Source organism: Sphingobium sp. PNB, assembly GCF_019873065.1.
GTDB lineage: Bacteria > Pseudomonadota > Alphaproteobacteria > Sphingomonadales > Sphingomonadaceae > Sphingobium > Sphingobium fuliginis.
The window spans coordinates 1-56,353 of the sequence record NZ_JAINEZ010000021.1; the positions used below are offsets into that span (position 1 = coordinate 1).

The 56,353-nt window shown below is 62.3% G+C and carries 54 protein-coding genes and 1 tRNA gene (1 of these 55 cut by a window edge); 42 read left to right on the plus strand and 13 right to left on the minus strand.

Going from position 1 to position 56,353, the window contains the following annotated elements; all coding sequences use genetic code 11:
• Positions 1–506 precede the first annotated feature (506 nt).
• Complete coding sequence (locus K7W03_RS09470) at positions 507–704, minus strand: hypothetical protein (RefSeq protein ID WP_037444843.1); 198 nt, start codon at positions 702–704, stop codon at positions 507–509.
• 130 nt (positions 705–834) lie between these two features.
• Here K7W03_RS09470 and K7W03_RS09475 point away from each other — a divergent pair, with 130 nt between their 5' ends.
• Genes K7W03_RS09475 through K7W03_RS09485 form a run of 3 tightly spaced genes read left to right on the plus strand, consistent with a single transcriptional unit; the run spans position 835 to position 2,973 of the window.
• Complete coding sequence (locus K7W03_RS09475; RefSeq protein ID WP_222886167.1) at positions 835–1,473, plus strand: hypothetical protein; 639 nt, start codon at positions 835–837, stop codon at positions 1,471–1,473.
• Complete coding sequence (locus K7W03_RS09480; protein ID WP_103000341.1) at positions 1,470–2,402, plus strand: HEPN domain-containing protein; 933 nt, start codon at positions 1,470–1,472, stop codon at positions 2,400–2,402. Before K7W03_RS09475 ends, K7W03_RS09480 begins: the two co-directional genes overlap by 4 nt.
• Complete coding sequence (locus K7W03_RS09485) at positions 2,386–2,973, plus strand: sigma factor-like helix-turn-helix DNA-binding protein (protein WP_172451805.1); 588 nt, start codon at positions 2,386–2,388, stop codon at positions 2,971–2,973. The genes K7W03_RS09480 and K7W03_RS09485 overlap by 17 nt, the downstream gene beginning before the upstream one ends.
• Here K7W03_RS09485 and K7W03_RS09490 read toward each other — a convergent pair.
• Positions 2,966–3,199, minus strand: coding sequence for a conjugal transfer protein TraD (locus tag K7W03_RS09490; protein WP_103000343.1), 234 nt, complete (start codon positions 3,197–3,199; stop codon positions 2,966–2,968). The genes K7W03_RS09485 and K7W03_RS09490 overlap by 8 nt on opposite strands.
• Positions 3,200–3,221: 22 nt before the next feature.
• Entirely contained in the window at positions 3,222–3,527 is a 306-nt protein-coding gene (gene traD / locus K7W03_RS09495; protein WP_103000344.1) for a conjugal transfer protein TraD, read from the minus strand.
• A 172-nt stretch (positions 3,528–3,699) separates the two neighbouring features.
• Between traD and traA the strand changes: the two genes are divergently transcribed.
• From traA to K7W03_RS09510, 3 genes are all read left to right on the plus strand, one after another.
• A complete protein-coding gene (gene traA, locus K7W03_RS09500; RefSeq protein WP_222886168.1) occupies positions 3,700–6,729 on the plus strand; it encodes a Ti-type conjugative transfer relaxase TraA in 3,030 nt (1,009 codons plus the stop codon).
• An 11-nt stretch (positions 6,730–6,740) separates the two neighbouring features.
• Positions 6,741–7,445, plus strand: coding sequence for a DUF6118 family protein (locus K7W03_RS09505; RefSeq protein ID WP_103000346.1), 705 nt, complete (start codon positions 6,741–6,743; stop codon positions 7,443–7,445).
• Between the two features lie 506 nt (positions 7,446–7,951).
• A complete protein-coding gene (locus K7W03_RS09510) occupies positions 7,952–8,866 on the plus strand; it encodes an MBL fold metallo-hydrolase (RefSeq protein WP_103000347.1) in 915 nt (304 codons plus the stop codon).
• Positions 8,867–9,001: 135 nt separating this feature from the next.
• Here K7W03_RS09510 and K7W03_RS09515 read toward each other — a convergent pair whose 3' ends face one another.
• Positions 9,002–9,895 carry a LysR family transcriptional regulator gene (locus K7W03_RS09515; RefSeq protein ID WP_103000348.1) on the minus strand — a complete coding sequence of 298 codons (894 nt, stop codon included), beginning with the start codon at positions 9,893–9,895 and terminating at the stop codon, positions 9,002–9,004.
• A 98-nt stretch (positions 9,896–9,993) separates the two neighbouring features.
• On the opposite strand from K7W03_RS09515, the gene K7W03_RS09520 reads away from it, so the two are divergent.
• From K7W03_RS09520 to K7W03_RS09550, 7 genes are all read left to right on the plus strand, one after another.
• Positions 9,994–10,743: a glucose 1-dehydrogenase gene (locus K7W03_RS09520; protein ID WP_103000349.1), complete on the plus strand. Its 750-nt coding sequence runs from the start codon at positions 9,994–9,996 to the stop codon at positions 10,741–10,743.
• Positions 10,744–10,773: 30 nt separating this feature from the next.
• On the plus strand, positions 10,774–11,202 hold the full coding sequence (locus K7W03_RS09525) for a nuclear transport factor 2 family protein (protein ID WP_226869991.1): 429 nt from the start codon (positions 10,774–10,776) through the stop codon (positions 11,200–11,202).
• Positions 11,203–11,289: 87 nt separating this feature from the next.
• On the plus strand, positions 11,290–11,832 hold the full coding sequence (locus K7W03_RS09530; RefSeq protein WP_103000350.1) for an RrF2 family transcriptional regulator: 543 nt from the start codon (positions 11,290–11,292) through the stop codon (positions 11,830–11,832).
• Positions 11,829–12,479 (plus strand): response regulator transcription factor, encoded by a 651-nt coding sequence (locus K7W03_RS09535; RefSeq protein ID WP_103000351.1) that lies wholly within the window; start codon positions 11,829–11,831, stop codon positions 12,477–12,479. Before K7W03_RS09530 ends, K7W03_RS09535 begins: the two co-directional genes overlap by 4 nt.
• An 85-nt stretch (positions 12,480–12,564) precedes the next feature.
• Positions 12,565–12,951, plus strand: a complete 387-nt coding sequence (locus K7W03_RS09540; protein ID WP_226869994.1) for a response regulator transcription factor — start codon at positions 12,565–12,567, stop codon at positions 12,949–12,951.
• 2 nt (positions 12,952–12,953) lie between these two features.
• Entirely contained in the window at positions 12,954–15,047 is a 2,094-nt protein-coding gene (locus tag K7W03_RS09545) for an ATP-binding protein (protein ID WP_226869996.1), read from the plus strand.
• Positions 15,048–15,122: 75 nt separating this feature from the next.
• Positions 15,123–17,054 carry a PAS domain-containing protein gene (locus K7W03_RS09550; protein ID WP_222886169.1) on the plus strand — a complete coding sequence of 644 codons (1,932 nt, stop codon included), beginning with the start codon at positions 15,123–15,125 and terminating at the stop codon, positions 17,052–17,054.
• Positions 17,055–17,090: 36 nt separating this feature from the next.
• Here K7W03_RS09550 and K7W03_RS09555 read toward each other — a convergent pair whose 3' ends face one another.
• Positions 17,091–18,524, minus strand: a complete 1,434-nt coding sequence (locus tag K7W03_RS09555) for a catalase (protein WP_222886170.1) — start codon at positions 18,522–18,524, stop codon at positions 17,091–17,093.
• 440 nt (positions 18,525–18,964) lie between these two features.
• On the opposite strand from K7W03_RS09555, the gene K7W03_RS09560 reads away from it, so the two are divergent.
• Both K7W03_RS09560 and K7W03_RS09565 read left to right on the plus strand, forming a co-directional pair.
• Positions 18,965–19,795, plus strand: a complete 831-nt coding sequence (locus tag K7W03_RS09560; protein ID WP_103000356.1) for an alpha/beta fold hydrolase — start codon at positions 18,965–18,967, stop codon at positions 19,793–19,795.
• A gap of 110 nt (positions 19,796–19,905) precedes the next feature.
• Entirely contained in the window at positions 19,906–20,982 is a 1,077-nt protein-coding gene (locus K7W03_RS09565) for an alpha/beta fold hydrolase (RefSeq protein WP_226869999.1), read from the plus strand.
• Between the two features lie 37 nt (positions 20,983–21,019).
• On the opposite strand, the gene K7W03_RS09570 is transcribed toward K7W03_RS09565, so the two are convergent.
• Positions 21,020–21,991 carry an SDR family NAD(P)-dependent oxidoreductase gene (locus tag K7W03_RS09570; protein WP_103000358.1) on the minus strand — a complete coding sequence of 324 codons (972 nt, stop codon included), beginning with the start codon at positions 21,989–21,991 and terminating at the stop codon, positions 21,020–21,022.
• 56 nt (positions 21,992–22,047) lie between these two features.
• Here K7W03_RS09570 and K7W03_RS09575 point away from each other — a divergent pair, with 56 nt between their 5' ends.
• The gene (locus tag K7W03_RS09575; protein ID WP_103000359.1) at positions 22,048–23,007 is read left to right on the plus strand and encodes an AraC family transcriptional regulator; all 960 of its coding nucleotides are present in this window, start codon (positions 22,048–22,050) and stop codon (positions 23,005–23,007) included.
• 48 nt (positions 23,008–23,055) lie between these two features.
• On the opposite strand, the gene K7W03_RS09580 is transcribed toward K7W03_RS09575, so the two are convergent.
• Positions 23,056–23,634 carry a TIGR00730 family Rossman fold protein gene (locus K7W03_RS09580; protein ID WP_103000383.1) on the minus strand — a complete coding sequence of 193 codons (579 nt, stop codon included), beginning with the start codon at positions 23,632–23,634 and terminating at the stop codon, positions 23,056–23,058.
• A gap of 67 nt (positions 23,635–23,701) precedes the next feature.
• A complete protein-coding gene (locus K7W03_RS09585) occupies positions 23,702–24,916 on the minus strand; it encodes an NAD(P)/FAD-dependent oxidoreductase (RefSeq protein ID WP_103000360.1) in 1,215 nt (404 codons plus the stop codon).
• A 1,107-nt stretch (positions 24,917–26,023) separates the two neighbouring features.
• Here K7W03_RS09585 and K7W03_RS09590 point away from each other — a divergent pair.
• The gene (locus K7W03_RS09590; RefSeq protein ID WP_103000361.1) at positions 26,024–26,623 is read left to right on the plus strand and encodes an outer membrane protein; all 600 of its coding nucleotides are present in this window, start codon (positions 26,024–26,026) and stop codon (positions 26,621–26,623) included.
• A 394-nt stretch (positions 26,624–27,017) separates the two neighbouring features.
• On the opposite strand, the gene K7W03_RS09595 is transcribed toward K7W03_RS09590, so the two are convergent.
• The 3 genes from K7W03_RS09595 to K7W03_RS09605 form a co-directional block, all read right to left on the minus strand.
• Positions 27,018–27,092, minus strand: a tRNA-Glu gene (locus K7W03_RS09595).
• A gap of 282 nt (positions 27,093–27,374) precedes the next feature.
• Positions 27,375–28,172, minus strand: a complete 798-nt coding sequence (locus tag K7W03_RS09600; RefSeq protein WP_025546494.1) for a SapC family protein — start codon at positions 28,170–28,172, stop codon at positions 27,375–27,377.
• Between the two features lie 140 nt (positions 28,173–28,312).
• Entirely contained in the window at positions 28,313–29,752 is a 1,440-nt protein-coding gene (locus K7W03_RS09605) for an FAD-binding oxidoreductase (RefSeq protein ID WP_222886171.1), read from the minus strand.
• 78 nt (positions 29,753–29,830) lie between these two features.
• Here K7W03_RS09605 and K7W03_RS09610 point away from each other — a divergent pair, with 78 nt between their 5' ends.
• Positions 29,831–30,265: a hypothetical protein gene (locus K7W03_RS09610; RefSeq protein ID WP_222886172.1), complete on the plus strand. Its 435-nt coding sequence runs from the start codon at positions 29,831–29,833 to the stop codon at positions 30,263–30,265.
• Between the two features lie 110 nt (positions 30,266–30,375).
• Complete coding sequence (locus tag K7W03_RS09615; protein ID WP_044661939.1) at positions 30,376–31,725, plus strand: DEAD/DEAH box helicase; 1,350 nt, start codon at positions 30,376–30,378, stop codon at positions 31,723–31,725.
• A gap of 77 nt (positions 31,726–31,802) precedes the next feature.
• Here K7W03_RS09615 and radC read toward each other — a convergent pair whose 3' ends face one another.
• Positions 31,803–32,498, minus strand: coding sequence for a RadC family protein (gene radC, locus K7W03_RS09620; RefSeq protein ID WP_222886173.1), 696 nt, complete (start codon positions 32,496–32,498; stop codon positions 31,803–31,805).
• A 128-nt stretch (positions 32,499–32,626) separates the two neighbouring features.
• Here radC and K7W03_RS09625 point away from each other — a divergent pair, with 128 nt between their 5' ends.
• The 8 genes from K7W03_RS09625 (at position 32,627) to K7W03_RS09660 (ending at position 39,265) form a co-directional block, all read left to right on the plus strand.
• The gene (locus K7W03_RS09625) at positions 32,627–35,860 is read left to right on the plus strand and encodes a YdbH domain-containing protein (protein WP_222886174.1); all 3,234 of its coding nucleotides are present in this window, start codon (positions 32,627–32,629) and stop codon (positions 35,858–35,860) included.
• On the plus strand, positions 35,857–36,045 hold the full coding sequence (locus K7W03_RS09630) for a YnbE family lipoprotein (protein WP_007685342.1): 189 nt from the start codon (positions 35,857–35,859) through the stop codon (positions 36,043–36,045). Before K7W03_RS09625 ends, K7W03_RS09630 begins: the two co-directional genes overlap by 4 nt.
• A complete protein-coding gene (locus K7W03_RS09635) occupies positions 36,042–36,443 on the plus strand; it encodes a YdbL family protein (RefSeq protein WP_025546504.1) in 402 nt (133 codons plus the stop codon). Before K7W03_RS09630 ends, K7W03_RS09635 begins: the two co-directional genes overlap by 4 nt.
• A 192-nt stretch (positions 36,444–36,635) precedes the next feature.
• Entirely contained in the window at positions 36,636–36,959 is a 324-nt protein-coding gene (locus K7W03_RS09640; protein WP_025546506.1) for an AtpZ/AtpI family protein, read from the plus strand.
• A 48-nt stretch (positions 36,960–37,007) separates the two neighbouring features.
• Positions 37,008–37,793, plus strand: a complete 786-nt coding sequence (locus K7W03_RS09645; RefSeq protein WP_222886175.1) for a F0F1 ATP synthase subunit A — start codon at positions 37,008–37,010, stop codon at positions 37,791–37,793.
• Positions 37,794–37,846: 53 nt separating this feature from the next.
• Positions 37,847–38,074 carry a F0F1 ATP synthase subunit C gene (locus K7W03_RS09650; RefSeq protein WP_004207392.1) on the plus strand — a complete coding sequence of 76 codons (228 nt, stop codon included), beginning with the start codon at positions 37,847–37,849 and terminating at the stop codon, positions 38,072–38,074.
• Between the two features lie 89 nt (positions 38,075–38,163).
• Positions 38,164–38,658: an ATPase gene (locus K7W03_RS09655; protein WP_222886176.1), complete on the plus strand. Its 495-nt coding sequence runs from the start codon at positions 38,164–38,166 to the stop codon at positions 38,656–38,658.
• Entirely contained in the window at positions 38,651–39,265 is a 615-nt protein-coding gene (locus tag K7W03_RS09660) for a F0F1 ATP synthase subunit B (RefSeq protein ID WP_222886177.1), read from the plus strand. The genes K7W03_RS09655 and K7W03_RS09660 overlap by 8 nt, the downstream gene beginning before the upstream one ends.
• A 447-nt stretch (positions 39,266–39,712) precedes the next feature.
• Here the strand turns inward: K7W03_RS09660 and K7W03_RS09665 are convergent, their stop codons facing one another.
• Positions 39,713–40,768, minus strand: a complete 1,056-nt coding sequence (locus K7W03_RS09665) for an NAD(P)-dependent alcohol dehydrogenase (RefSeq protein WP_222886178.1) — start codon at positions 40,766–40,768, stop codon at positions 39,713–39,715.
• 178 nt (positions 40,769–40,946) lie between these two features.
• Here K7W03_RS09665 and uvrC point away from each other — a divergent pair, with 178 nt between their 5' ends.
• The 15 genes from uvrC to K7W03_RS09740 all read left to right on the plus strand — a co-directional run.
• Complete coding sequence (gene uvrC / locus K7W03_RS09670; protein WP_222886179.1) at positions 40,947–42,860, plus strand: excinuclease ABC subunit UvrC; 1,914 nt, start codon at positions 40,947–40,949, stop codon at positions 42,858–42,860.
• A gap of 166 nt (positions 42,861–43,026) precedes the next feature.
• The gene (locus tag K7W03_RS09675) at positions 43,027–44,694 is read left to right on the plus strand and encodes a histidine kinase (RefSeq protein ID WP_226870002.1); all 1,668 of its coding nucleotides are present in this window, start codon (positions 43,027–43,029) and stop codon (positions 44,692–44,694) included.
• Between the two features lie 145 nt (positions 44,695–44,839).
• Positions 44,840–45,625: a hypothetical protein gene (locus tag K7W03_RS09680; protein ID WP_061938746.1), complete on the plus strand. Its 786-nt coding sequence runs from the start codon at positions 44,840–44,842 to the stop codon at positions 45,623–45,625.
• Between the two features lie 655 nt (positions 45,626–46,280).
• Positions 46,281–46,472, plus strand: a complete 192-nt coding sequence (locus tag K7W03_RS09685) for a Flp family type IVb pilin (protein WP_061938743.1) — start codon at positions 46,281–46,283, stop codon at positions 46,470–46,472.
• 22 nt (positions 46,473–46,494) lie between these two features.
• Positions 46,495–46,692 carry a Flp family type IVb pilin gene (locus K7W03_RS09690; protein WP_025546518.1) on the plus strand — a complete coding sequence of 66 codons (198 nt, stop codon included), beginning with the start codon at positions 46,495–46,497 and terminating at the stop codon, positions 46,690–46,692.
• Positions 46,693–46,758: 66 nt separating this feature from the next.
• On the plus strand, positions 46,759–47,688 hold the full coding sequence (gene cpaB, locus K7W03_RS09695) for a Flp pilus assembly protein CpaB (RefSeq protein ID WP_222886181.1): 930 nt from the start codon (positions 46,759–46,761) through the stop codon (positions 47,686–47,688).
• Positions 47,689–47,698: 10 nt separating this feature from the next.
• The gene (locus tag K7W03_RS09700) at positions 47,699–49,180 is read left to right on the plus strand and encodes a type II and III secretion system protein family protein (RefSeq protein ID WP_222886188.1); all 1,482 of its coding nucleotides are present in this window, start codon (positions 47,699–47,701) and stop codon (positions 49,178–49,180) included.
• Positions 49,181–49,194: 14 nt separating this feature from the next.
• A complete protein-coding gene (locus K7W03_RS09705; RefSeq protein WP_044661951.1) occupies positions 49,195–49,476 on the plus strand; it encodes a hypothetical protein in 282 nt (93 codons plus the stop codon).
• A gap of 21 nt (positions 49,477–49,497) precedes the next feature.
• Positions 49,498–51,075: a pilus assembly protein TadG-related protein gene (locus K7W03_RS09710; RefSeq protein ID WP_044661952.1), complete on the plus strand. Its 1,578-nt coding sequence runs from the start codon at positions 49,498–49,500 to the stop codon at positions 51,073–51,075.
• A 9-nt stretch (positions 51,076–51,084) separates the two neighbouring features.
• Positions 51,085–51,612, plus strand: a complete 528-nt coding sequence (locus K7W03_RS09715; protein WP_025546526.1) for a TadE/TadG family type IV pilus assembly protein — start codon at positions 51,085–51,087, stop codon at positions 51,610–51,612.
• A complete protein-coding gene (locus K7W03_RS09720) occupies positions 51,609–52,226 on the plus strand; it encodes a TadE/TadG family type IV pilus assembly protein (RefSeq protein WP_044661953.1) in 618 nt (205 codons plus the stop codon). The genes K7W03_RS09715 and K7W03_RS09720 overlap by 4 nt, the downstream gene beginning before the upstream one ends.
• A 20-nt stretch (positions 52,227–52,246) precedes the next feature.
• Positions 52,247–53,458, plus strand: a complete 1,212-nt coding sequence (locus tag K7W03_RS09725; protein ID WP_319024304.1) for a pilus assembly protein CpaE — start codon at positions 52,247–52,249, stop codon at positions 53,456–53,458.
• A complete protein-coding gene (locus K7W03_RS09730) occupies positions 53,458–54,813 on the plus strand; it encodes a CpaF family protein (RefSeq protein ID WP_044661955.1) in 1,356 nt (451 codons plus the stop codon). Before K7W03_RS09725 ends, K7W03_RS09730 begins: the two co-directional genes overlap by 1 nt.
• A complete protein-coding gene (locus tag K7W03_RS09735; protein ID WP_025546534.1) occupies positions 54,813–55,814 on the plus strand; it encodes a type II secretion system F family protein in 1,002 nt (333 codons plus the stop codon). The genes K7W03_RS09730 and K7W03_RS09735 overlap by 1 nt, the downstream gene beginning before the upstream one ends.
• Before the next feature lie 4 nt (positions 55,815–55,818).
• Positions 55,819–56,353, plus strand: the 5' portion of a protein-coding gene (locus K7W03_RS09740; RefSeq protein WP_025546536.1) for a type II secretion system F family protein. The gene runs 434 nt beyond the window's last position; the window shows 535 of its 969 coding nt (coding positions 1–535); it begins with the start codon at positions 55,819–55,821; its stop codon lies off the right edge, out of view.

Sequence of the window (56,353 nt, forward strand, 5' to 3'; positions counted from 1 at the left end):
GATACGACAAAACCAAAGAGTCCTACCTCGGCTTCGTCAATCTCGTCTCAGCCCTGCAATGGATACCCTTTGTCCACGAAACCTAGGGAGATCATCGCTCTGTCCAGGCGTGTGAGTTATAACCCCGGTCCAATCCCGTTTTTCGTCTATTTCCACGAGGACCACGACGAACTGCTCGCCAAGCTCCAAATCTGTGAACATTACGGCGCGATCTACGATGTTCGTCGCAATCAAGTCCCCCGGTGGAACTTCAGTGAGGACTTCGTGGAATATTTGCTTGGGACGTAAGCCATCGATACAGACCGTCATTGAAAAAGGTCGCTGATTGTTCCTCACGAACGGCAGCTTTTGGGATCGGCCCGGAGTAGACAAATCGCCAGAAATTGGCGCAAGTCGGCTGTTGGAAAACACACCACTTTTGCACATTGGTCATGCATTTCTGCGGAAATATCTCCCAGCATAGTGGTTGGAGGGGTTTTCCGTCAGGCCAGAAATGACCCGTTTCCCTATCCTGCCTTGCCCTGCTCGCCCTCCAAACGCTCTACTTCGCGTTCAAGCACAGTACGAATGAACGCGGCCCTGCGTTGCCGCCCGACCAGCTTGTCAATTCGCTCGCCGAGACCTTCCGGCAAACGGATGTTGGTCGATTTCACGTTGAGCGGTGGCCTTCCCATAATTGTGTCGTAACCGCGCACGACACCCATTCAACCGGAAGCAGATTAAGCGGTGCCGGTTATTGCATATTTCCCACATTCCGAGTTATAAGCGGTGCCGCTTAATATCTCTGGATCGCCATTCGGCGTTTCAGGATGGCGAAATGAGGAAAGCAGGCCGATGACCTCACCCAATTTTCCTTCTGATGATTCGGTAGGCGGCACATCGCGCCGCGCACTGTTGCGCGCGCTGACCGCCACGCCGATTGCCGTTTCCACCGCCGTCGCCTCACCCTGGGGTGAAGTTCTGGCCGATCTTCACGACCACTATGGTGATTCACCGGCAGCGCTTGTTCGGACCAAGGCGGGACGAAGCCTGAGCCGCTTCCGCTATCACAATGCCGAGTCCTTTTATTGGGGACTGGGGCACGGCCTCTACGACAATGACGGCGGTGAGATGCTGTACCGGTCCGGCATTGTCGCCCAGCTTGCGCTTTCCTCCCACCTGCTCGACGTTGGTTTTGCCGACGAGTGGAACGCCCGCCATATCCGGCTGGATGTCGCCAAGTCGCTCGCCCATGCCAACGCGACCGGTTTGGGGCATGACTGCCCCGACATGGCGCGGCTCGCCGCCGTTCTTTCCCCCTATTGGAAATGGGGTCATGTCCATCGGATCGATGCGCCGTCCCCTAACAATGGCGGGTTCACGGTGGACGAGGTTCGCCCGCTGCTGCGTGGCCTGCTCGACCGCGTGCATGACGTCACCGGCCATCGCCGCCCGAACGGTTGGCATCGCGAACAACGGGAAACCCGCTCATGATGCCGTCCACCGACAGGGAGCATCTGCCATGGCCGGTGCGGCAGGAACTGTGCCGCGTCACGGCGATGCTGTTCGAAACCTTTGCGGAAAACCTCAAGGGCAGGCTGTCAGAGCACTATCGATCAGGCCGTATCCTGACCCTGATCCTGCATGGCTCCCATGCGCGGTCCGATTCGTGGAATGTCGCGCCGGAGGATGCCTTCCATCTGCTGGCGATCGTCAATCATCCCCGGCTGGCGCGAACGCGGCGGGATTGGCGACTGGCGCGCGACCGATTGCGCCGCGCATGGGAGTTTGGCGAGATATCTCGCCCGGTGCGGCTGACCGTCCATAGCCTGGAACAGTTCAACAGCGCCTTGGCCAAGGGTATTCCGCATTTTGTCGCGATCGCGGGCGAAGGCATCCCGCTCTATGAGATGGAAGGTTTCCGGCTTCTGTCGCCACGCTTGCTACCTATGCAGGAACGGCATGCGCGGGGACAGTCCGAGTTCGCCCGCTGGCATGATCGGGCAAGCGATTTCCTGCTGGGCGCGGCTTTCTACCGGAGCGAGGGCAATGCGCCCATGGCGGCACTGTTGCTGCATCAGGCGTGCGAACATCTCTACCAATGTGTCCTCTGGACGATCACCCTGCATGGTCCGCGCACCCATGCGCTGGATGAACTGCGCGAAAGGGCCGAGGCGCTGGACGCGCGCCTGTCCATCGCATGGCCACGCGCAACCCCGTTCGAGCGCCGCGCCTTCGGCTGCATCCGCCGTGCCTATGTCGAGGTTCGCTATGGCCGTTCCTATCGCATCAGTCCCGACGAACTGGCATGGGCGATGGAGCGCGTGACACAACTGCACGGCCTGCTCGAACGGCTCTGCCGCGAGCGGCTGGACGGCATGGTCGCCATATATGGGGAGGCGTGCCATGGCCGACGCGCCTGACCCCGACGCCGAACGGCTCGCTACCTACAGGAAAGCCGTCGACCGTCTGCCGGTCCTGACGCGTGTCATATTCCTGCTCGTTCGTCTGGATGCCCTGTCCTATGATGAAATCGCCCTTCGATTGTCCATCGACGCGCAGGCGGTGGAATCCTGCCTCGTCGAGGCGCTCGGCATGATCCGCATCATGCTTGATGGGGCAGAACCCCGACGCCGCAACGATCCGCGCATCGCCCTTGCCGAGGCTGACCTGCATCGGCGCCATCGCGCCTATTGCGAGGAACGGTTAGCGGCATTGGGCATCGCTGGTCCGATCCCATGGACCGATCATGGCGACGACGACCGAACCCTCATGCAGATGATCGTCGCGGCCATGCCTCCACGCGTTTACGACACCTTCTTCCTCAATCGCGTCGATCAACTGAGCTACGCGCAGATTTCCAAACACATGGGAACCTTCCAATGGATCGTGCGGCATCGTATGCTCCGCGCCGTTCGCCATATCGCGCGAGGCCCGGACCGGTTCGAACAGTGGTTGCGCGATAGGGTCTCGGAACCTGCGACGATCAATTAGCCGATGGCTTCTCCGTCTCGAACGCGCGTTTGCCTTTTCGTTGCCACAGCGCCAGCGCGTTGTTCCGCTCTGGCCCGCGCAACCTGTCGGCAACGGTGAGGAACGCGCCATAGAGGGTAGCGCGATCATCGTCGGTCAAATCGACCAGTCCGGCCTTGGTGACGAGGCCGCCCAACTCGATCAGGTGCCGCGTGCGTTCGCGGCGCTTGATGGCCCATTCGCGCATGTCGGTTCGCGCCTTTCGTGCCTCAAGCCGATGCCGAGCCGCCTTCAAGCGGGAGAGTGCCGCTCGGGCTGCGTCCAGCTCCGCTCGCAGGCTGGCGTTTTTCGCCGCGAAAGAAGGCCGCGCCCGTCTTGCGCCAACCCTCCTTCGTCGCCGAGTCCTTCGCTGCGACGGCCTGCAGCAAAGCCCCGGCGAGCAGATCGGCATCGAGCGCATCGGCTCCGCACGCCGCCACCAGTTCGCCCAACTGGCGCACGCGGCGTTCCTTGAGCGCCTTTGCCTTGTCGGCAAGGGCTTTGAGTTCCGAATCAAAATCACGCGGCTTACGCATCGTTAAGTCTCCATTGAGTGACGATGGAGCGATGATAAGATAAACCTCGCCATCGCGCAGTAGAGTCGCCGGGACAGCCTGACACCGCCTAGTCCCGTCCGAGAAATTTTCGAGAAGGGCGCGCTTATACGTCGTGCCGACGTGCGCTTAAGGCAGTAAATGGATGATCGCTATGGCGATCTACCATTTCTCCGTTCAGGTCATTGGCCGCGCGCAAGGGCGCAGCGCTGTCGCGGCAGCCGCCTATCGTTCGGCCGAGCGGCTGCACGATGACCGGCTGGACCGCGACCATGACTTCACGCATAAGTCGGGTGTCGTCCATTCGGAGATCCTCCTGCCCGAAGGCGCACCCGAACGCTTCTCGGATCGCGCGACCCTCTGGAACGAGGTCGAGGCGACCGAGAAGCGCAAGGACGCGCAGCTTTCCCGCGAGGTGGAGTTTTCCATTCCGCGCGAGATGAACCAGCAACAGGGCATCGCGCTCGCACAGGACTTCGTTCAGGCCGAGTTTGTCGATCGCGGCATGATCGCGGACTTGAATGTGCATTGGGATATCGGCGCGGACGGGTTGGCGAAGCCTCATGCCCATGTCATGCTCACCATGCGCGAGGTTGGTCCCGACGGTTTCGGCGCGAAGGAACGCGACTGGAACAGGACCGAGCTTGTCGAGCAATGGCGGGAGCGGTGGGCCGATCACGTCAACACCCGGCTTGCGGAACTGGATATAGATGCCCGCATAGATCACCGCTCCCTTGAGGCGCAGGGCATCGGCCTTGAGCCACAAGACAAGATCGGTCCGGCCGCGCAACGCATGGGCGAGCGCGGACTTGAATCCGAGCGCATCGAAGATCACCGCGCCATCGCGCAGCGCAACGGCGAACGCATCATTGCCGACCCGCGCGTTGCTCTGGACGCCATCACCCACCAGCAAGCGACATTCACCAAGCGCGACGTAGCGATGTTCGTGCATCGCCACACGGACGGCAAAGAGCAGTTCGACCGCGCGATGAGCGCCGTTCGCGCCTCGCCCGATCTTGTCGCCTTGGGCAAGGACGGGCGCGGCGACGACAGGTCCACCAGCCGCGACATGATCGAAACCGAGCAGCGGTTGCAGCATGCGTCCGAACTGATGGCGGAGCGCGAGCGGCATCGCGTGGATGAGAAGGATCGCGCCGCCGCATTGGCGAGCGCGGAGGGGCGCGGGCTGGCGTTGACCGGCGAGCAGCGCGCGGCGTTCGATCATGTGACGGGCGAGTGCGGGCTTGGCCTGGTCGTCGGTTACGCCGGGACCGGCAAGAGCGCCATGCTTGGCGTTGCGCGTGAGGCATGGGAGCGCGGCGGGTTCGAGGTGCGCGGCGCTGCCCTGTCCGGCATCGCCGCCGAAGGTCTTGAGAACGGCTCCGGCATCGCCTCGCGCACCATCGCCAGCCTTGAACATCAATGGAGCCAAGGGCGCGAGCTTCTGGCCGCCCGCGATGTGCTGGTGATCGACGAGGCGGGCATGGTCGGCACGCGCCAGATGGAGCGCGTGCTGTCCCATGCCGCCGACGTGGGCGCAAAGGTCGTGCTGGTAGGCGACCCGCAGCAGTTGCAGGCCATTGAGGCGGGCGCGGCCTTTCGGGCGATCAACGAACGGCATGGCGGTGTCGAGATTACAGAGGTCCGCCGCCAGCATGTCGAGTGGCAGCAGGACGCCACCCGGCATCTGGCGACCGGCAGGACTGGCGAGGCGATCCGGGCTTATGCGGAGCGCGGCATGGTCCACGCCGCCGAGACGCGCGAGCAGGCGCGCACCGAGCTTGTCGAACGGTGGGACCGCGAGCGCATCGCAGCGCCGGATCAATCCCGCATCATCCTCACCCATACCAATGACGAGGTGCGAGAACTCAACGAAGCCGCGCGCGACCGGATGCGGGCGGCGGGCGAGCTTGGCGATGACGTGCAGGTGAAAACCGAGCGCGGCCCCCGTGCCTTCGCATCAGGTGACCGGATTATGTTTCTTCGCAATGAGCGCGGGCTTGAGGTGAAGAACGGCACGCTTGGCACCGTCGAGCAGGTGAACCAGCAGGGCGTGACCGTCCGCACCGATGACGGACGTTCCGTATCCTTCGATACGAAAGATTATGCCCACGTAGATCACGGCTATGCCGCCACGATCCACAAGGCGCAGGGCATGAGCGTGGATCGCTCCCATATGCTCGCCACACCGAGCATGGACCGGCATGGGGCCTATGTCGGCATGACCCGCCACCGGGAGGGCATGGCGCTCCACTACGGCCGCGACGACTTCAAGTACGACACCCGCCTTATCCGCACGCTGTCCCGCGAGCGCGTCAAGGACATGGCGAGCGACTACCGCCAAGCCGACCCCGCGCGCGAGTTCGCAGATCGGCGCGGCATCGGCATTGGCGAGCGCATCATGGGAATCGCCCGCGCAGGCGCGGAGAAAGCGCGCGGCATCTTCGACGGGTTGCGCCTGTCTCTGCCCGGACAGGATCGCGGGGCATCGCCCACGCCGGAACGGCAACGCGGCATGTTCGACAATTTCCGGCCGCCCGCGCCGCAGCCGCAGTGCGAGCAGGGGATATTCGCAAGCTTCCGGCCGCCCGCGCAAAACCATGACCCGGTCGCAGCCGCACGGGCCGAGCGTGAGCGCATGCGGGCCATTGCCGTTCAGCGCCATGCCCGCGCGGTCGCGAGCATCTGGAAGATGCAGGGTCAGGGCTTGCCCGTCCTGCCCCATCAGCGCGCCGAACTCGACAAGGCCCGCGAGGCGATGAACCAGACCAGCAAGCACGCCGCCCAGGACATGGAACGGGCTTACAGTCGCGATCCTGCCTTGGCGTCCGATGCAGCGGGCGGACGTGTCCGCCAAGCCATCCGCGCCATGCAGCTTGAAGCAGAAATCCGCACCGATCCCGACAAGCGCGCCGACAGGTTCGTGGAAGGCTGGCGGCAACTCGGCCAGCACCGCGAGGAGCTACAGCGCGACGGGGATTTCCGGGGCGCGCGCAAAGTGTCCGAGCAGATGGCGGGCATGGCGAAAAGCCTCGAACGCGACGCCCAGGTGGAATCGCTGTTGCGCGGCCGCAAGCAGGAATTCGGCATCGACTTCGATACCGGCCGCAAGCTCACCCATGACCTCGCTTCCAGCGTCGGGATCGAGATGGGCCGCAGCCACGACCACGGACTTAGCAGATAGGAGAAACGATCATGGACACCCTGCCAGCCCTTGCCCCCGACGCGGACCCGGCCGCGCACGCCTTCGCGCGTCTTGCCGAAAAGGTAGATTTGCTCGAAGCCGCTATCGCCGGGCTTGCCGCCAAGCGTGAAGCCACGCCCGATTACAGCGAGACGCTTGGCGAGATCGCGGCACTTCTCGAAAAGATGCGAACCGCGATCAACGCGCTTGCGCGTCGGCCCGCTATGGAGATCACGCCCGAAGCGATGGCCGAGCGGATCACGGCCACCGCCGCCAAGGCGCGCGCGGAGGATGCCGCGACCATCGGGCAGGTGCAGGAGCGATTCAACAAGGCGACGGCCCGGATGGAATATATCCAGGGAACGGTCGCCACCGCCCGCGATCAACGCCGCCAGCGTCATCAACGGGGGATAGGCGGCGCGCTGGCGGCCATCGTGCTTTGCTCGTTCCTTCCCGGCTTCGTCGCACGTACTTTGCCCGATAGCTGGCATTTACCGGAACGAATGGCCGCCCGCACCCTCGGCCTTGACCGCTGGACAGCCGGGGAACGCCTGCTTGCTACCGCCGAGCCGGAACGCTGGCGCACGGTGCTGTTCTCCAATGCGCTTGTGCAGAACAATCGCGACGAGATCGACAAATGTCGCGCGACGGCCTCAAAGGCGAAAAAGCCGGTGCGATGCGTAATTGATGTCACGGCAGATCAAGGGGTCAACTAGACTGTTGCTGATAAACGAACACAGGGCTCCTTCGTGCGTTCACATCGACATTTCCGGATGCAAGCTGCACTTCACAACAGGGGTAAATGGCGGTCATTGCGACTTTGCCTTCGATCGACTGTCATCAGGAATAGAGTAAAGACCAATCAATGCTGACATGGTTATTAAAAGAGCGGGCCGGTCGGGGGGGGTAACCGGCCCGCTCAAACTACCGCTAACCAGCGGTCAGTCCGAGGTCGGGGTGGGGGCGGTTTCCTGCGGACTGCCACACTGAACTAATATCGTGATGCGGGCGATGCGATGCTACATTCGTCGCGGAAGATCCATCCCGATGGATAGGTGCCGCATACGTATCATCCGGAAAGGTGATCCGCCCTAAACTCTGCTCTCCCCAAACCTACCCGACCGTATATCTCAGGCGATGCTTCGATCCAATCGATCCATCAAATGCTCCCGCGTAGCTTGGCTATCGCCGTGGCGTTGACGGCAATTGAAAGGAATTTAGCATGAAACTCGATACCATTGCCAAACCCGGCACGAGTGATGCCGACGATCTCGTGCCCTCGCGGTACGCGCTAAGTGTCGGCGACCTCAATGTCCTCGTAGTCAGCGACGGCGTCCTGCCTTTACCGACCGAAACCATGGCTACTAACGTGGACCCGACCGTTCGTGCCGCCTGGTTCAAGGATATGTTCGTCGGACCCGACATGTTCGACTGGGCGCTCAATGTTCTTGTGGTCCGGAGCGGCGACCAGACGATCCTGATCGACGCGGGCCTCGGAGGACAATTCCCTGGCTTCCCCCGCGCGGGCCAGTTTCCCAAGCGTCTGGAAGCAGCGGGCATCGACCTCGCATCCGTCACGGACGTCATCATCACCCACATGCACATGGACCATGTCGGCGGACTACTGGTCGAGGACGTCAAGAAACGGCTGAGCCCTGACGTGCGAATTCACGTTTCGGCGACCGAAGTCGCGTTCTGGGATGCGCCGGACTTCTCGTTCACCTCGATGCCAACCCCGGTGCCGAAGGTTCTTCGCTCCACTGCCGCAGAGTTCATCAAGGTCTATCGCGGCAACCTTCGAACTTTCGAAGACGAGTATGAAGTGGCGCCCGGTGTGGTCGCCAAGCTCACCGGCGGCCATACGCCTGGTCACTGCGTGGTCCATCTCGCTTCCGGCGGCGAGCGTCTGACCTTCGCCGGGGATGCCCTGTTCCCGGTCGGCTTCGAGCATCCTGACTGGCATAATGGCTTCGAGCATGACCCGGAAGAGTCTGTGCGCGTCCGCGTCCGCCTTCTGCAGGACGCGGCGGCGAGCGGTGAACTGCTGGTTGCCACACATCTGCCATTTCCGTCGGTTGGCCATGTTGCAGTCGATGGCGACGCCTTCCGTTGGGTCGCGTCCTTCTGGGATTACTGACGGCAGCTTGGGTAACGTTCATGTCTGGGCGCGCACGCGCAGCATTCTGCGGATGTGCGCCCTTACAGCTACGGGATGGTTGCCTGTGCAACCGCAACATAAATCCGCCAGAACCATTCAAATGCGCTGGACCCGTTAGACCGAGTGGGGCGCGAGGACTTCCACAAGAAAGTCGATGAATAGCTGAACTCGCAGGGGAACGAGGCGCCCGAAGGCGTGCAGGGACAGGACCGGGACAGCCGTGAGAGGATCTCCCGGCAACACTTCGACGAGTCGGCCGGCCGAGAGATCATCTGCAACCGCGAGCCGAAGCAATTGCGCCATCCCCAAACCAGCGATGGCCGCAATCCGCATGGCCTGGCCGGAGTCGGTGTCGAGAACCCGATCAGTTTCCAATTCACACCCATCGGCGAAGCGGATCGGATAAGCGTTTGAACCGAGGCGGTAGCGAATATGATCTGCCCGCATAAGGTCCTCTCGCGTCTCGGGATGCCCGGAGCGCTCAAGCCAGGCAGGCGCTGCAACAAGTATGAGCGGCAGGGTCGCGATGCGCCGGACCATCCAGTCGGCGGCGTCGACTGCTCCGGCGCGCAATGCGGTGTCGAAGCCTTCGCGCACGAGATCGACATGGCGGTCGGTAATACTGATATCGAGTTTGATCTCAGGATAGCGCTGAACGAACCCACGCGTCAGATGCTCGACGATCGTCGGGCCAAGCACGCCAGGAATGCTGACGCGTAGCGCCCCGCGCGCTCGGCCCGTCTTGCTCAGGACCTCTCCTGCTTCATCAAGAGCGCGCAACAAGGGTGCCACCCGCTCGTAATAAGCGGTTCCGTCGACAGTCAGCGTGAGCGATCGGGTCGAGCGCAAAAAGAGCTTCACATCGAGCCGCTTTTCAAGGCGTTCGACACTTTTCGAAATGGCAGAGGGGGTCGTTCCGGCGAGCCGGGCGGCGGCGCTGAACGAACCAGCCTCTGCGGCCCGGACGAAGGCCTGAAGGCCGGGGGCGAGTTCGAGACCGGTACTCATTTGATAGGTTTTGGCAAAAATGCTGTGCCATAGTCGAGACTAATTTTCTTTCATGGAAAAACCAAATGCATCTCCGGTTTCAATATCGGAGGTCAATCATGACAAATCTGGTCGGGAAGGTCGCCGTCATCACCGGCGGCAACAGCGGCATCGGGCTCGCGAGTGCGAAGCTCTTTGCTGAGAAGGGCGCGCAAGTTGTGATCACCGGGCGCCGTCAGCAAGCCCTTGACAATGCGGTTGAGGCGATCGGCGCCACCGCGCTGGCGGTTCGGGGTGATGTTGCCGATCCGGCACATCATCATAAGGTTGCGGAGGTCATTCGTGAGCGTTTCGGCGGCGCCGACATTTATATGGCGAATGCCGGGGTGAACACGATAACGGCTTCGGATCGGGTTTCCGAGACCGAGTTTGATACCCAGTTCGGAATCAATGCGCGGGGTACTTTTTTCGGCGTGCAAGCCATAGCTCCGACGTTGCGTGACGGCGGGTCGATCATTCTCCTTGGCTCGCTCGCGAGCGAAAAAGTCCTTGAAGGTCATGCAGTCTATGCCGGCACGAAAGCAGCTATCGGCGCTTTCGCGCGAAGCTGGGCGCTTGAGTTCAAGGGACGCGGCATCCGCGTCAATATTCTGAGCCCGGGCCCCACCGAAACGGAAATACTCGAAAAGCTCGGCGTCCCTGTGGAGAAGCGCGATGCCTTCACCGCCATGATGGCGGGAGCGATCCCGCTCGGCCGGCTCGGTCAGCCTGAGGAGCTCGCGCGCGCAGCGCTGTTCCTCGCGTCGGATGCCAGCAGTTTCATCACCGGCATTAATCTGCGCGTCGATGGCGGCATGGCGCTGCTCTGATCATGCCCGTTAATCCTGGAAGGAACCTCTATGATGACACAATCGGAAATCGATCCCGCAATTCATGACTTGATCCATGATGTCGTTCACGTTGGCAGTGCCTACGATATCGAAGGCATGGAGAAGCTCTATACGCCGGACCAGATCTTTCTGGTTCTCGGCAGTGACGGCGGTGTGACCCGCGTGCGCCGCGATGATTCGATCGCCGAGTTCCGGTCTCGTCGCGACGCGGGCGAGAATCCGCTCTCGACCGAACACCGCGTCCTCCATATCGAACAGCAAGGCGATCATGCCACCGCGATCCTCTATCGCCGCATGAGCCCGGATGCGCCGCCGGCGATGTATGAGCTTCGCCTGCGCAGGGATTCCGGCATCTGGATGGTGGCCGGCGAAACAGTGACGCCCTGGCCAGGCGGGATCGACGGCAATTTTCTTCCTCCACGGCGGAAAGCCGACTGATCCCATCGCGCGCGACATCCGCCGGCAAGGCGAGGCAGGGGCCAGATTTCCTTGCCTCACCAAACGAAGACAATTATAGTCTTCGTTATGGCACATCTTACCGCAAGCGTGGAATATGGGCTGCATTGCCTGCTGGGGTTGCTTGATGCCGGCGAGCAGCCGCGTAGTGCACGCGACCTCGCCCGGTTTCAGGGCATCTCGCCTACCTTCGTCGCGAAGATTTTCCTGAAGCTCGAGAAAGCCGGGATCGTCGAAGCCGAGGAGGGAGTACGCGGCGGCTATCGCCTCGCTCGCGGACCGGAGACAATCACCGTGCTCGAACTGGTCGACGCGATCGAGGGACGCAAGCCGCTCTTCGACTGCCAGGAAATCCGCAGCCGCTGCGCGCTGTTTGAAGAAGATGCGCCGAGGTGGGCAACACGGGGTGTCTGCTCGATACACGCCGTCATGCTCAAAGCCGAAAGAGCGATGCGCGATGCGCTCGCAAGCGAGACTCTCGCGGATATCGGTGGGCGGCTCGAGCGCAAGGCGCCAGCCACATTCGGCGCAGATACCAGGGCATGGTTCGATCAACGGATGACGGAGCGACGCTCGGGAAGGCTGGCGCAAACGAAGGACATGGAATCATGATCAGTCAGGTCATCGAAAAGGAAACCCCGCTGGTCTTCGTGGTCGATGACGACGAGGAGGTTCGCGCGGCAATCCGTGAACTGATGCTGTCGGTCGGAATAGAGGCAGCATGTTGTTCCTCGACGAGCGCCCTAGTGGAATCTCCGCTTCTTGAACGGCCAGGATGCATCATCCTCGATGTACGCATGCCCGGAGCGAGTGGGCTGGATCTGCAGCAGCACCTGGCCTCCGCCGGTATCTCCAAGCCGATCGTGTTCCTGACTGGCCATGGCGACATTCCGATGTCCGTTCAGGCGATGAAGGCGGGCGCCGTCGACTTTCTGACCAAGCCCGTGCGCGACCAGACCCTGCTTGACGCAGTGACCGCTGGCATCGAGCGCGATGTTTCGGATCGCGCGAATGCTCGTACCGTCCAGAAGCATGTCGAGCACTACCGGACCCTGACTCCGCGCGAGTGTCAGGTTATGCGGGAAGTGGCCATGGGCCGCCTCAACAAGCAGATCGCGTTCGACCTCGGCATAACCGAAATCACCGTGAAGCTACATCGCAGCAATGTGATGCGCAAGATGGAGGCATCGTCCGTGGGCGAGTTGATTCGTGCCTGGGAGAAGCTGCCTCTCGATATACGCGAAGTCGTCCCGGCCTAGTCTTTGGTATGGTAACAATGCCTTACAAGCTGCGCGACATTGACGGCTTCTGTACCGGAGCCTGCGTTAGAGAGGATGTCGCCCCTTGCCTGAATTGCCGACCGTCGCCATCGTTGACGATGACGAGGCTGTGCGCGAAGCCCTTGGTGACCTGCTGATGGTCTCGGGGCTCTCCTGCCACACTTTCGCCGGTGCAGCGGCCTTCCTTGCCGCATGGACAGAATGCCATTTCGATTGTCTGGTCACAGACATCCGTATGCCCGGAATGACCGGGATCGAACTTGTGGAGCGCCTGCATGATGAAGGCGCCAAACTGCCGGTGATCATCCTTTCATCGGTACTCGATCAGCAAACGCGGGCGCATGCCCTTTCGCTTGGAGTCCATGCCTGGTTTACCAAACCAGTCTCGGACGAGCAGTTGCTTGGCGCGATCACCATAGCCATCGAGAATAACTCTGGGCCGGGTGGCTGACGATGACTATCGTTCTCGGCCTCCAGGAGCATGACGACACGGGGATTGCCGAATTTGCGGCGGAAAGTGTCGTCATTCTAGATCGGCACGGAAAGGTGCGCTACTGGAACCCCGCTGCGGAACGACTCTTCGGCTGGCCCGCGCTTGCAGCGCGCGGGACCTCGATCACTAAATTTTCATCGGCACCTGCGGATGAAAAGCGAGCCTGGACCCAATTGTTGCAGGAAGGCTCGTGGCAGGGCCGTGTGGGACGGTGCACCCCCGATGGCAACATCGTTTTTGCTGATGTGCGGCGTCACCAGCGGTATGGCGCGGCGGGCGAACATCGCGACGTTATCGAATTCGCACGGCCGGCGACGGATGCCGGGGATCCGCGTGCCCAGGGGGGCGCCGTTCCCGACGGGATGATGGCGGCCAGTTGGAGAATCGACATCTCGCCTGCCTCGGCGATGATCGCCGAGATTGCTGAGCGCACCGACCTTGCAGGCGAGGACGAGATGGACAGGCTTCATCGTCACCTCGTCGAAACCGCCCGGATCGTCGAAGTCAATGAGCGTACCGCACGCCTCGTCGGCGGCAATCGCGGACGCGCCCTCATGACTGGCCAGTCCGTCGCCGCTTTCTGGCCGGTCGGCAGCCGCAATATATTGGCCGAACTTATCCTGGAAGCGCTGGACGACAAGAACGGAAGCGTGTGCCGCCGACAGCTCGCGTCGGACGGCATTTTGCGCGATCCGGTCGTCAGCGTGTGGCGTGCGGGCAGCGAACGGCCGGGCCATCTGTTCATCGCAGTCTACGGGGAAGCCGATGACGATCGTTCCTATCCGTTCCTGCGCGCAAGTGAGGCCCGCTACCGCAACCTGATCGATTATATGCCGATCGCTCTCTGGCAGGTCGATGCGAGCCATATGGGGAAAATCTATGCGGGGTTGAAGGCGCAGGGCGTTGTCGACTTCGAGCGCTATCTGGAACAGCATCCCGAGCTAGTCGAACTCGCGGCGACCTCGGTTCCCGTCACCGATGTCAATCGCAGCGCGATCGAAGTTTTTGGCGGGACAGGTGTGCAGGATCTGATCCGGCCCGTCGGATATCTTTTTGCCGAAAGCCCCGCATCGCTACAGCGCGTGATGATCGGGCGGTTCACCGGCCTGAAGAACTACAGCGAGTTCATGAAGCTTCGCACGCTCGACAACCGCGTGCTCGACGTGCGCCTTTCCGTCACCTATCCGGAACCGCTGCTCGAACTCGACACCACCATCTTCAGTCTGGAAGATGTGACCGACCGCTTGCGCATGGAAGCGCAGTTACGCCAGTTGCAGGCCGATTTCAGCCACGCGGCGCGCGTCTCGATGCTCGGCGAACTGGCAAGTTCGATCGCCCATGAGGTTAACCAGCCGCTTGCCGCCATTGTGACCAATGCCGAGACCAGTCTGCGCTGGCTGGCGCGCGAGACACCCGATATCGGCAAGGTCGCGCAACTCACCGCACGGATCGCGGCGAACGCGCGGCGGGCGGATGATATCGTGCAACGCGCGCGGGACATGGCGGTCAAGCAGGCTCCCGAACCCGTCGAGCTCGCGTTCAATGAGATCATTCAGGAAAGCCTGCTCTTCGTGCGCCACGAGGTCGAAACGCGCTCGATTCGTGTAACGACTTCCTTCGCCCGCAATTTGCCGCCGGTCATCGGTGATCGCATTCAGCTCCAGCAAGTGATCGTGAACATGCTTATCAATGCGGTGCAGGCGGTCGAGTGCGGCGAAGAAAACGATCGTGACATCGCGATCGCTACGGGGACCGACGAGAAGGGCAACCTTCTATTCACCCTGCGCGACCGCGGACCGGGAATCGCGGCAGATCATCTCGATCACATCTTCGACGGCTTCTTCACCACCAAGCCCCAGGGCATGGGCATTGGTCTCGCCATATGCCAGTCGATCGTCGTGGCCCATGGCGGTGAGGTGTCGGCGTCGAACCGGCTTGGCGGCGGAGCGGAATTCCGCGTTGTCCTGCCCCGTGCCGGACGTCATGCGGTAGTCGGTCGGCTGACGGGAAATGCGCCGCGGTCTTTCATTCCTCACCCGCCGAACGCGACCTGATCCCTTTCCGCCATGACGGAGACGCCGCATCGAGAACGCCCGTGCCTCGGCGACGCGATGCAGGAGGTTGAAGGCATGAGGTCCCTTTCGCGCGGCTGGATGGCTTTGACGATCATTGCCGTGGCTATAGTCGCGATCGCAGCCTGGCTCGGCGCTCTGGCGGCATGGTTCGCGATCGGGCTGGGCCTCGGCCTGTTGGGAGGCGCATGGCTCGCGGGACGGCGCAGCCATGTCGGCATGATCCATCCCGGAGACCGCGAGGCCATGGCGCAGGCGGAAGCACGGGCCTTTATCAGCGGCGTGCCACAGATTATCGGCTATCGCCGCCGGGAATGGATCGGGGCCTGGCGGTGGCACGAATATCGCGCCGATCCGCCTTACCCGATCAGAGTGGATGTCGCGCCGATCGTGCATAGGCCGGATGATGCGTGGACGATCGCCGCCTCGCTTGGCGAAACCGAGGGTGCCGTCCGCGCGGCGAAGGTGATCGAGAATCTTTATGGCGCCGCCTTCGCGTTCGATGCGACCGGCCACTTCACCTACGCCACCCCCATGGCGCAGACCTCGATCGCCATGACGCTCGACGATCTGAACGCTCCTCTGGACGGACGCAGCTTCATCGAAGGCGGTGATCTTGGCTGGAAGAATGGCGTGCATCCGGACGATTATGAAGGCGCCGCCGCCGAGTTGCGGCGCTGCATGCGCGCCGGGGAGCCCTTCAACTATGAATATCGCGTCCTGCGCGCGGGCGGCGATTATGTCTGGCACCGCTTTGCGATCCGCCCGGCGCGTGACGCCGACGGGCGCGTCACGGGCTGGTACGGAACGGGTCAGGATATCAACGTCTTTCGCAAGACCGACGACGCGCTGCGCGAAAGCGAGCGTTCGCTGCGGGAGATGATCGAGACTGCGCCCGCTCTCATCTGGTGCATGACGCCCGAAGGCGAACCCATCTATTTCAGCCGACGCCTGCGGGAATTTTTCGGCTTCGATGTCGCCGCGAAGGACCGGCCCGGCGCTTCGCGGCTCGAACGCATTCTCGAAGCGGTGATCCATCCGGACGATCTCGCCAAGGTCAACGAGCGATTCATGCATTCGCTTCGGACGGGCGATCCCTATGCGCTCACGCACAGGCAACGGCGCTTCGATGGAACATATCGCTGGGTCGAGACCCGTATCGCCGCGATGCGCAATGAAGATGGGGCCATTGTGCAGTGGAATGGCGTCTGCCTTGATATCGAAGATCAGATCCGCGCCCAGGAAGAGCTGCGCACGGCGCAGGACAAACTCGCACGGGCCGGCAAGGCGGCAAGCCTTGCCGAGCTTTCGGCGTCGGTCGCGCATGAGGTCAACCAGCCTCTCGCGGCGATCATGACCAATGCGCAGGCCTGCCACCGCTGGCTGGCGGCGGACCCTCCCAATGTCGATCGGGCACGGGCGATCGTCGATCGGATCGCACGCAGCGCGCAGTCTGCCGCCGACATCGTCAGCCATATTCGCGCGCTCTTCAGCCGGAACGCGGGGCCGCGAACGTCATTGGGCCTCGATGTGCTCATCGGCGAAGTGTGCGAGCTGCTCGCCGATGAACTGACGCGATACGAGGTTGCGCTCCATACACGAGTGGCAGCGAACGTCCCCCACGTCGCGATCGACCCCGTCCAGATTCAGCAGGTTCTGGTCAACCTCCTGCGCAATGCGATGGAAGCGATGGTCGATGTCGATCCTGACCGGCGAACGTTACGCATTCACCTCTCGGCGGTCGCTGAAGGCGTGCAAGTCGAGGTGACCGATACCGGATCCGGCCTGCCTTCTCCCGAGACTGTCTTCGAGGCCTTTTTCACGACCAAGGCGGATGGCATGGGCATGGGCCTTGCGATCTGCCGCTCGATTATCGAAGCGCATGGCGGCAGGCTCTGGGCCGAAAATGGCGATGCCGTCGGCGCGCGCTTCATATTCACCCTGCCTGTCATCACCGCCGAGAGGGGCGAAGGCGCAGCGGACCGCTGACTCAATGTCGGTCCGCCATCATGGCCCTTCGCGCGGTCAGCGCAGGCCGAGCGCCCTGGCGACACCATCCCCATAAGCAGGGTCCGCGCGATTGCAGTTCGCCACGTGCCGTTCCTGCACCGCCCGCGTGGCTCCGCCGATCTGCCGGGCGGTGTTTGCGAACAGCGCCTCGCGCTCGGTTGCGTTCATCTTGCGGAACAGGTTGCCGGGCTGCTCCCAGTGATCCTCGTCGTCGCGATGATCCCAATGGGCGGCATCGCCTTCGATCCGCATCGTCGGTTCGGCCAGATGAGGCTGGTCCTCCCACGCCCCATGGCTGTTCGGATAATAGCTGGGCGTCGCGCCGAGATTGCCGTCCGCGCGCATCGCGCCGTCACGATGGTAGCTTGCGAACGGGCATTGCGGGGCGTTGATCGGGAGATGCAGGTGATTGACCCCGAGTCGATAACGCTGTGCGTCTCCATAGGAGAACAGGCGTGCCTGCAACATGCGGTCGGGCGATACGCCGAGTCCCGGAACAAGATTAGCCGGTGAAAAGGCGACCTGCTCAACCTCGGCGAAATAATTCTCCGGATTGCGGTTGAGCTCGAGCGTGCCGACAGGAATGAGCGGATATTCGCTTTTCGGCCAGACCTTGGTGACGTCGAACGGATTGTGGCGATGGGTCCCGGCCTGCGCCTCGGTCATGACCTGGATCGCAAGCGTCCAGCGTGGGAAGTCACCGCGGTCGATCGCCTCGAGGAGATCCCGGCCATGGCTTTCCCGGTCGCTGCCGATCAGCGTGGCCGCTTCGCCGTCGCTCAGATTTGCGATGCCCTGCTCGCAACGGAAGTGGAACTTGACCCAATGGCGTTCGCCGGCGGCATTGATCATCGCATAAGTATGGCTGCCGAACCCGTGCATGTGCCGGTAGCTTCTGGGGATGCCGCGCTCGGACATCAGGATCGTCACCTGATGCAGGGCCTCGGGAAGCAGCGTCCAGAAATCCCAATTGTTCTCGGCGCTCCTCAAACCCGTCCTCGGATCGCGCTTCACCGCATGGTTGAGATCCGGGAACCGCAAGGGGTCGCGAAAGAAGAAGACCGGCGTGTTGTTGCCGACAAGGTCCCAGTTGCCCTCCTCAGTATAGAATTTGACCGCGAAGCCACGAATGTCGCGTTCGGCATCGGCCGCGCCGCGCTCGCCCGCCACCGTCGAGAACCGGACGAACACCGGCGTCTGCTTGCCAGGCCGGGCAAACAATCTCGCCTTGCTGAAGCGGGATATGTCCTGCGTGACCGTGAACGTGCCATGTGCGCCCGATCCCTTGGCGTGCATCCGCCGTTCGGGAATGACCTCGCGATCGAAATGAGCGAGCTTTTCGATGAGCCAGACATCCTGGAGCAGCGCAGGCCCGCGTCGCCCGGCGGTGAGGATGTTGAGATTGTCGGTCACCGGTGCGCCATTTGCATGGTGAAGTGGGATACTCATTGCGACGTCTCCTTGCCGTTGATGCCAAGGAGCTAGGCCGTCGAGGCATAAACGCGCGACTGTGCGGCGGTGGCAGGCCTCTAATCCCTTCGGTCAGGACGGGTTCGAGGTATCCGCTGATGCCTGATCGCTTGTCGCCAGCGCGTCCTGATCTCTCTGCCGGGAGGCACTCCACCTTCGCATAGCCTGGCCGCGCCCCCCGTATGGTCGAGAAATGGCGGGATTTCACTATTCCTGACCAGGCCGCTCTGTCCGAAATCGAACTCGCGCAGAGCTGGCGCGGTGCAGAGGAGCACAGCATGCCGCTACTTAAAGATTTCATGGTCGATCGCCGGGCATTCTGCGCCGCCGGCGGAGCTGCTGTCCTCGTGAACGGTCTGGGCTGGCCGGTCGTAGGCCTCGGCGCATCTCTAATTCACGCAAATCAAGGAGCTCATCCCATGAATTTCATTACCGCAAATGACGGCGCTCGGATCTTCTACAAGGACTGGGGTCCGCGCGACGCGCAGCCGCTCGTCTTCCATCATGGCTGGCCGCTGACCGCCGACGAATGGGACAACCAGCTGCTTTTCTTCCTCGCGCAGGGCTATCGTGTCATCGCGCACGACCGCCGTGGTCACGGTCGCTCGACCCAGACCGACACCGGAAACGAGATGGATACCTATGCTGCCGATGTCGCCGCGCTGGTCGCCGCGCTCGATCTCAAGGATGCGGTCCATATCGGCCATTCCACCGGCGGCGGCGAGGCGGCCCACTATGCGGCGCGCGCCAAGCCCGGGACGCTTGCAAAGTTGATCCTTGTCGGGGCGGTGCCGCCCGTGATGGTCAGGAAGGCCAGCAATCCCGGTGGGCTGCCGATCGAGGTGTTCGACGGGTTCCGCAAGGCCCTCGCCGAGGACCGCTCCCAATTCTACCTCGATATCGCGGCGGGGCCGTTCTACGGATTCAATCGCGAGGGCGCGAAGGTCAGCCAGGGCCTGATCCAGAATTGGTGGCGTCAGGGCATGGTGGGCAGCGCCAGGGCCCATTACGACTGCATCAAGGCGTTTTCGGAAACGGATTTCACCGAAGATCTGAAGAAGATCCAGGTGCCGACGCTCGTTATGCACGGAACGGATGACCAGGTCGTGCCATTCGCGGATTCTGCCCCGCTGTCGGCCAAGCTGCTCGCGAAGGGGGTGCTCAAGGCCTATGACGGCTATCCGCACGGTATGGCGGCTACCAATGCCGATGTAATCAACGCGGATATGCTGGCCTTCATCCGGGGCTGATGCGCAGGCCGGGGCGGATCGGCGCGTTCGTCCCGGCATGACGCTATCGTCTAGACAGAAGCGGAGATGGCAGGATGGGCATACCTGGCGGAGACGACTGGCGGCATATCTTGTATGATATCAAGCATCCGTCTCATCTGAAGGAACCGTTTGCTCCGGCCCGCTCGCGCTTCGAGCGGCGCGGCTTCCTTGCTTCCATCCTGGGCGGCACAGCGTTTCTGGCGGCAACGACCAAGCCCGTGCGCGCATCGTCAGCAGTCGTGGACGCGAGCACGCGATCGGCGGGCCTTGGCCCGCTTAAGCGGGTCCGCACCAGCACACTCGACATTGCCTATGTCGAAGCCGGGCCATCGCGCGGTCGCCCCATATTGCTGCTCCATGGCTGGCCCTATGACATCCACAGCTATGCCGAGGTTGCACCGCTTCTCGCGGCTTCGGGCTACCGGGTGATCATTCCCTATCTGCGCGGCTATGGCGCAACCCGCTTCCTCTCCGACACATCTCCTCGCAATGGTCAGCAGGCAGCGCTTGCCAGTGATGCGATCGAACTTGTCGAGGCGTTGGGTCTGGAACATCCCATTGTGGGTGGCTGCGACTGGGGCGCCCGGACAGCGTGCATTCTCGCCGTCCTTTATCCCGAGCGGGTGCGCGCGCTCGTCTCGGTGAGCGGCTATCTCATCGGCAGCCAGGCGGCGGGGGCGGTACCGCTCCTTCCCGAAGCGGAGCGTGACTGGTGGTATCAATTCTACTTCGCGACGGAGCGGGGGCGGCGGGGTTATGCGGCACACACGCATGACTTCGCAAAGCTGATATGGAAAAGCGCATCGCCCCGCTGGGCCTTCGATGAGCCGACCTTCGCACGTTCAGCTGTCGCGCTCGATAATCCCGATCATGTGGCGATCACCATCCACAACTATCGCTGGCGGCTCGGCCTCTCCGAAGGGGAGCCTCGTTATGCAGGCATGGAGGCCCAGCTTGCGCGCTTTCCGCCCGTAAATATTCCCGCCATCACGCTGGAAGGCGATGCGAATGGCGCCCCCCACCTGCGCGCCGAGGATTATCGGACACGCTTCCTGGCGTCCTATGAGCACAGGCTGATCGAAGGCGGCATAGGACACAATCTTCCGCAGGAAGCGCCACATGCCTTTGCCCGCGCGATCATCGATGCCGATGAGATGGCGGGCTGACAGTCAGGCGGAGCAATGCGCGGGGCGGCCGGACAGATCATGGAATATCATGGCCGGTCAGCAGGACGCTTTCAGTCCACAGCGCTTCGGCCGTCTCCGGATCGATCGCGAACGGGCGGACGCCAGGGCCACCAAGCTGGCCATCCGATACGACGGGCGCAATGTCACAGTCCTCGCAATAGACTCCACCAATGTCGCTAAGCTCAGGCGAAGTGGCGCACCATATCGTCGTCGCCGCGCCTTGCTGCGGACTTTTTTTGTCGCGGCTTGGGTCGACGACGGGGGATCCGTCCGCATCGAGGGCGCCAAATTGGTCGATCTCTTCGCGGGTCAGGTGCCGGGCGAGCGGGCCAAGGATGGAGCCGGGGTGAACCGAGCAAGCCCTGACCCCGCGGGTCTTGCCGCGCGCATCGAGGGCTACGGCAAAGAGCGCGTTGGCCGTCTTCGCCTGACCGTAGGCGAGCCATTTGTCATAGGCGCGATGCCGGAAGTCGAGATCGGAGAGATCAAGGCCACCGAGCTGATGCGCCCGGGAGGAGAGAACGACAACACGCGCGCCGTCCCCGCGCAGAAGTGCGGGCCAGAGTGCGGCAGTCAGCTGGAAATGGCCGAGGTGGTTGGTGGCGAATTGGCCTTCATGGCCCCGCGTATCGCGAAATAGCGGGCTTGCCATGACGCCGGCATTGAGAACCAGGAGATCGAGCGCCCCCAACTTGTCGATCACCCCGGCCGCGAAACTGTCGATCGATGATGGGTCGAGCAGGTCCATCGGGACCAGTTCCACATCCGGCAGATCCGACATCGCCTCTCGCGCTGCATCGGGATCGCGCGCCGGCACCAGCACGCGCGCTCCTTTCGAAGAAAGGATTCGCACGGTCTCCCGGCCAAGATTGGACGCCCCGCCCGTCACGATGGCGGTCTTTCCCGAAAGGTCGACGCCATTCGCGACCTCCGCAGCCGTGGTGAACGGTCCAAAGCCGGTGCCCAGGGGCTTTTGTGAAGAAGGCATTCAAAATCTCCTGTCTCAGTTGACAGGAACAATGGGAAGCGGATTGGGGATAATCCATGGCTGAAAATCCCGATTCATATAGAGATAATCCTGCATCGCTCGAAGATCCCTTGTCGCAGATACTGTCTCTCATCGATGCGCGCGCCGTTATGTCATCCGGGCTCAGGGCAAGAGGGCTTTGGGCCGTCCGGGTGGCTCCTGTGGGTGCGCTCAAATGCAACATCATCAAGGGGGGACAATGCCAGCTCGAAGTCGGCGCGGCGCGGTGGGCGCTGGAAGAAGGCAGTTGTTTTCTCGTCGGTGCGAACCTGCCTTTCATCATCGGGACCGACCTCGACCGAATACCCAAGGCGGCGGAGGATGTTTTTGCCGGTGTGAAGGCCAATGATTGCGCCTGGCTGGACACAGGACCCGGGCCTGATTTTCATTGCCTCGGGGGCCGTATGGACCTTCCGGCCACCGCCGGTTTCCTGGCCGATGCCCTGCCACCGGTTATCGTGATCCATGCGGATGAACCGGCTGCCGTCCGCCTGCGCTGGCTTGTCGACAGGCTGGAGGAGGAACTCTCCTCGGGGTCCATTGGCGCGTCGGTGATGGCCGCGACCATCATGCAGATGATCTTCATCGAAATGATCCGAAACATACCTAGTGGCCAGGTTGGCAGCTGGCTTGCTGCGTTAGCCGATCCCAGGATCGGTGCATCGCTCAGGGCGCTTCATCAGGATCCGGAGAGAAACTGGCGGATCGAGGATCTTGCGAGCGTCGCGTGCCTCTCACGCTCGCGCTTTTCCGCACGATTCAGATCGGCCGTTGGCCTCCCGCCGATGGGATATCTGACAAGATTGCGCATCGCGCTCGCTCAGAAGGCGCTCGCTCAACCGGGCACAACGATTACCGCCGTTGCCGCGCGCGCCGGCTATGGTTCGGAAAGCGCTTTCGGCTTTGCCTTTCGCCGGATTACGGGCGTAACGCCGCGCCAAGTTCAGAAGCAGGCCAGCCGAGAGAAAGAGGTGTAGCGGTCACGCTCTGGTCGCTCCGAACATCCCGACGACGTGCCTTGCGGATCAGGTTTCAGTCGGCCTGATCCATTTGGTTTCGGCAGGCGCGTGATATTGCCGAATGGCGCGGAGCAAAGGGGCCGCGTCTTCCTCCACGAGCAACATCTGGCGATGCACAGCCTTCAGGAAGCCTTGCTCAACCACCTGGTCCAGAAACTCCAGCAGCCGGTCATAAAAGCCCAGTATGTTCAGGAGGGCGCAAGGCTTGGAGTGGCTTCCTAGCTGTGCCCATGTCCAAACCTCGAACAGTTCCTCAAATGTGCCAATGCCTCCGGGTAAAGCAATGAAACCGTCCGAAAGATTTGCCATCAGAGCCTTTCGCTCGTGCATGGAATGCACGACACGCAGGTCGGTCAGGCCAAGGTGAGCGACCTCCTTGTCTACCAACGCTTGCGGGATGACTCCCGTCACCCGACCGCCCTCAGCGAGTACAGCGTCGGCAACGGCACCCATCAACCCGACGGCGGCTCCACCATAGACAAGCTCGATGGAATTGCGGGCCAGCAGCCGGCCCAGCGCCGTCGCAGCACCTTGATATTCCAGCGAATATCCATGGCTCGACCCGGAAAAGACACAAATTCGCATGAATGGTTCCAGCTTCAATTGTCTGTGGAGGGCCGGCCGGACGCTCCACCCGACCGGCCCGGGATTTTCAGAAATCGACCGTGCGGGCGTCATAGGCATTCTGGAATGCAGCTTGCCGCTCTGCTGCCGGCGGGTAGATCCACACCGCGTTGATATCCATTTTGACTTTCTTGGCGTCAGCGCCTGTAAGTTCCACCCTCCGGGGCGCCCAGCCTCGCGTGAAAATGGCAGTGTCGGGACCGAGATCGAGACAGACGACGTAGGCAGGTTGATCATAGGCAAGCACAGGCTCGCCAAGAAGATCGGCTGCGGCGTTGTGGCCAGCGAAGGAACCCAGTCGACGTGCGTGTTGACATGACATCACCGAGAAATGGCCGTCCTGGTCCGTCGCTGCTTTCGCCGTATCGCCTGCGGCGAAAATGTGCGGATAGCCAGGTACACGCAGATCGGCATCGACGAGAATGCGTCCGAGATTATCGCGATCGGCGGGTAATTGAGAGGTTAGCGGCGACGCGCGCATGCCCGCTGACCAGATCACGGTGCCCGCCTCGATTTGATCGCCATTCTCGAGCGTGACCCCATCTGCATCGATGCGGGCAATGCCCGAGCCGAGCACCGTTTCAACACCGATATCGCGTAGCCGGGTCTCGATATAGGGGCGCGGTTCGGCTCCCATATCCGGAGCGACTACGGGTCCTCGCTCCACGATGACTATGCGCACTGGTTCGTCCCGACCGAGAATCTCTCGGAGCCGATCCGGCATTTCGGTCGCCACTTCTATTCCGGTGAACCCTCCGCCGCCGACCACCACGGTATTGCGGGCTGGCGAGGAAGGCTTGCTCGCAAGAGCATGCAGATGCTTGTCGAGTGCCATCGCGCCTTCGAGATCTGTCACGTTGTGACCAAATTCGGAAAGACCAGGTATGGGGGGCTGAAAACCGTGGCTCCCTGACGCAATGATCAATCGGTCGTAGGACAGGCTCGAGGACTTTCCATCCGCACCCGTTACCGTGACCGTTCCGAGCTGGGCGTCAAGCCTGTCCACGGTCCCGGAATGAAAGCCGATGTCCGTCGATGCGAACAACTCGCCCAGCGGCGCGACCATCGTTTCCGGGCTACGTTCGTAGAGGCGCGGCCGAACGACCAGCGCCGGTTCCGGAGAAATCACAGTGATTTTCATGTCGTCGGGCGATGCACCCTTTTCATCACGCAAGCGCGCGGCCGAAAGTGCGGCCATGAGACCGGCGAAACCGGCTCCAATGATAACAATATGCTGTGCCATGCGATATCTCCTAGTGAGCAGCGACGGTGAATCCCTGGCTTCCGCGGGTCGGCTACGACAGAACCTGGAAGCTGAAGGAAGGATCGCGAACGCCTCGCCGGTCCGCTATCGTGCGGGAGACTAGCAGCTGCACGCCAATGGCTATGCCGATCTATCCTTTGGAACAGAGCCGTGAGCCTCCTGAAGCGTAAAGGGCAGTGCAGGTCAGAATATTCTCACGAAAGGTTCAGGCACTTGGCGGATCGACGAATATGTTCGCCGCCGCCTCGCACGACCGTTCGTCGGTCCGGGTATCACGGCCGCCGGGACTGGGAGCAGACAGTGATCGCCTGCGAAGCCCGAACCGGCGACCGCCTGAAGAATGGATCTGTTGGTCGGTTCGCAATAGCCCCGAAGGCCAAAGCCTATCGTGTAATGCAAGCAGCGCGACAGCCAGCATTTCTCGCTCGAGTGGTGAAAGTCGCATGGCGATCGTCACGAGCGTGACAAGGCCGTCGAGCACCAGCCGCCGCTTATTCATTTGATATGCCGATTTCGATCCCGGTCGCTCATGGAAGCGATCAGGGGCGTGAGGATGACGAACCCCACACTGCCCAAGACGAGGGATAAGGGCAGATCACCCAAGGAAGCGAAGGTGTGCCATGAAATGACGCCCGCCATTGCAGCTGGAAGCGCCAGAAGGGATAGCTGCCCACGAGCGAGCCTATCCCAGGGACTCCCTGTCGTCCTCGATCGATGCCGGGTGGATGTCTGCTGTCTTGATTTCATCAGACCTGCCTCAGTGATCCGAGGGCAAGCTGGCGAAGTGGGTGGGATCCAGCCATTCTGCTATGGTTCTGGCTCGCCTGTTCGATGGTATGCCGGGACTAGCCGCAAGGTCGATAGCCCGTCAGCGTGCGGATGATGTCCGCACAGGCTCTCGTCGCGCAGCATTCTGTTCAGGCCTGTTCGGACCCCGGCCGCTATACCGAAGTTTAGGCAAACGACGCCACATCAAGAAAGCAATCCAGCCGATCGAACAATCCAGAAACTCTGGTCCGACCCTATCAATCTCCCCGGCACACGTAGCAGTTGCCGTGATTGCTAGTGATCTAGGAGATTGAACAAATGAAAATCCGTCTATTCATCGCCGCTGCCCTAGCCGGTTGGTCGATCCAGGCTTCAGCGCAGGATTTCAGCGGCCCCTCAATTGGCATCCAGGCGGGCTGGAACAATACTGACGTGGGTCTTCCCAAAGGAAAGGATGGAACGCCGGCCATCGACCAGTCGACCGATGCGTTCGTGGCCGGCGGGTTCCTCGCATATGACTACGAAGTGGTGCCGCATGTCGTGCTCGGTGCTCAGGCAGAGTTCAATATTGCCGCGTCCGATGAGTTCGGGGCGTCGGCGGCGGCGGCCTCGATACGCGTCAACCCCAAATACGCCTTCGATCTGACAGCCCGAGTGGGTTATCTCGTAACGCCCCAGACGCTGCTCTATGTGCGCGGCGGGTACAGCAACGCCCGTGTGCGTACGACCGCGACAGTGGATTCCAAGCGAATCTCTTCATCTGACAACCTGGATGGCTGGATGATCGGCGGTGGCGCCGAGAGACTGATCACCGATCACATATCGGCCCGCCTGGAGTACCGATATTCTGATCTTGGAGAAGGGCCGAGCAAATTCGACCGCCATCAAATCTTGGTGGGCGCCGCTTATCGTTTCTAATGTCCATTTGGAGCGCGGCGGAAATCCTGGGGATGGGGAGCCGCCGCGTTCGATGGCACTATTGGGAAGATCAACGGCCTAAACACAGGTCAACGAATGTTGGCGTGGGGCTCTCAGTCATCAAGAATATTATGCTCCGACGAAAGGAGCTTTCGCAGTATATTGCTGGAACTTCTCAGTTGGAATTGGACCATACCTTGCGATCAGATGGTGTCGCGATAGGAACCGAAAACGCGGCCGTTCAGGAGAAGCAGATCAGAAATATGATCGATTCTGTCCTAGGACGTTCTGAAGCATACCATTAAACCCCACGGAAAATGTGGGAACGCTTGTGGTATCGGTTTCGGGTACTTTTTAATTTATCACACAAAATCAATGCTATAAATAGCTTGACTGGTGACCCCTACGGGAATCGAACCCGTGTTTCAGCCGTGAGAGGGCCGCGTCCTGACCGCTAGACGAAGGGGCCACAGGCCGCGCTGGGCGGCGAGTAGGGAGCCGCCTTTAGGAGGGCGCGTCGGCGTCGTCAAGGGAAACCCGCGCCATTTCCTTCAGCCAATAAAAAACCACCCCATGCGATTCGCATGGGGTGGCCAAGGTTCAGGGAGGAGACGCCTCCAAAGGGGGAGGCGCCCATACGACACACCCGAAAGGGGGGCAGGTGCGCCGTATGTTCAGTAAATAGAGAAAGCCGCGCGGAGTTTCAAGTGGCACCGCGCAACCTTTTTCCTTAAATATCTGTCATGAATGCTTAATTTGGTTGGGCATCCGCTGTCTGGGGCGCTGCCGGGACGGCGATCGGGCCCTTGCCCTGCGAAACCTGCGCCTCGAACAGTTCCCGCATGAGCTGCAGCGAGAAGAGATGCGCGTAAATGAGCGGCAGCATGCCGTTCTGGCTGATCTTGCGAAGCTGGTCGCCGCGCATGTCGCGCAGCTTTTCCTCGTTCACCATGCGGAAGCCGCGATAGACGAAGGGTTGGTCATTGCCGGGCACCTGGATGGCGACTTCGCCGTCCATCAGCAGGTCGAGATCCTTCAGATCCTTCATGAACTGGCCGGTACGCGCCGCTGCCTGTTCGAAATCCTCGCAGAATTTGAGCACGCCCTGCGTCAGTTCGCTGGGCTTGCCGTCTTCGAACAGCGGCTGGCCCTCCTCGAACGTACCGAGCGCGTCGCTAGTCGGATCGAAGCAGAGCGAGAGTTCGTCGCTGTCGGGGCGCAACTTCGCCAGCATCCAGGGATAGCGGCGGACATAGGCGGGGACATAGGCCGGGCCACGCAGCTTGCCATCATCGTCGAGGAAGGTATTGACGCCTTCGTTGAGGCCCATCAGCGCCAGGGGAACGGGCTCGTCCCCAGCGGAGAAGATGATCGGCACGAAGCGCTGGGCGGCGACGAATTCGTCCACGGTCAGCGGAATGGCGTGCTGGGTCGTCAGGAACGGCGCCGAATCGACGGTGCGGCTCCGCCAGGCGGCGTGATCGACGCTGCTCAGCGGAATGAGATCGTTGTAGAAGACGGGAAGGCCGTTCGCGGGCGCGCTTGCCATGATGTGCTAGTCCATTTCCAACAAAAAGCGGCGCATTTTCCCTTGCGCCGCTAGCCTGATACTGGGCCGAGGGGGATAAAGCCCTTGGACGCGGGAGGCAATCGCTTTGTCGATGCCCGGTGCTGCCGCCGGGGCTGGCTTCAGCCTTCCTCCGGACGGGGGATCAGCTTGTCCGGATTCATGATGCCCTGCGGATCGAATGCGGCCTTGACCGCGCGCAGGGCCTGGAGGCGCGCGGGGCTGGAGAGGCGACCGAGTTCGGCGCGCTTCATCTGGCCGATGCCATGTTCGGCGGAGATGGAGCCGCCCGCCGCGACCACCGCATCATGGACGAAGCTGTTGATCGCCTGACCCTCCGCCCCGATCCAGGCCGGACCGTCGGTCGTGCCCCGGGGTGCGCGGACATGGAAATGGACGTTGCCGTCCCCCAGATGACCGAAGGAGGAGGCGGTGGTGCCGGGAAAGGCCCTTTCCGCCGCTGCCGCAGCTTCGATCATGAAGGCGGGCATCCGCGCAACCGGCACGCTGATGTCATATTGCAGCGCCGGTCCCTGCGCCCGCTCGGATTCGGAGAGCGATTCGCGGATGCGCCAGAAGGCTTCCGCCTGCGCTTCATTGGCGGCGATGGCGGCGTCGACGGCGAGGCCCTGTTCCAACGCATCGGCCAGCGCGCTCTCCAGCCGATCGGCGGGCGTCGGATCGCGCGGGTCGCCATGGTCGACCTCTACCAGCACATGCCAGGGCGTGCGCGTTGCAATCGGACAGCGAGTGCCGGGAACATGCGACAGGACATGGCCCAGGCCGTCGTCCGCGATCACCTCGAACCCTTCGACGCTGTCACCCAGATGGGCTTCGCAAAGCCGGAGCAGGGCAAGCGCATCGGCAGGGGAGGAGACGCCGATCCAGCCGACGGCGCGAGCCGCAATGGCGGGCACCAGGCGCAGCGCGGCGGCGGTGACGATTCCCAAAGTCCCTTCGGCGCCGATCAGCAATTGCTTGATGTCATAGCCGCGATTGTCCTTCTTGAGGGCATCCAGGCCATGGAAGATGCCGCCGTCCGGCAGGACAGCCTCAATCCCCTCGACCAGCGCGCGCATCGTGCCGTGGCGCAGCACCTGGGTTCCGCCGGCATTGGTGGAGATGAGCCCGCCGATGGTGGCCGAACCCTTGGCCCCAAGGCTCAGTGGAAAGCGGCGGCCAACGGCGGCGGCGGCATCGTGGAGGTTGGAGAGGATGACCCCCGCTTCGCAGACGGCAAGATTGTCGTGCGGAGACAGGCTGCGGATATGGTTCATCCGGCGGAGCGACAGGATCAGCGCAGAACCGTCCGCCGGGGGCGTGGCGCCGCCCACCATGGAAGTGTTGCCACCCTGCGGCACCAGCGGCACGCCAAGGTCGGCGGCAAGGCGGACCGCAGCGGCGACCTGGCCGGTCGATTCCGGCTGAAGAATGGCGGCGGCAGCGCCGTGATAGCGTCCGCGCCAGTCGCTGACCCACGGGGCGATGTCGTCCGCATCGGTCACGACGCGCTTTTCCCCCAGCAGGGCCGTGAATCGGGTGATAACATCTTGTCCTATCATGGGACTGTCCTATGCCTTGGAATTCATCGACGGTTCAACCTTTGGCCCATAGCGTCCGCGTCCCAAAAGGGGTTCGACTTGTTTCATTCCGTCCTGCTGCTGTTGTCCGCGTCAGCCGCCGAGCCCGTGCAATGGGCGCAACTGACGATCGAGCAGCGTGTCATCATCCGCGTGCCGATGGCAAGGAAGGGGCGTGCGCCCGCGCGTCCCACGCCGGAGGCGCGGAATGACTGGAAGGAGAAGAAGGGGCCGCGCTGCATCGCGCTGCGATCGATTCGGTCGGCAAGCATAGTGATGGACAATGCCATAGATCTGCTGCTGGCTGATAATCACCGCTATCGCGCAAGGCTGGAGCGCGGGTGCAACAGCATGGGTTTCTATTCCGGATTCTATGTGGAGCCCGATGGGGACGGCTCGCTCTGTTCCGGGCGCGACGAATTGCAGGCGCGGAGCGGGGCCAGTTGCGCGATCGAGGGTTTCCGCCGGCTGGAGCAGGCCGAACCGGACGATTGACCGCATCATCTTCGCGATTTTCTTGACAAGAGGCCGATATTTCCGCAAGGCGCGCCCGATTTCCCTGCGCGTTTTCGTGCGGTGGAGAGCCTCCTGTCCCGGACATCTGAATGACTTTTGCCGATCTCGGCCTTTCCGACGAATTATTGAAGGCCGTTACCGAGGCCGGATATGACACGCCCACGCCGATTCAGGCGCAGGCGATCCCGCCCGTGCTGATGATGAAGGACATCATCGGCATCGCGCAGACGGGAACGGGCAAGACCGCCAGCTTCGTGCTGCCGATGATCGACATCCTCGCCCATGGCCGCGCCCGCGCGCTGATGCCGCGATCGCTGATACTGGAGCCGACGCGTGAACTCGCTGCCCAGGTGGCCGAGAATTTCGAGAAATACGGGAAGTATCACAAGCTCAACATGGCGCTGCTGATCGGCGGCGTGCAGATGGGCGATCAGCTCAAAGCCCTAGAAAAAGGCGTCGACGTGCTGATCGCGACGCCGGGGCGGCTGATGGACCTGTTCCAGCGGGGCAAGATACTGCTCAACGGCTGCAGCATGCTGGTGATCGACGAAGCCGACCGGATGCTCGACATGGGCTTCATCCCGGACATCGAGGAGATTTGCACCAAGCTGCCCGCCCAGCGGCAGACGCTGCTGTTCTCCGCGACCATGCCGCCGGTGATCAAGAAGCTGGCGGACCGGTTCCTCAGCAATCCCAAGTCGATCGAGGTGGCGCGGCCCGCCACAGCCTCGACCAATATCACCCAGCGTCTGGTGAAGGTCGATTCGCGCAAGAAGCGGGAGGCCCTGCGCGCGATGCTGGATGCCGAAGACGTGCAGAGCGCGGTGATCTTCTGCAACCGCAAGACCACGGTGCGTGAACTCAACAAGAGCCTTCAGCGCCATGGCTTCAAATCGGGCGAGATTCACGGCGACATCGACCAGTCGGCGCGCATCGCGGAACTGGAGCGGTTCCGGGCGGGGACGGTGAACATATTGGTGGCGTCCGACGTTGCGGCGCGCGGGCTGGACATCAAGGGCGTGAGCCATGTGTTCAATTTCGATGCGCCCTGGCATCCCGACGACTATGTCCATCGCATCGGCCGCACGGGCCGCGCAGGGGCGAAGGGCGTAGCCTATACCTTCGTGACGTCTGACGATGCCGAGGCGATCGACAATATCCAGAAGCTGATCAAGCAGAAGATCGAGACCATCGACGCACCGGTCGCTGCTGCTCCCGCTGAAAAGGCGAAGGAGGAACCGCGCCGCTCGGGCAGGGATCGGAAGGACGACCGCAAGTCCGACAAGCGCCGCGACGACCGCCGCCGTGAAGAACCGCGTGCGGCCCGGCCGGAAGGCAATGGCGCCCGGCCGCGGCGGCCTGAACCGGTGGACGATGGTCCGGACGAAGGCTGGAACGGACCGGTTCCGGAGTTTCTTTCGGTGGGGTTTGGCGCTTAGTTGCCGTTGCAGGCCAGGCGTGGCCTGTTTTCGACCATCTTAAGACATCCCTTCCCGGCCGCTTCGACGCACGGTCGCTAGATCAGCCCTTTCGCACGCAGGCTGCTGTGCCCCTGTGTCCCTATGATGATATGGTCATGCACCGCGATGTTGAGCCGCTTGCCCGCTTCCGCGATCTGCCGGGTGATTTCTATATCCTGACGGCTTGGTTCCGGCGATCCGCTGGGATGATTGTGGACAAGGATCAACGCTGCCGAGCCAAGGTCGATCGCCCGTCGAATAACCTCCCGGGTATAAATCGCCGCCTGGTCGATCGAACCGTCGCCCATATGCTCGTCGCGGATCAGCATGTTCCGGCTGTTGAGGTGCAACACACGCACCCGCTCCACCGTAAGAAAGGCCATGTCGGCGCGCAGATAGTCGAGCAGCGCCTGCCAGCTCGCCAGCACCGGCTTCTCCGCCACCTCGTTGCGTAGCGTCCGCAGCATCGTCGCCTGGACGATCTTGATCGCCGCGATGCTGGTGTCGCCCATGCCGGGAACGCGGGCAATCGCCTGCCAGTCAGCCGCCATCAGCCCACCGATGCCATCGAATTCGCGCAGCAGCGCCTTTGCCAGTGGTTTCGTGTCGCGACGGGGTATGGCCAGCGCCAGCAGATATTCGATCAGTTCATGATCATGCAACGCTTCGCCGCCGCTCTCCGCCAGTTTCCGGCGCAGCCGGGCGCGATGCCCGATGCCGTCGTGCGTAGCCTTCAAATCCTGGTCCGGCAAAGTCTTACCTGTCCCCCGCATGCGAAGGGGGACGCTATTCATTGCGGATTTATCGGGCAAGGATATTTAGGAGTGATCGGACGTTATGCAGGCGTTACGGACTTGAGCACGCGGGTTTGACCAGAAGCATGGAAGATGAAGACGGCGAAAAGGAGATTCGCCGGGGCTGGCTCCGCTGGCTTGGAGTGGGCACGGGGTCGCTGGCGCTGATCCTTGCCGCGCTGTGGACGCAGCGCGCGCCCATCGCAGAAAATTTCATCAGCCGCGAACTCAACCGGCGTGGCGTGCAGGGCAGCTATGATCTGACGGACATAGGCCTTCGCACCCAGCGGATCGAGAATATCGTGCTGGGCGATCCCGCTCGTCCCGATTTGACGGCGCGCTGGGTGGAGGTCGACATCGCTTTCACAGGGCTGACCCCGCAAGTGGCGGCGGTGCGGGCCGGTGGCGTCAGGATGCGGGGGTCGTTGCACAATGGCGTGCTGAAGCTGGGAGAGGTCGACAAATTCCGCGACCCGAAATCCACGGCGCCCTTCAGCCTGCCGGACATTCTGCTGGCGCTCAGCGATGCGCGACTGCGGCTGGATACCGATGCCGGTTCGATCGGCATGCAGATAGAGGGGAAGGGGAATCTGCGATCGGGCTTCCGGGGCAGGCTGGCGGCGGCGATGCCGAATGGAGGCGTCGAGGGATGCGGGCTGGCCGACCTGCGGGCGATGCTGGATGTTGCCATAAAGGACGGACGCCCACATCTCTCCGGCCCGTTGCGCGGCGCAGCGCTGGCCTGTCGCGATGCCGGCATCGCCGTGGCGAAACCGGCTGCGGATGTGGATGTCTGGCTTGGCAGGGCGTTGGATCGCTGGACCGGCCGCGTCGACCTGACGGGGGAAGCGCTCAAGTCCGGTGGCATGGTTCTGGCGCGCCCCTCAGGCCGGATCGATTTCGACGGAACGGCTGCCAAGACCGCCGGGCGAGCGCGAATCGGGGCGACGGCTCTGTCGGCCGGCGCCACATTGGCCGGACCCGCAGACTTTCAGGGCGCCTGGCATGTCGGCAAGGGCGATATGGGTCTTGAGGGGCGGCTGTTCGTTCGGCAATTGCGGTTCGCCGGCCGCGATCCCCTGGCGGCTGCGCGCGAATCTACGGCCGGGACGCCCGTTGGGCCGCTGGTCGCGCGCCTGGCCGATGCCACGCGCCGCGCCGGCGCGGACAATGTCCTGCAAACCACCCTGACCTTCGCTCAGCAAGGGAAGGCGGGCAGCCTGGCCTTGACCGACACCCGCTTTTCGGCGCGCAGCGGTGCGCGGATCGCCATAGCCGGGGAAGGTCGCGTGACCATCGGCTGGCCTGGCAGGGCCGGGCAGGCGATCGACTGGGCGCTCGACGGAGCGATCACGACGGAGGGCGGCGGATTGCCGAGGGCGGCGCTGCGGCTGGGGCGGAGGCCGGGCGGCGGCTTTGGCGGACAATTGTTCCTTGAGCCCTATGCGGCGGGCGATGCCAGGTTAAGCCTGGAGCCGGTGCGGTTCGTTGCGGGGCCGAAGGGCGATACGCGCTTCTCGACGCAGGTGCGGCTCGACGGGCCGCTTCCCGGTGGAAGGCTGCGCGGGCTGGTGGCGCCCATTGAAGGGCAAATGAACGCCAAGGGTCTATTGGCGATCAACCCGCATTGCGTGCCCATCTCGCTGATCGAGGCGCGCTATGGCAATTTTTTGCTGGGGCGGACCCGGCAGACGCTGTGCCCCGTCGGGCAGGCGCTGTTTGCCGTCGGGCCGGGCGGTGTGAGTGGCGGCGCTGAAATCCGCAAACTCGCATTGGCGGGCAAAAGCGGCGACAGCCCAATGCGCCTTTCCGCCGATAGCGCTCGTTTCGCCTTGGGACAGCAGGGTTTTGCACTTGCCAATGCCGATCTGGCGATCGGTCCGCAGGATTCGCCTGTTCGGTTGAGCGCGGCGACGCTGACCGGCAACGCCACGGCCCAGGGCTTGGGCGGCAGGTTGACGGGGGCAGGCGGCCGGATCGGGTCCGTGCCGCTGATCGTCGAAAATGGCGCGGGCGACTGGAGCTTCGCCGGGGGCGCGCTGAAGCTGGCGGCCGGGATGACGGTGCGCGATGCGCAGGCGCCGGGCCGGTTCGAACCGCTGAATGTTCCCGACTTCGCGCTGACGTTGAAGGATTCGAAGATCGCAGCGACGGGATCGTTGCGGGCGCCGCGCAATGAGGCGCTGGTCGCCCGGGCAGTCATCGCGCATGACCTGAGCAGTGGGCGAGGCAAGGCGGATCTGGCGGTTCCGGCACTGTCCTTTGGTCCTGGTCTCCAGCCGGAGGATGTGACCCGCCTCGCCCTTGGCGTGGTGGCCAATGTGACGGCGCAGGTCAGCGGGGAAGGGCATATCCGCTGGAACGGGACGCATGTGACCAGCGATGGTCTGTTCCGGACCGACAATGCCAGCCTGGCGGCGGCTTTCGGTCCGGTGGAGGGGTTGTCCGGCGAACTGCGTTTCATCGATCTGCTCGGTCTCGTCAGCGAGCCGGGGCAGGAAGTGCGAATCAGGTCGGTCAATCCGGGTGTAGAGGTTCGCGACGGCCTTGTGCGCTATCGGCTGGAGGCGGGGCAGAAGGTGCGGATCGAAGGGGGCGGCTGGCCCTTTTCTGGCGGGGAGCTGGTCCTGCTGCCGACGACGATGGATTTCAGCGCCGATGTGGACCGTTATCTGACCTTCCGCGTCATCGGTCTGGATGCGGGCGCCTTCATCCAGGCGATGGACCTCAAGAATATTTCCGCCACGGGTACGTTCGACGGCATCATGCCTCTGATCTTCAACGCGCAGGGTGGGCGCGTGGCGGGGGGCGTGCTGACCGCGCGGCAGCAAGGCATGCCGCCGCTGATGATGCCCGAAGGCGTGCTGCCCACCATCCCCTGCGATCCGACGCACCAGTCGGGGACCCTTTCCTATGTGGGGCCGGTATCGAACGAACAATTGGGCGCGATGGGGCGGCTGGCCTTCGATGCGCTCAAGAATCTCCAGTATAAATGCCTCACCATATTGATGGACGGCGCGCTGGATGGAGAGATGGTGACGAACGTCGTCTTCAACGGCGTCAATCGCGGGCAGATCGGTGGGGCGCCGGCGGGTCTGGCGCGGAATTTCACGGGCCTGCCCTTCATCTTCAACGTGCGGATCGCCGCTCCCTTCCGGGGCCTGCTGGGAACCGCACAGTCCTTCATCGATCCGTCAACGCTCATACAAAACAGCATAGGCGACCAGATGCAGGAGAAGATGCGGGCCACGATCGGCCAGGAGGGGGTTGCAGTTCAGCCTGCCGAAAGCGAAACTATGCGAAATGGGGAGCAGAAATGAAGAAGCGAACAATCATCGCGGCGGGCTTCGCCGGTCTGGCCTTGGGAGGCTGCATCCAGGTCAAGGCGCCCGACAAGCCGATAGAGATCAACCTCAACGTGAAGGTGCAGCAGGAGGTCGTTGTCCGCCTGCAGCGCGATGCGCAAGATTTGATCCAGAATAACCCGGAGTTGTTTCCGCAATGACACGCAAATTTTTGATGATCGCCGCCTCTGCCGCGGTGGTGCTGGCGACCGGTCTGGCCATGACGTCTCCGGCGCGGGCGCAGTCGGGCGCGGTCGCCGCCGCGATGAGCGCGGGGGCGGTGGGCGAGCAGGCCGACGGCTATCTCGGCATTGCCGGTTCGGTGAGCGACGCGGTGCGGCAGGAAGTCGAATCGATCAACATCAAGCGCAGGGCCGCCTATACCGACCTTGCCGGCAAGCGCGGGGTGACCGTGCAGGATGTGGCGGCGGCGACCGGATGCCAGACGCTCAGCAGCAGGGTGAAGCCCGGGCAGGTCTATCGGATCGGCGCGGGCGCGTGGCAGACCAAGGGCGCGGGCCCCATCGCGCTGCCGGGCTACTGTGCCACGGCGGGGTGATTTACCTCAGGCCGGACTTGCCGGGCTAGTGGACTTTGGACCCAGCTTCGTTCGGACAGGAAATTCTCTGGCCCAACGACGGTTGACACTCCTGAAAGCCCTTTCTAAACGGGCCGCGCCTTGACGGGTGCAGCCGCAAGCGCCATGCCGCCTGACGTTGGCTTTTAAAGCCTTGACGGAAAGGATGGCTGGATGGCGGCGGATGCACCGGGGCAGGACCCGGCGGGGGAAGATGCGCGCATCGCTTCTTTGGAGGAGCGGATCGCGCAGGCCGAACATGCCGAAAAGGTCAGACAGGGGACACAGGTGCAGCAGGCGGACGATGGGTCGCGTCTCGGCAACAGGGTTCTCGCGGAGCTGATCGGCGGTCTTGCTGGCGGTGCCGTGGTTGGTGGGACTCTGGACTACTTTCTGCGGACATCCCCATGGCTCCTGTTGGCATTCCTCGGTCTCGGGATCGTGGCGGCTTTCAGGAACATCATCAGATTGACGACGACGAAGCGTCCCGACCGATAGGGACGCTTTTATCTTAGTCCGAAGGCAAAGACGTTACAGGGGTCCAGCGTGGCAGAATCCGGCAAAATCGATCCGATGCACCAGTTTGCGATCGAACCGCTGTTCGGTACGGATCATCTGTCGATCGGCGGCTTCAACATCGCTTTCACCAACAGCGCGCTCTATATGGTGGCGGCCGCCGTGGTGCTTTGGATCTTCGTCGTCGGCGGCATGAAGCGCGAACTGGTTCCCGGCCGCTGGCAGATGGCGGTCGAATATATGACCGGCTTCATCAAGAGCCTGCTGATCGCCAATGTGGGCGAGGGCGGCAAGAAGTACATTCCTTACGTCTTCTCGCTGTTCATGTTCATCCTGCTGGCGAACCTGCTGGGCCTGCTGCCGCTGGGTCTGGTCGGCCTGCATCCCTTCACGTTCACCAGCCATTTCACCGCGACCGGCGTGCTCGCGATCATGAGCTTCTCGATCGTGCTGGTGGTGGGCTTCTACAAGCATGGCCTGCACTTCTTCTCGCTGTTCGTGCCGCACGGCACCCCGGCGCTGATGGTGGTGCCGCTCTTCTTCATCGAACTCGTTTCCTTCATGGTGCGTCCGTTCAGCCTTGGCCTGCGACTGTTCGTCGCGATGACCGCCGGGCACGTGCTTTTGAAGGTGCTCGCAGGTTTCGTCATCAACAGCGCCAATGCCAGCCCTGCGCTTGGCCTGACCGTCGGCGCCGCCAGCTTCATCCTGATGATCGGCATCAGCGCCCTGGAAGTGCTGGTGGCGGTGATCCAGGCCTATGTGTTCGCGCTGCTGACCTCGGTCTACATCAACGATGCCGAGAACCTGCACTGATTTTCCGCCATTACCTCAACGTTCGAATAGAGTTTAGAAAAGGAGTTTATAACATGGACGCAGAAGCCGCAAAGCTGCTCGGTGCTGGCCTGGCCGCCATCGGTGCGGGCATCGCCGCCCTCGGTGTGGGCAACGTCTTCAGCTCGTTCCTGGAAGGCGCGCTGCGCAACCCCGGCGCTGCCGACGGCCAGCAGGGCCGCCTGTTCATCGGCTTCGCCGCCGCGGAACTTCTGGGTCTGCTGGCGTTCGTTATCGCCATGATCCTGGTGTTCGTGGCCTGAACAGCCGCTTTGGGGCGGGCAGGGGTGGCCGGTCGGCCGCCATGCCCGTCCTCTGATTGACCGCGCCCTGATCGGACGGACCCGAAAAAATGCCTCAAATCGCGCAAATTGCCGAAACCTTTTCATCGCAGATCTTCTGGCTGCTGCTGACATTCGGTTTCGTTTTCTTCGTCATCGGCCTCGGCATGGTGCCAAAGGTTCAGGCGACGGCCGATGCGCGCGACGCGAAGATCACCGGCGATCTGGACGCCGCCAAGGCGGCTTTCGCCCGCGCCGATGAGGCGGAGGCCGACTATCGCGCCCGCGACGCCGAAAGCCGTGCTGCCGTCCAGGCCAGCCTGGCCAAGGCGAAGGTGGAGGCAGCCAAGGCTTCGGAAGCCAAGCTGGCCGCCGCCGATGCGGACATTGCAGGCCAGATCAATGCGGCCGAAGCCCGTATCAAGGCTGCCACCGACGCAGCCATGGCAGAGATTGAAACCGTTGCCGCTGATGCAGCGCGCGACATGGTGGCTCGCATTTCCGGCGTGAACGCGTCGGAAGATGCAGCCCGCAACGCAGTAAAGGCGGCACTGGCCCATGGCTGAGGCAGCAGCACAGCATAGCGAGACGGAAGCCCCGCACCTGAATGAGGCGATCCATTCGGAGGGGATGGAGCCGGTCGGCACCGTCGCTCACGAAGGCGTGGCCCCGCACACCGACCCGAAGGCCGTCGGCATGGATGCCACGGCCTGGGTCAGTCTGGCGATGGCGGTGTTCATCCTGATCCTGTTGATCAAGAAGGTGCCCGGTCTGATCGGCGGCGCGCTGGATGGCCGGATCGCGCAGATCAAGACGCAGTTGGAGGAAGCCTCCAAGCTTCGCGCCGAAGCCGAAGCGCTCAAGGCCGAATATGAAGCCAGGCTGGCGGCTGCCGCCGGCGAGGCGGAGGCGATGCGCAAGTCGGCCGAGCATGAAGCGGCAACGCTGCTGGAGGACGCCAGGGCCAATGCCGTCGCGCTGGTCGCGCGTCGTCAGAAGATGGCGGAGGACAAGATCGGCGCGGCTGAGCGCGCGGCGGTCGCAGGCATTCGGTCCAAGGCGGTGAACGCCGCGACCGGCGCCGCGGCGGCGCTGATCGCTCAGGGCCATGATGCGCAGGCCGATAAGCTTCTGGTCGATGACGCGATCAGGGGGCTTGGCCCGAGCGTCTGACAGACACTGCCGAGGATTGAATTGAAAGGCCAGTGCGGTTTCGCGCTGGCCTTTTTCTTTGAGCGGTGAAGCGGTTTTGGATCATCGTGCAGAAAAGCCAGTCCTAGCCTGTCGGAGGATGGGAACCGGTTTCCCGCTTGAAAGAATGCGACTACAGAAACCTGGAGCGCGCGACCCGCGCCCGATTTATCGCAGCGCGCTCTGGAGCGCCGTTCAAGCCTGTGGGATCACCTGCTGGCTCGTCAAAGGCGGCGAATAAAGGGTGGGGAAGCCGAACGGATACGACAGGATCAATCCGCTCTGCGTTGGAGTTTTCGGGCAGACCATCCTTAGCAGACGAGGGCGGAACGGAGTTTCCACCTCCGCAGGAACCCATATCTGCATTCTGGGAGGGCAGGCCCGGGGTCGATCAATGGCCGGCGACGGGGCCGGCCACTGATCTGCCGATCACGCTGCCGCCAGCGACGCGCTATCGATGACGAAGCGATATTTGACGTCGCTCTTCTGCATCCGGTCATAGGCGGTTTCGATGTCCTGCATCGCGATCATCTCGATGTCCGCCGTGATGCCCTTTTCAGCGCAGAAATCGAGCATCTCCTGCGTTTCGGCAATGCCGCCGATCAGTGAACCGGCAATCGACTTGCGCCCGAAGATCAGCACGCCGACGCTGGGCGAAGGGTGCGGATGTTCCGGTACGCCCACCAGGCACATCGTGCCGTCGCGCTTCAGCAAGGTGGTGAAGGCGTCGAGATCATGGCTGGCGGCCACCGTGTTCAGGATGAAGTCGAAACTTCCACCATGGGCGGCCATCTGGTCCGGATCGCGCGAGATGATGACTTCATCGGCGCCAAGGTCCAGCGCATCCTGCCGCTTGCTTTCCGAAGTCGTGAAGGCGACGACATGGGCGCCCATGGCATGGGCGAGCTTCACCCCCATATGGCCGAGCCCACCGATCCCGACGACACCGACCTTCTTGCCGGGTCCGACATTCCAGTGGCGCAGCGGCGAATAGGTGGTGATGCCTGCACAGAGCAGCGGCGCCACAGCCGCCAGTTGATCCGCCGGATGGTTGATCTTCAGGACGAACTTCTCGCTGACGGTGATGCTTTGCGAATAGCCGCCGAACGTATGACCGGGCGCATCCGGCGTCGGACCGTTATAGGTGCCGACAAAGCCGTTCTCGCAATATTGCTCCAGCCCTTCGTCGCAGGCCGAACAATGTTGGCAGCTATCGACCATGCAGCCGACGCCGACCGTGTCGCCGACCTTGAACCGGGTGACGCCGTTGCCGACGGCGGTGACATGGCCGACGATCTCATGGCCGGGAACGCAGGGGTAAAGCGTGCCGCTCCATTCGGAGCGGACCTGGTGAAGATCGGAATGGCAGACGCCGCAATAGGCGATGGCGATCTGCACGTCATGTTCGCCGGCCGGGCGGCGTTCGATGTCGATGGGTTCCAAGGGCTTATCGGCGGCATGGGCGCCATAGGCTTTCACGATCATGATCGGCTCTTCCTTCAAGGAGGAGCGGCCTCCCTGAAGGGACCGCATTATGCAGGATAGCGCTACCAGTTCCGGCAGCAGCAGGAAGATAGGAAGGGTCAGCCAAGGATCAACGAGGACGGGCCGAAATTTAGTCCCATGCCATTGCGATCCGGGACCATCCCGCTATTTCTCCCTCATGTCGCGTCCCCAATCCCCCGATCGCTTTCATGAAGACAAGGCCACCTTCACCGTCACCGGCAGCCAGCCCGACATAGAGGCCGGCGTGGAGGCGATCCGCACGACGCTCAAAACCCTGCCGACCCGCCCGGGCGTCTATCGCATGCAGGATGCGCGGGGCGATGTGCTTTATGTCGGCAAGGCGCGCGCGCTGCGCAACCGGGTCACCAACTATACCCAGGTCGACCGCCTGCCCAAGCGGGTCCAGCGCATGGTCGCCCAGACCCGCTCGATGACGATCGTCACCACCAACAGCGAGGCGGAAGCCCTGCTGCTGGAGGCGCAGCTCATCAAGCGTTTCCGGCCACCCTATAATGTCCTGCTGCGGGACGATAAAAGCTTCCCCTTCATCCTGCTGCGCGAGGATCATGACTTTCCCCGTGTCCAGAAGCATCGCGGCGCGCGCAAATATAAGGGGCGCTATTATGGCCCCTTTGCCAGCGCCGGATCGGTGACGCGAACCATCAACGCGCTCCAGAAGCTGTTCCTGCTCAGAAGCTGCACCGACAGCTTCTTTGCCAATCGTTCGCGGCCCTGCCTCCTGTATCAGATCCGCCGCTGTTCCGCCCCTTGCGTGGGCCGGATCGACGATGCCGCCTATGGCGAGCTGGTCAAGGACGCTCAGGATTTCCTCGGCGGCAAATCGACCGCCGTACAGAAGAAGCTGGGCGAGGCGATGCAGGCGGCTTCCGACGCCATGGACTTCGAGCAGGCGGCGGTGCTGCGCGACAGGCTGAAGGCGCTGACCTTCATCCAGGGCAGTCAGGCGATCAACGCCGAGGGGCTGGGCGACGCCGACATCTTCGCCCTGGCGACCAAGGGCGGAGCGATGTGCATCCAGGCCTTCTTCATCCGCGGCGGGCAGAATTGGGGCCATCGCAGCTTCTTCCCCGTCCATACCGCCGAAGTGGCGGAGGACGAGGTGCTCAGCAGCTTCATGGCGCAATTTTACGAGGAAGTGCCGCCGCCCAAGCTGATCCTTGCCGACCGGGCGCCCGCCGAATGCGAGCTGATGGCGCAGGCGCTGACCGAGCGCATCGGGTCCAGGGTGCGGATCGAAGTGCCACAGCGGGGCGACCGCACCCGCCTCATCAAACAGGCGCAGCGCAACGCGGTGGAGGCGCTCGACCGGCGGCTGGCGGAAACCACGACGCAGGCGAAGGTGCTGGAGGAGATGGTCGAGACTTTCGGGCTGGACGGGGTGCCCGACCGCATCGAAATCTACGACAACAGTCACATCCAGGGCGCTCATGCCCTGGGGGCGATGGTCGTCGCGGGTCCGGAGGGCTTCCGCAAGAACGCCTACCGCAAGTTCAACATGAAGAACCCGGAAACCTCGAACGACGATTTCGCGATGATGCGGGAGATGTTCGAGCGGCGCTTCGGCCGCGCGGCGCGCGAGGACCCGGATCGCGACAGCGGCGAATGGCCGGACCTGGTGCTGATCGACGGCGGCAAGGGGCAATTGTCCGCCGCCCGGACGATATTGGAGGATATGGGCATAGAGGATGTCTGCATGATCGGCATCGCCAAGGGGCCGCATCATGGCCGCGAGGGGCGGGAGGTCTTCCACATGCCGGACGGGCGGGAGATCACTTTCCCGCTCAACCATCCCGTGCTCTTCTACCTTCAGCGGCTGCGGGACGAGGCGCACCGCTTCGCCATCGGCGCGCACCGGCAGAAGCGCAGCAAGGCGATCACCGTCAGTTCGCTCGACGAAGTGCCGGGCATCGGCCCTTCGCGCAAGAAGGCGCTGCTGATGCATTTCGGAACCGCCAAGGCCGTGAAGAGCGCGGCGTTGGAGGACCTGCTGAAGGCGCCGGGCGTATCCAAGGCGGTGGCGCAGCAGGTCTATGATTATTTCCACGGCTGAGCGATGGCGGGGGTGATCCGGATTGCCGCGGCCATATTGCCCGGACCGTCGGATTATCTCTGCGACGAATGGATCGCCATTTGACCATCGCCATTTGACCGGGGCATGATTTCCTTTCCATAAGAAGCGGCTCGACAGACATGATGCATCGGGCCGGATGGGGGATATGCGTCACGCGATGAATGGGCCGGGCGAAATCGCTATGCGCTTGAGCTGGTGGGACATGCGGGCGCTTTCGGCATTGCGTCCGTGGCAGACGCTGGATTTCACCCGACTGTTGCTGGCCGTCATCTATGCCGTCGTCAGCTTCGGCTTCTCCAGCGCGCGCCACTGGGCGGAAAGCGCGGAGCATGTGCTGATCCTGCTCATGCTGCTGCTGGCGTTTTCGGCGGTGCTGCTCTCGTCCCGCTCCTGGGTGACGGACATGCGGATCAGGCGGCCGGTCATCTATCTGGACACATTGCTGTTCCTGGCCCTGCTGGTCGTCACCAACCCGTCCAACAGCCCTTATTTTTCCGGCAGCTTCTTCGTGGCGGTGGAAGTGGCGCTGATCGTGCGGCGGCGGTTCCATCTGCTCGTTGCCCTGGCGGCGGGCACGGCTGCGGTCGGCGTCACATGGCTTGACGAGATCGCCTCCCTGCCGTCGGAGCCGGAAGCGGAGCGGGTCGTGCTGCGTGCCTGCTATCTGGCGGTGGCGATCCTGGTGACCGGCGTGCTGCTCGGGCCGCGCCGGGAAACGCTGTTGCAATTCGAGCGGGACAGGCGGTTGCTGGAAGGGGAGCTGCCGCCCGCCGGGAGCGATCATGGCCCGTTCCTGCTCCATGCCCTGCGGCTTGCGAGCCGCGGACATGGGGTTGCCGTGCTGTTCCGCCTTGCCAGCCATGAGCCCCTGCGCTTCGCCAGCAGCGCGGCTCGGGAAATGCCTGCGGTGGATTGCGGCAATTTGCTGACGGCAGAGACCGGTTGGCATGACCGGTCGAGACATGCGTCGATCTCGCTGTCGGCGGATGGAATAGCCGTGCTGGGACCGTTGTCGCCGGGCGGTCAGGCATGGACGGCGCTGCTGGACGCAGAAACGCTTCTGACGGTAAGGGTGACCATCGGCACCTTCGAGGCGGTGGGCGCGGCCTGTCTGGACGATCCCTGCCATGAGGATCGGGCCGCCATCGCGCAGCGGGTCTTCGAAAGCGCATGTGAGGAACTGACTGTCCGCAACAGCCTGGACCTCGCGCATGTGATCGCCGGTGCGCGGGAGCGGGAGCGGCTGCAGCGGGAATTGCACGACAGCGTTCTGCAGGCGCTGGCCAGCATCCGTTTCCAGATCGCGCCGCTGCTGGCCGGGCGGCAGGTCGAGCCGCTCGCCGTGATCGAGAATGTCGACCGCATCGCGAAGGACCAGATCGCCACGATCCGCTGGATCATCAATCCGGACGTGGATGAGGAGGATTTCGCCTATCTGCCGGAGACGCTGGCGATGGTGGTGCGCTCCCTGGGCGAGCAGTGGGGCATAGGCTGCGAGTTGAAGGTGGAGGACGGCAATTGCTCGACCAGCGCGATGATCGGCCGGGAACTGAGCTTCGCCGTGCGGGAGATCGTCGCCAATGCGGTACGCCATGCGCGGGCGACCATGGTGAACTTCGCGCTGGAACCGGACGGCAACCGCATCGCCCTTCAGGTGAGCGACGATGGCGTGCCCAATATGGCGCGGCTGGGATCGAGCGGGGCAGTGCCTTCGCGGTCGCTGATGAGGCGGATACAGATGCTGGGCGGGGAGGTGTTCCTGCAGAATATCGGCGGTCGGACGACGATCCGCATCACCGTTCCGCGCAAGTAACGGGCCGCCGGGCTTTATCTTTTCCAATGGCTCACCATATCTGGACGGCCGCGTAGAACCTTTCCCGCGATTGCGCATTTACCGGGCGTTTACCAACATCGCGGATAGTCGCGGCAAGGTTCGGCGTTCGAAGGAGTCCGGTTCCATGGTGCGAATGGTCAGGGACCGTCTCTACCGCAAGAGCGTGGCCGTCGTGCTGTCGATGCAGGTCAATCTGGAACGCATCGTCGTCATCTGGATCATGGCTGCCGCCTTCGCCTGCGGCCTGCGGCTGGCCTTTCCGGCGACGCCCTACAGCGGAACGCCCTGGGGAAGCGGGGCGGGCCTGCTGCCCTATATGCTGGTGGTTGGCGCGCCTGTTGGATCGCTGCTGCTGGGATTGAAGCTGTTTCCGGCGGGACGCATCCATGCCCAGCCCGCCTTTCGACTGGCGCAGGTGGGCCGCTGGCGCAAGGTCGACTGCCTGAGAGCGCGGGAGATGTCGCAATTCGGCCTCTATGGCGTGATGGCGTCTCTGCTGGTGGGAATTGCGGTGAACGTGCCGGTGCGCACGCTGGAATTTCTCAGCTCCATTCCCGCGTTGGGCAGCTATTCGCCGCCCTGGTTCGTCGGTCTCTACGGCGTGATGCTGGCGGATGTGGTGATATTGTCCAGCCTTTACATGTTCGCCTTTGCCATGGCCCTGCGCCTCGTGCCGCTCTTCCCTCGCTTTCTCGTAATGGTCTGGGGTGTCGACCTGCTGGCGCAGTTGGGCATCGCCCATCTGGTGGCGGGGATCGACAATGTGCCGCATGGCGTCGACGCCGCTTTGCTGGACATGCTGACAGGCAATGTGAAGAAGGTCCTGATCAGCGCCGCGATCTGGCTGCCCTATCTGCTGCTGTCGGATCGGGTGAACCTCACCTTCCGTCATCGGGTAAGTGCGAGGTAAGGAAAGCGGCAACATTTGTTCCTGAATGGGACAGGTGCAAACCGCTTTATTTCCGGGCCTTTGTGCGACGATTCGCGGCTGATTCGCGATGATCGGTGCGAGTGGCGGCGGTTGCTCTGGTCAAGTTATCGATCCTGTCTGCCCCGAATAGCCTAGAACGAAGGTATTAGTCGCCCGGGTAATTCAGCGGCGGACGGCCAACTATTCCTCTCAAATAAGACAGGCTTGAGTTCCTGAGAACTGTTATTTTATTCAAAATGAAATTCGGATAATATTCTTTGAATTTCAGTTTGACTGTGATATTTTGAAATAGAGAAAAATAAAAATCTCAATAACATAAAAGAAAATCTCTAATTTTCTAAAAGCATATATCCAAAGATATATTAGAAAAATACCATTGTTTACTTAAAGTAATGAATCTGGTTGACGGAAAAGGTTAACAAAAAATTGCTTTAAGATTTTGAAAAATATATATATTTTTTACCATGTTGACTTGCATCAGCTTTGGTCCAATTTGAAGGCAAGTTCTACGGGAACTGCCAACTACCTGGTGATCGGAGCATACCGGCGCCGGGGTCGCGAGGTGGACAGGCCCCTACCGTGGAGCTGAGCAAGAGCAACTGGGAATTGCTCCCAGCGAGTAGGGGTAAAAGATATGACCTTTTTGAAAAGCCTGTGGGCCGACCAAAGTGGTGCGTCGGCGGCCGAATATGCTTTGATCCTGGCGATCGTGGGGACGGGTATCGCGCTGGCGGCCTGGAATCTTGGCGGCGCGATCAAGAACTCGATGAATGCGGCGACCAACTGCATCAAGACGGTCGGTACGAACACGCAGCCCAGCTGCTAAACTGTAAATAGGGGTGAGGGACATGACTTTTTTCAAAAATCTTTATGCTGATCAAAGCGGCGCATCGGCGGCTGAATATGCTTTGATCCTCGCTATTGTCGGTACCGGCATTGCATTGGCTGCCTGGAACCTTGGTGGCGCGATCAAGAACTCGATGAACTATGCCACCAATTGCATTTCGACTGTCGGCACAGGTAATTCTCCGTCAGCGAACTGCTAATGATGAAATAGGAAGGCCGGTCACATCACTGGCCTTCCTATACCTTCAATTCCGGGGGGAGTTGTCGTGGGGCAGCGCAGATCACTTATAGTCCTAGGCCTCGCAATATTGTTGGGCCTTGCGGCCGTTTTCGTCGCCAACGCCTATCTGAGCCGTGCCGAAAAGGCGCCGCCACCGGAAGGCGGAATGACCAAGGTCGTAGTGGCGACCGTCTCGCTGCCCTTCGGATCGGCGGTCGCCGCCGAAAAGATCCGTGTGGTCGACTGGCCAACCAGCTCGGTGCCTCCCGGAGCTTTCCGCGACCCCATCCAATTGACCTCCCTCGGCAAAGGCCGCGTCGTCCTCCGGCAAATCGAGCCCGGCGAACCGATACTGGCCTCCAAGCTCTCCGGGGAAGGCGGGCGGGCCACGATGTCGGCGGTCCTGGCTCCAGAAATGAGGGCCGTCGCCGTACGCGTGAGCGATGTAGCCGCCGCGGGCGGCTTCGTGCTTCCCGGCGACACCGTCGATGTCTTCGTCACTCGCACCCTTCAGGACCCGGCAGGCGGCGGCAGCCAGCAGATCACCGACGTCCTGCTTCAAGGCACGCGGGTGATCGCCATCGACCAGAACGCCAATGACACGTCCAAGGACCCGGCCGTCGGCAAGACCGCGACGCTGGAGGTCAACCAGGTCGACGCGCAGAAGCTGGTTCTGGCGCAGCAGGTCGGGCAACTCACGCTGGTCCTGCGCAATATCACCGACAAGCCCAATCCCGCCGTGCAGACCGTCGGCATAGAGGATTTGCGCGACGGCGCCTATGTGGGCGGTTTTGCCGGCCCGCGCGCCCGCGTTGCCGACCTTGCCTATCTGCCGCCGCGTCCGGCCTCCGCGTTCCGTCCCGCACGCCGCGCGATTCCGAAGAACACGAACGCTCTGCCGTCGACCGCATCGGTCGAGATCGTGCGCGGCACGACCGGCACCAGCTATGAGGTGAAGCGCTATGGTTCCCGCTAAGTCCTTGCCGATGCTGGCATTGTCCCTGGCGCTGGGCGCCGGTGCGTCGCTGCTGCCCATGCAGGCGCAGGCGCAGGTCGCCTCGCTCAACGTCAATAACGCCAACCATGCCGGCCAACTCGACGTGCCCCTCAACAAGAGCCAGGTGCTGACCGTCGACCGGCCTTTTTCCAAGGCGTTGGTCGGCAATGCGGAAATCGCTGACGTCCTGCCCATGACCAACCGTTCGGTCTATGTGCTGGGCAAGAAGATGGGCACCACCAGCCTGACGCTCTACGACAGCCGCAACATGATGATCGCGGTAGTCGATGTGGCCGTAGGCCCCGATGTCGTGACGTTGAAGCGGCAATTGTCGGAACTGTTGCCCGGTCAGCCCATCGGCGCCCGCATTTCCAATGACGCTGTGGTGCTGACCGGCACCGTGTCGAGCGCGGCGGCGGTCGACCGCGCAGTGCAGATCGCCAAGACCTATGCCGGTGACAAGGTCGTCAACATGATGTCGGTAGGCGCCGCTCAGCAGGTGATGCTGGAGGTGCGCTTTTCCGAAATGACCCGCAGCGCGGCGAAGCAGTTCGGGATCAACACCGCTTTCCTGTCCGATAGCGGCAAGGTGGTGGGCGGCATCGGCAATGCGGCGCAGTCTTCCGCCATCTTGTCTGACACCAATGGTCGGCCGATTGTGGATCTGAGCAAGATTCTGGACAGCTTCGGCATCGGGGCGGCGAATTATTCGGTGGGCAGCCTCAACCTCACCACTGCACTGGACGCGCTGGAGCGCAAGGGCGTCGTGACCACGCTGGCCGAGCCGACACTGGTCGCGCTGTCGGGCGAAACGGCGTCTTTCCTGGCGGGCGGCGAGTTCCCGATACCGGTATCGCAGGGCGGCAATAGCGGCGGCAGCGGCAATAACGGCGGCAATTCCATCACCATCGAATTCAAGCCCTTCGGTGTCAGCCTGGGTTTCACGCCGACAGTGCTGGAGGATGGCATCATCAATCTGGTAGTGGAGCCGGAGGTAAGTTCCATCGATCCGTCCGCTTCGGTGACGATCAACGGTCTCACCATCCCGGGCCTGCAGACGCGGCGCGCCAGCACCACGCTGGAATTGCGCGACGGGCAGTCCTTCGCCCTGGCAGGGCTGCTGCGCAAGGATTTCCAGGACACGGTGCGGCAGTTTCCGATCCTGGGTTCCATCCCGATTATCGGCGCACTGTTTCGTTCCAGCGGTTTCCAGAAGAGCGAGAGCGAGCTTGTCATCATCGTGACGCCGCGCCTTGTGAAGCCGATGCGGGCAGAGGATGTGCGCCTGCCGACCGACCGGGTCGCGCCCCCGCACGAACTCGACCTTTTCCTGATGGGACGGACGGACAAGGCGGTGGGGATCAATCCGCTCGATCCCAATTCGATGCCGCCCGAAGCGCCCAAGAACGCGCCTGCGCCTGCCAAGGAAGCGCCCGCGACAGGCAAGGCGCCCAGCGGATATGAGCTGTGAGCAGGAGGTTGACGATGCGTGCACTTTATCTTGCCCCGGCTCTGCTTCTGCCCCTGCTGGCAGGCTGCACGGCGAACGACCCGACCTTCGGCGGCGCGGTGCGCAGCAATTATGCGATGCAGGTGATCGATCCCGACCCGCATTATGAAGGTACGTTGGTCGAGGGCGGTGATGGCCAGCGCTCGGCCGCGGCGGTGGAACGCTATCGCACCGACAAGGTGAAGAAGCCCCAGTCGATCCGTACCACCAGCGGTACTGGAGGCGGTGGTGGCGGTTCCGGCGGTGGAGCCAACTGAACGAGGAGGATGAGAGATCCCATGTCTCGCGCTCGGAAAAGCTTGCTGCAGTCGACAGGCGGTGCGGTCGCTCCGACGGTTGCGCTGTCGCTTTTCGCGCTGATCGCAGCAGGCGGGATTGCTTTCGATTATGCACGGCTCGCCGGAATGGACAGCGAGTTGCAGAGCGCGGCGGATCAGGCGGCTCTGGCAGCGGCAAGTCAACTTGACGGTGCGACTGGCGCGTGCAGCAGAGCTGCAAATGCGGCAAGGAACCTGATTGCCAATAGCAGCCGTTTCGCAAATGATGGCTCAACGCCGCGCATCACGATTGCGGATGAGCCCGCCTGCGATGCTACAGGGGCAATCCGTTTCTACGAGACCAAGGACAAATCCAAGGCCGCAACGAACGACGCAACAGCCAATTTCGTTGAAGTCACCGTTGGCACGCGATCCGCCTTTTATGCCTTGACGCCGATAGTATCCGCAATTTCTTCCGGCCCTGTTTCGGGGACAGCTTATGCGGGTGTGGGTTCCGCCATCTGTGGAGCCGTTCCATTCTTCATCTGCAATCCTGACGAGCCTGATGGCAACACCAATTCCCATTACGCGGTTTCAATTCCATCCGGCACAGGCATCGTGATGGCGGAAGGAGGCACGCAATGGGGGCCCGGTAATTTCGGCTTCGTCGATCAGGCAGGCAGGGGTGCAAGCAGCGTAGCAGAGGCTCTTGCTTCTAATGCCTTGTATAGCAATTGTGCGCCGACCGAAAATGTGACGATGGAAACGGGCAACCTGCTCAACGCCGTGCGGGATTCGCTCAATATGCGGTTCGACTTTCCGCCCGGCAATAGTTCCGCATGTTCCAATCCTCCCTGCTCACCTTCAACTAATGTGCGCAAGGACGTGGTTCGCGGTGCAACCTGTTCCTGGGAGGAAAATCCGGCTGACAATACCAACTATGAGAGCAAACGTTACCGGCCAACGACCGCCGCTGCGCTGAGTCCTACCATTACGCCGGAAATCATGGGCTTCCCGCGCGACCTGATGCATTCCATCGGCGCGAGCAATTATACCTCGCGCATCGGCAACGGCGTGTGGGACAGGGCCGCCTATTTCCGATCCAATCATCCGAGCGTTGACTGGCAAAACACCGCTGGTCTGGGGCCCAATGTCACCCGCTATCAAACCTATCTTTGGGAAGCGGAGGATCCAGCGGCCCGCCTGGCACCAAGGGCGACGGCGGGTAATCCCAATCTTTCCACTTACAGCACGCCTCAGGCGGGACAGTGCAATTATCCGGGCGTGGCGCCCAATACGAACAACATAGACAGGCGACGCCTGACCGCTGCCGTGGTCAATTGCAAACTTGCCGATAAGAACAAGCAACTGAATGGCAAGAAGACGATTCCGGTGGCGGGTTACATCGACGTCTTCATGGTGGAACCTAGCATGGATCGCACCAAATGTGGGGGCACTCCGAGCAACCAGACTGGCTGTTCCGCTTCCTACACGAGCAGAAATGACGTTTATGTGGAAGTCATCGGCTCATCGGGCACCGGCGAAGGTGGCGGCACCCCGCAGATCACGCGGCGCGATACTCCGCGCCTGATAGAGTGAGGCGGAGCGATGTTTGTGCGCCTTTTCAGGGAGCAGTCGGGTTCGTCCGCCGCCGAAATGGCGCTCGTGACGCCCTTGCTCATCGCGCTGATGTTCGGCGCTTTCGAACTCGGCAATTATTTTCTGAGCGAGCATGTCGTGGTCAAGGCGGTGAGGGATGGCGCCCGCTATGCCGGCCGGCTGAGTTTCTCGAATTTCAGTTGCACCACGGCGTCGACCGATAATGTTCCGGGCGGCACCGTCGAGGCGGACACGCGCAATCTGGTTCGAACCGGGCAACTGACCGGCGGCAATGCGCGTCTCACCGGATGGACCGATCCGCAGTCGATCAGAGTCACCTATGATTGCGTCGATCCGGCAAGTGTCAGCGCTTCGGGTATTTACGAAGGGATGAATTTCATTCCCGTCGTGAAGGTGGCGACGTCAACCGACAATGCTCACCGGCTTCAATATCAATCGTTATTCAATAAGCTGGGATTCGACAGTAGCACCTTGTATCTGAACGCCAGTTCTCAATCGCCGGTGATGGGGTTATGAGCAAATCCTTCACCGCCCTGATCAGAGACAGCCGGGCCTCCTCCGCAGCCGAGTTTGCGTTAGTTTTGCCGCTGCTGCTTATCTTCCTGCTGGGCATCATTGATGTCGGGCGGTTGATGTGGACCTGGAACCGTGCGGAAAAGGCTACCCAAATGGGCGTCCGTTACGCCGTCGCCACCGATCCGGTGGCAACCGGCATCGCGACATACAGCTTCGCGACCGGGAGTAGCAGCATCGCACAGGGGTCATCGATAGGCACATCCTATTTTTCATCGATGACATGCAATTCCACTGCCTGCGGTTCATGCAGCGGCAGCGCATGCAATTCCCTGATAACACCCTATAACTCGGCGGCTTTCACCAATATTGTCAATCGGATGAAGGCATTCCTGCCGGAATTAGGTGCAGCCAATGTCGAGGTTCAATATGATAATTCCGGTATCGGTTATTCCGGTGATCCAAATGGCCCAGATATAGCGCCGCTGGTCACGGTACGAATAAAAAACATGGCCTTTCGGCCTATAGCGCTCATCCTTTTCAGGGCATCGATTCCATTACCCAGTTTCAGCGCCGCTCTCACCATGGAAGACGGCCAGGGCTCGGCATCAAATTGAGGGACAAGATCGTGGGCATCGTGACGAACGCAACGGAACCCGTCGAGAGCTGGACCCTCAATATCGGGGATGAAGGCCTTCACCTCATCCTATCGGAGCAGGAGGTGCAGGCATCCGACATATTGGGCGATCGCCTGACGGGCCAATCGCTCACCCTGTCCATGCTGGGCGCGGGGGAGGCTGTGCCGGCGCAACTGGTGGCCGATGCCAAGGCGATCATCATCGAGGTTCAGCCAGACAATGAAGCCTCCATGGTGCGGCTCGCCGGCCTTCGCGCGGCTCATCCGAAGCTGATGCTGGTGGCGGCCGTGCGTGGCGCGCAGATCGCCGTCGTGCGCGCCCTGTTGCGCAGCGGGATCAACGACGTCATCGAACTGCCGCTGCGCGCCCATGATCTGGCGGCGATATTGGACGATCTGCGCAGCCGCATCGCAGCCAGCCGTCAGGACGACGTGAAGACCGGCCAGCTCGTGTCCATCATCAAGAGCGTTGGCGGCGTCGGCGCGACGACCATAGCGACGCAGGCGGCCAGTCTTCACGCACGCTCGACAAAGCAGGGCAGCGGTGAGGTCTGCCTGTTCGACTTCGACATACAGTTCGGCAATGCCGGCACCTTCCTGGGGATTTCCTCGCCCCTGACACTGGCGGACCTTCTCAACGCGGGCAGCCGCGTCGACAATGAGCTGTTGCGGACCGTCACCGTGGAAACTTCGACCGGCCTCAGGGTCGTGACCGCGCCGGCGGACATCATGCCGATCGAGGCGGTAAATGCCGATCAGGTCTTCCGCATCGTCGAACTGGCGCAGCGCGGTTTCGATACGGTCTATCTGGACCTGCCGGGCAACTGGACCAACTGGTCGATGTCGCTGGTGGCGCGTTCGCAGGTCGTGTTTCTGGTGTGCGAACTCACCATCGCCAGCCTGCGGCAGGCGCGCCGTCAGATTTCGCTGCTCCGCGATCAGGACATCGATCCCGCGCGCATCCATGTCGTCGCCAACCGCGTGGAGAAGAAATTCTTCCGCGCCATCGGTCTGGAGGATGCGGCGGCGGCGCTGGATCATCCGGTGAAGCTCAGCATCGCCAACGATTTCCCGCTGGTCAGCTCGGCGCTGGACCAGGGCGTATTGATCCAGGAGCTGAAGGCGCGCAGCCGCATCTGCAAGGATATGCAGGACATCGTCGATTGCTGCATCCAGGCTGCTAAGGCCGAAGGTCAGGCGGAGAAAGGCTGATGTGGCAGATCCGAAAAGGCGAACGCGGCGACCCTAGGGACGAGGTGGGACCGGTAGAGACCGAGGCCGCCCATCTGGAGGAGGACCGGCATACCGAACTCAAGGTGGCGCTGCACCAGAAGCTGATCGACATCATCAATCTTTCCGCGCTGGAAACCATGTCGCGGGCGCAGGTGGAAGCCGAAGTGGGCGAGATCGTCCATGAGCAGCTCGCGCTGCAGAAGCATGCGCTCAATCTGGAAGAGCGCCGCCGGCTGGTGTCGGACATATTGGATGAGCTGCTGGGACTGGGGCCGCTTGAGCCGCTGCTCAAGGACCATAGCATCACCGACATATTGGTGAACGGGCACAAGGTCGTCTTCGTGGAGCGCAATGGCCGGCTGGTCGAAACCGCGACCCGGTTCAAGGACGAGAAGCATCTTCTGCGCATCATCCAGAAAATCGTGGCGGCGGTGGGACGGCGGATCGACGAATCCTCCCCCTTTGTCGACGCGCGCCTTGCGGATGGCTCCCGCGTCAATGCCGTGGTTCCGCCGCTGGCCATCGATGGATCGCTGCTTTCCATCCGCAAGTTCGCGAAGGTGCCGATCAGCATGGCGCGCCTCACTGAATTGGGCAGCGTGCCCGCGCCGATGGCGCAGGTCCTCTCCGCTGTGGTGGAGGCGCGGCGCAACGTGCTGATTTCCGGCGGCACCGGTTCGGGCAAGACGACCCTGCTCAACGCGATGTCAGCCGCCATCGATGAACATGAACGCATCGTCACCATCGAGGATTCGGCCGAACTGCAATTGCAGCAGCGCCATGTCGCGCGGCTGGAAACCCGTCCCGCCAATATCGAGGGCAAGGGAGAAGTCACGCAGCGCGACCTGGTGAAGAATGCGCTGCGCATGCGGCCCGACCGCATCATCGTGGGCGAGGTCCGCGCCGGTGAAGCCTTCGACATGCTTCAGGCCATGAACACCGGCCATGACGGATCGATGACGACCGTGCACGCCAACACGCCGCGCGATGCGCTGTCCCGGGTCGAGCAGATGATCGGCATGAGCGGCATCGACATCTCGCCGCGTTCCGCCCGCGCGCAGATCGCTTCGGCGCTGAATGTGATCGTGCAGGTGGGACGGCTGGCCGATGGCCGCCGCCGTCTGCTCAGCCTGTCGGAGATCACAGGCATGGAAGGGGAAGTCATCACCATGCAGGAAATCTTCCGCTTCAAGATGACGGGCCGCGACGAGAACAACATGGTGCGCGGCCATTTCGAGGCGACCGGCATCCGTCCCAAATTCATGGGTGAACTCGCCGACCGGGGCATAGCCCTGCCGGCCGAATTGTTCCGGCCCGATGCGGTGATCCACTGATGAACCCGCTTTACATCCGCGTCTTCGTCCTCGTCCTGCTGTTCGCGGCGGTGATCCTGACGATCGAGGGCATTGCAGGCTGGCTGCGCGCGCGTGCGACGACCGATCGCGTGGTGAACCGGCGGTTGAAGATGATCGCGGCCGGTTTCGAGCGCAGCACGGTACTCTCCAAGCTGCGGCGAAGCGACGAGGCGGTGAGCTTCGACCGCTCCTCCCTGTTCGGACGGGCGGGGCTGGGGGTGATGCGGGTGCTGCATGGCGCCGGACTGACCTTTCCGGCGCGCACGGTGCTGATGCTGATGCTGATCGCGGCGGGCGTGCTGTTCCTGCTGGTGATGGTGGGCGGCATGGCGGCGGGTTACGCCCTGACGGCGGGGATGTTCGTGATGGCGCTAGCCTTTGCGGGCGCGTTGGGCATCGCGCTGCCGATGATGGTGCTGACGCGGCTTGCCCAGCGGCGGCGCAAGAAGATGGAGGAGCAGTTTCCGGTCGCGCTGGACACCTTCGTCCGTGGCCTGCGCGCCGGCCATCCGATTGCCGCTGCGCTGGACCTGCTGACCAAGGAGATGCGCGATCCGATCGGCAGCGAATTCGGCATCGTCGTCGATGAAGTCACCTATGGCGCCGACCTGCGCGATGCGTTGCAGCGCATGGCGGAGCGCTGGGACATGAACGAGATGCATATGTTCGTCATCTCCCTGTCGGTGCAGAGCGAGACGGGAGGCAATCTTGCGGAGATCCTGGAAAATCTGTCGACCGTGATCCGCGAGCGGGCGAGCCTGTTCATGAAGGTCCGGGCGCTCAGTTCCGAAGGACGCATGACGGCGGTGATGCTGACCGCCCTGCCGATCCTGGCCTTTGTCGGCCTGTTCCTGGTCAATCCTGCCTTCTATCTCGATGTCGCGCAGGACAGCATGTTCATCATCGGCTTTGTCGGCTTGATCGTCCTCTACCTGATCGGCTTCGTCACGATACGCCGCATGGTCGACCTGAAGGTGTGATGCGATGTTGAGTTCGGCACTGTTCATCCAGTTGCGGCCTTTCCTGTTGGGCTTGCTGTTCATCGCCATCGTTGCGCTGGTCTTCGGCCTGTCGGAAGTCGTGATGCGCAACGCGCGGGTGCGCAGCCGGCTCGACCTGGTCGGGGAAGGCGGTGCGTCCCAGAATGGCAGTCAGACGCTGCGCGGTGAACGCAACAGCAGCGAGTGGAAGAAGCTGGTCGACCGCATCGAGAAGATGGGGATATCGCTGGTCGATACGAACAATGTGAACCTGCGCCGGCGCCTGATCGCGGCGGGTTACATGTCGCCCGAAGCGCCTAAGCTATTCACCCTTTTTCGTCTTGTGCTGACCTTTGCCCTGCCTGCGATATTCGTGATCACATCGCTCGGCAATCCGGAACCGCCCGCTCCGCTCACCCTCTATATGATCGCATCGCTGCTGGCGGTCTCGGGGCTTTACATGCCCAACCTCTATATTTCGGCCAAGGCAGCGCGCAGGCAGGAAGAAATCGTCCACGGCTTTCCCGATGCGCTGGACC

What these genes read in the sequence shown, in the direction of transcription:
- K7W03_RS09600 (WP_025546494.1), bottom strand. Translation starts at nt 28,172, where the DNA reads ATGGCAAGCGCGCCCGCGAACGGCCTTCCCGTCTTCTACAACGATCTC.
- K7W03_RS09655 (WP_222886176.1), top strand. Translation starts at nt 38,164, where the DNA reads ATGCCTCAAATCGCGCAAATTGCCGAAACCTTTTCATCGCAGATCTTC.
- K7W03_RS09510 (WP_103000347.1), top strand. Translation starts at nt 7,952, where the DNA reads ATGAAACTCGATACCATTGCCAAACCCGGCACGAGTGATGCCGACGAT.
- K7W03_RS09535 (WP_103000351.1), top strand. Translation starts at nt 11,829, where the DNA reads ATGATCAGTCAGGTCATCGAAAAGGAAACCCCGCTGGTCTTCGTGGTC.
- K7W03_RS09560 (WP_103000356.1), top strand. Translation starts at nt 18,965, where the DNA reads ATGAATTTCATTACCGCAAATGACGGCGCTCGGATCTTCTACAAGGAC.
- K7W03_RS09475 (WP_222886167.1), top strand. Translation starts at nt 835, where the DNA reads ATGACCTCACCCAATTTTCCTTCTGATGATTCGGTAGGCGGCACATCG.
- K7W03_RS09625 (WP_222886174.1), top strand. Translation starts at nt 32,627, where the DNA reads ATGGAAGATGAAGACGGCGAAAAGGAGATTCGCCGGGGCTGGCTCCGC.
- K7W03_RS09550 (WP_222886169.1), top strand. Translation starts at nt 15,123, where the DNA reads ATGAGGTCCCTTTCGCGCGGCTGGATGGCTTTGACGATCATTGCCGTG.
- K7W03_RS09735 (WP_025546534.1), top strand. Translation starts at nt 54,813, where the DNA reads ATGAACCCGCTTTACATCCGCGTCTTCGTCCTCGTCCTGCTGTTCGCG.
- traA (WP_222886168.1), top strand. Translation starts at nt 3,700, where the DNA reads ATGGCGATCTACCATTTCTCCGTTCAGGTCATTGGCCGCGCGCAAGGG.
- K7W03_RS09715 (WP_025546526.1), top strand. Translation starts at nt 51,085, where the DNA reads ATGTTTGTGCGCCTTTTCAGGGAGCAGTCGGGTTCGTCCGCCGCCGAA.
- K7W03_RS09525 (WP_226869991.1), top strand. Translation starts at nt 10,774, where the DNA reads ATGATGACACAATCGGAAATCGATCCCGCAATTCATGACTTGATCCAT.
- K7W03_RS09700 (WP_222886188.1), top strand. Translation starts at nt 47,699, where the DNA reads ATGCTGGCATTGTCCCTGGCGCTGGGCGCCGGTGCGTCGCTGCTGCCC.
- K7W03_RS09630 (WP_007685342.1), top strand. Translation starts at nt 35,857, where the DNA reads ATGAAGAAGCGAACAATCATCGCGGCGGGCTTCGCCGGTCTGGCCTTG.
- K7W03_RS09490 (WP_103000343.1), bottom strand. Translation starts at nt 3,199, where the DNA reads ATGCGCGAATGGGCCATCAAGCGCCGCGAACGCACGCGGCACCTGATC.
- K7W03_RS09615 (WP_044661939.1), top strand. Translation starts at nt 30,376, where the DNA reads ATGACTTTTGCCGATCTCGGCCTTTCCGACGAATTATTGAAGGCCGTT.
- K7W03_RS09480 (WP_103000341.1), top strand. Translation starts at nt 1,470, where the DNA reads ATGATGCCGTCCACCGACAGGGAGCATCTGCCATGGCCGGTGCGGCAG.
- K7W03_RS09470 (WP_037444843.1), bottom strand. Translation starts at nt 704, where the DNA reads ATGGGTGTCGTGCGCGGTTACGACACAATTATGGGAAGGCCACCGCTC.
- K7W03_RS09720 (WP_044661953.1), top strand. Translation starts at nt 51,609, where the DNA reads ATGAGCAAATCCTTCACCGCCCTGATCAGAGACAGCCGGGCCTCCTCC.
- K7W03_RS09580 (WP_103000383.1), bottom strand. Translation starts at nt 23,634, where the DNA reads ATGCGAATTTGTGTCTTTTCCGGGTCGAGCCATGGATATTCGCTGGAA.
- uvrC (WP_222886179.1), top strand. Translation starts at nt 40,947, where the DNA reads ATGTCGCGTCCCCAATCCCCCGATCGCTTTCATGAAGACAAGGCCACC.
- K7W03_RS09635 (WP_025546504.1), top strand. Translation starts at nt 36,042, where the DNA reads ATGACACGCAAATTTTTGATGATCGCCGCCTCTGCCGCGGTGGTGCTG.
- K7W03_RS09730 (WP_044661955.1), top strand. Translation starts at nt 53,458, where the DNA reads ATGTGGCAGATCCGAAAAGGCGAACGCGGCGACCCTAGGGACGAGGTG.
- K7W03_RS09685 (WP_061938743.1), top strand. Translation starts at nt 46,281, where the DNA reads ATGACCTTTTTGAAAAGCCTGTGGGCCGACCAAAGTGGTGCGTCGGCG.
- K7W03_RS09710 (WP_044661952.1), top strand. Translation starts at nt 49,498, where the DNA reads ATGTCTCGCGCTCGGAAAAGCTTGCTGCAGTCGACAGGCGGTGCGGTC.
- K7W03_RS09485 (WP_172451805.1), top strand. Translation starts at nt 2,386, where the DNA reads ATGGCCGACGCGCCTGACCCCGACGCCGAACGGCTCGCTACCTACAGG.
- K7W03_RS09660 (WP_222886177.1), top strand. Translation starts at nt 38,651, where the DNA reads ATGGCTGAGGCAGCAGCACAGCATAGCGAGACGGAAGCCCCGCACCTG.
- K7W03_RS09705 (WP_044661951.1), top strand. Translation starts at nt 49,195, where the DNA reads ATGCGTGCACTTTATCTTGCCCCGGCTCTGCTTCTGCCCCTGCTGGCA.
- traD (WP_103000344.1), bottom strand. Translation starts at nt 3,527, where the DNA reads ATGCGTAAGCCGCGTGATTTTGATTCGGAACTCAAAGCCCTTGCCGAC.
- K7W03_RS09570 (WP_103000358.1), bottom strand. Translation starts at nt 21,991, where the DNA reads ATGCCTTCTTCACAAAAGCCCCTGGGCACCGGCTTTGGACCGTTCACC.
- K7W03_RS09680 (WP_061938746.1), top strand. Translation starts at nt 44,840, where the DNA reads ATGGTGCGAATGGTCAGGGACCGTCTCTACCGCAAGAGCGTGGCCGTC.
- K7W03_RS09665 (WP_222886178.1), bottom strand. Translation starts at nt 40,768, where the DNA reads ATGATCGTGAAAGCCTATGGCGCCCATGCCGCCGATAAGCCCTTGGAA.
- K7W03_RS09575 (WP_103000359.1), top strand. Translation starts at nt 22,048, where the DNA reads ATGGCTGAAAATCCCGATTCATATAGAGATAATCCTGCATCGCTCGAA.
- K7W03_RS09545 (WP_226869996.1), top strand. Translation starts at nt 12,954, where the DNA reads ATGACTATCGTTCTCGGCCTCCAGGAGCATGACGACACGGGGATTGCC.
- K7W03_RS09650 (WP_004207392.1), top strand. Translation starts at nt 37,847, where the DNA reads ATGGACGCAGAAGCCGCAAAGCTGCTCGGTGCTGGCCTGGCCGCCATC.
- K7W03_RS09530 (WP_103000350.1), top strand. Translation starts at nt 11,290, where the DNA reads ATGGCACATCTTACCGCAAGCGTGGAATATGGGCTGCATTGCCTGCTG.
- K7W03_RS09640 (WP_025546506.1), top strand. Translation starts at nt 36,636, where the DNA reads ATGGCGGCGGATGCACCGGGGCAGGACCCGGCGGGGGAAGATGCGCGC.
- K7W03_RS09590 (WP_103000361.1), top strand. Translation starts at nt 26,024, where the DNA reads ATGAAAATCCGTCTATTCATCGCCGCTGCCCTAGCCGGTTGGTCGATC.
- K7W03_RS09520 (WP_103000349.1), top strand. Translation starts at nt 9,994, where the DNA reads ATGACAAATCTGGTCGGGAAGGTCGCCGTCATCACCGGCGGCAACAGC.
- K7W03_RS09515 (WP_103000348.1), bottom strand. Translation starts at nt 9,895, where the DNA reads ATGAGTACCGGTCTCGAACTCGCCCCCGGCCTTCAGGCCTTCGTCCGG.
- K7W03_RS09555 (WP_222886170.1), bottom strand. Translation starts at nt 18,524, where the DNA reads ATGAGTATCCCACTTCACCATGCAAATGGCGCACCGGTGACCGACAAT.
- K7W03_RS09690 (WP_025546518.1), top strand. Translation starts at nt 46,495, where the DNA reads ATGACTTTTTTCAAAAATCTTTATGCTGATCAAAGCGGCGCATCGGCG.
- K7W03_RS09505 (WP_103000346.1), top strand. Translation starts at nt 6,741, where the DNA reads ATGGACACCCTGCCAGCCCTTGCCCCCGACGCGGACCCGGCCGCGCAC.
- K7W03_RS09585 (WP_103000360.1), bottom strand. Translation starts at nt 24,916, where the DNA reads ATGGCACAGCATATTGTTATCATTGGAGCCGGTTTCGCCGGTCTCATG.
- K7W03_RS09675 (WP_226870002.1), top strand. Translation starts at nt 43,027, where the DNA reads ATGCGTCACGCGATGAATGGGCCGGGCGAAATCGCTATGCGCTTGAGC.
- K7W03_RS09605 (WP_222886171.1), bottom strand. Translation starts at nt 29,752, where the DNA reads ATGATAGGACAAGATGTTATCACCCGATTCACGGCCCTGCTGGGGGAA.